This is a genomic window from Pseudomonas sp. UV AK001, from assembly GCF_046097675.1.
GTDB classification, from domain to species: Bacteria; Pseudomonadota; Gammaproteobacteria; order Pseudomonadales; family Pseudomonadaceae; genus Aquipseudomonas; species Aquipseudomonas kribbensis.
In genome coordinates this window covers 111421-168519 of record NZ_JBJUVZ010000009.1, presented here as the reverse complement: position 1 = coordinate 168519, position 57099 = coordinate 111421, and the positions used below count along the sequence as shown (strand labels likewise).

The following is a 57099-nucleotide window of genomic DNA, read 5'->3' as shown; positions in this document are numbered from 1 at the left end:
CGCTTGAACGCGCGGCTGAAGCTGCTCGTATCAGCAAACCCCAACAGATAACTGACCTCGCTCAGCGAGCATTGCGGATCGCGCAGGTGCAGCAGCGCGAGGTTCTCGCGGCTTTCATTCAGCAGGGTGTCGAAGCGACAACCCTCGTCCGCCAGATGCCGTTGCAGGCTGCGCAGGCTCAGGTGCAGGGCCTGGGCGATGCGTTCGGCGCTGGGTTCGCCTTCGGGCAGTTGTTCTTCGATGGCGTCGCGCACCTTGCGCTCCCAGGTCAGCGGCTTGAGCTGGGCGAGGGTGCGTTTGAGCACCGCTTCGTTGTGTTCGGCCAGTTCCGGGTTGGCGTCGTCGAGGTGGCTGTCGAAGTCGGTGAGGGCGAATTCGATGCGGTCTTCCTCGGCGGAAAAATGCACCGGTGAGCGGAACACCTTGTGCCATTGGTGCGCATCGGCGGGTTCCGGGCGGCGCAGGTACACCGCCAGCGGCGCGTAGTCGCGGCCCAGGCGATTGCGGCAGGTACGCACGTAGATCGCGGCGAAGGCGTCGATGGCTTCGAAGGCCGGGGCGGGGTTGTCGGCCGGGATTTTCAGGCGAAACCGGTAGCGGTCTTCGCTGCGCGTCAGCTCCAGCTCCAGCGCGTCGCTGACGACTTGGTGATAGCGCACGATCCGTTCGAACACTTCCCGCAGGCTGCCGCTGGCCACCAACGCATAGCCCAACGCGTGAAACGTCGTGGGGCTGACGAACCGCGACACCCGTAAACCGATCGCCGGATCACCGCTGACCTGCACCGCGATTTCCCACAGGCGCGTGGTGGCGGACAACGGATAGCGGGCGTTCGGGTCGTCCATCAATTGCGGATCGAGCCCGGCCTGCTGGCACAGGGCAGTGCTGTCCAGCCCCAGCGCGTCGAGTTGCTTGCGCAGGGCACGGGTCCAGCTGGCGAGAGAAGTCGGTTCCTTCATGCTGATTGGCGCTTCCGGTCAACAGGTTGGCGTTCTCGGCTACCGCGTCCGGACCCTGCGCGGGGCAGGATGCGAACATCAATAACCAGAGGATGGAAGCATGGACCGTACTTCTGCAAGTCCCCAGCGACACAATGCTGCCCAGCGATCAGCGCATATTCGCGAAGTGGTGCTGGCCAAAGGCGTCGAGCTGCGCGAGCGCTACCCGATTCTCAAGCATCAGGACGCCCTCGGCGCGGGGGTTCTGGCCTTCGCCCTGGCCGGGATGATCGGCTCGGCGGCGCTCTACATCACTGGGCATATGGCGTGGTGGGCGTGCCTGTTGCTCAACGCGTTTTTCGCCTCGCTGACCCATGAGCTGGAGCACGACCTGATTCACAGTATGTATTTCCGCAAACAGCGCGTGCCGCACAACCTGATGATGGGCCTGGTGTGGCTGGCGCGGCCGAGCACGATCAACCCGTGGATCCGCCGTCATCTGCACCTCAATCACCACAAGGTCTCTGGCACTGAAACCGACATGGAAGAACGGGCGATCACCAACGGCGAGCCATGGGGTTTGGCGCGGTTGCTGATGGTCGGCGACAACGTGATGTCGGCGTTCATCCGCATGCTGCGGGCCAAAACCTGGGCGCACAAGTTCAGCATCATCAAGCGTTCGCTGAAGGTCTACGCGCCGCTGGCGCTGGTGCATTGGGGCGCGTGGTATGTGTTTCTCGGGTTCCATGCGGCCAACGGCATCGCTTACCTGATGGGCTCGCCGATCGAATGGTCAGCGACCACGTTGTCGGTGATGCAAGTGATCGATATTGCCGCCGTGGTGATCATCGGTCCGAATGTGTTGCGTACGTTTTGCCTGCACTTCATCAGCTCGAACATGCATTACTACGGCGATGTGGAGCCGGGCAATGTGCTTCAGCAATGCCAGGTGTTGAACCCTTGGTGGCTGTGGCCGTTGCAGACGTTCTGCTTCAACTTTGGCAGTAGCCACGGGATTCATCATTTTGTGGTGAAGGAGCCGTTTTACATTCGCCAGCTGACGGTGCCGGTGGCGCACAAGGTGATGCGGGAGATGGGGGTTCGGTTCAATGATTTCGGGACGTTCGGGCGGGCGAACCGGTTTGTTCGCAAGGAAGAAATCCTGCAGAAAGAAGTGCAGACGGCTCAGGCTTGAAGGTATCCGAAGCTATCGCCGGCTAACCGGCGATAGCCCTGCATAAGCCACCCTCAATCCGGCTGAAACGGCGACTCACTGAGAATCACCCCGGTCTCCTCCACATACCGCTGCCAATGCTCGATCAGCGCATCTAGCTTTTGCGGTTGACTCGATGCCAGGTCATGAATCTCCCCCGGATCACTGCCCAAATCATAAAGCTGCCACGTCGCCGGCCCCACTGGTCCGGGGATCCACACCGCCTTCCACTGCCCCTGCCGAATCGCCCGGCGTCCGAACAATTCCCAACCGGTGACGGTGTGTTCGTCATGCACGTGCGCCGTTTCGCCCGATAAGAAACCCAACCATGATTTACCGCGCAACGGCGCCACCGGTTTGCCGTGCCACTGCTTGCCCGGATGGCGCACGCCGGCCAGATCGAGGATGGTCGGCGTGATGTCCATCACCGTGCCGAAACCATGGCTGATCTGGCCCTTCAACGGCAACTGCGGATAGTGCAGCAGCGCCGGAACGCGAATCCCTCCCTCGGTGGTGAAGGCCTTGAACAGGCGTGACGGCGCGGTCGCCACCTGCGCCCAGTTCGGCCCGTACCAGACGTAGGAATTGGCGCGGCCGATGTTGTCGAGGCTGTTGTCGTAATGCTGGCTCAGATACGTCACCAGCTCCGGGCCGAATTTCGGAAAGGCCTCCAGCAGCGCGCCTTCGGCACCGTTGTCGGACATGAACAGGATGAAGGTGTTGTCGAGCTGGCCCTGCTGGCGCAGGTAGTCGACGACGCGGCCGATGTTCCAGTCCATGCGCTCGACCATCGCAGCGTAGACCTCCATCGCCCGGACGGAAATCCGTTTTTGCTCATCGCTCAGCGCAGCCCATTGCGCGGTCAGCTGGATCAGCGGATGCGGTTCGACATCCGGTTCGAGAAGCCCCAGCGATTTGAGTTTTTCCAGTCGCTCGAGGCGCAGCACTTCCGGCCCCGCGTCGTAGCGGCCGCGGTATTTTTCGACAATGTCGGCGGGCGCCTGCAACGGCCAGTGCGGTGCGGAAAACGGCAGGTAGGCGAAGAACGGCCGGCTCTGGTCGCGCTCCTTGAGGTACTGCAACAGCTTGTCGCCGAAGGCGTCGGAGGAATAGAAATCCTTGGGCAGTTCATCGATGAAAGTGTCGTCCTCGATGTACAGCGCCGGGGTGGATTTCAGCAGGCCGGGCGTGTGTTCATCGTAGGTCGGTTCGAATCCGTAGTGGTTCGCCGCGCCGGGCAGCAGCGAGAACGAACGCTCGAAGCCACGGGCGTGGGGCGCCAGTTCGGCGGTCAGGCCCAGATGCCATTTGCCGCTCATCAAGGTCTGATAACCGGCCTCGCGCAGCAACTCCGGCAACGCGACGACACGGTCGTTGAGGTAACCCTCGTAACCCGGTTTGCCGATCAGCTCCGGGGTCAGGGTTTCGGCCATGGTGCCGATGCCGGCGATGTGGTGATCGGTGCCGGTCAGCAGCATCGAGCGGGTCGGCGAGCAGGTCGGTGCAGTGTGAAAATCGGTCAGTCGCAGGCCGTTGTTGGCCAGGGCATCGAGGTTCGGCGTGGCGATTTCGCCGCCGAAGGCACCGATGTCGGAGAAGCCGAGGTCATCGGCCAGAATCACCAGAAAGTTGGGACGTTGCGGCATCAACAGGCTCCTGTTCAGCAGGCAATGAACGACAACGGCAGATCACGGATCTGTACTGGCACGCTCGGTTGGTAATGGTCATCACTGGTCAGTTCGTGCAGCAGTTCTTCGCGCAATTGATGGAAGTCGAAACTGCTGCGCTGGCGCGGATGGGGCAGGGCGATGTTCACCACCTGTTTGATCCGGCCGGGGCGCGGTTCCATCACCACCACGCGGTCGGCGAGGAAAATCGCTTCCTCGACATCGTGCGTTACCAGAATCATGGTGATCTTTGCCCGCTCACGGATCGCCAGCAGTTCGTCCTGCATCTGCTGGCGGGTCAGCGCGTCGAGGGCGCCGAAGGGTTCGTCGAGCAGCAGGATTCGTGGGCTCGCCACCAGCCCGCGAGCAATCGCCACGCGCTGGGCCATGCCGCCGGAAAGTTGATGCGGATAGGCGCGGGTGAAGTCGCGCAGGCCCACCAGTTCGATGAAATCGTTGACGCGCTGCTGCTTTTCAGCGGCGCTCAGCGGCTCGTTGACCAGGCCCAGGCCGATGTTGTCGGCCACCGTCAGCCACGGGAACAAACGGTGTTCCTGAAACACGATGCCGCGTTCGCCGCCGATGCCGCTGACGGCTTTGCCATCGACCGTGATCTGCCCGCGAAATTGCGTGTCGAGCCCCACCAGCAAGCGCAGCAGGGTGGACTTGCCGCAGCCGCTGGAGCCGACGATGGCGACGAATTCGCCCTCGGCGATGTCGAGGTTGAATTCGCGGATCGCCTCCAGTTCGAAGCCGTCGACGTCGAAGGATTTGCCTACGTGGTTGAAGCTGACAATCGGTGCGTTCATGCGTGTCTCCAGCGGGTGGCGCGGATTTCCAGGCGTTGGCCAATGAGGTTGAGCAGGGCGCCGGTTAGGCCGACCAGCAGCATCCCGGCCATGATCAGATCCATGCGCAGCAGTTGTTGGGCGCCGATCATCTGGCTGCCGATGCCGCCGTTGGACGGCATGAAATATTCGGCGCCGATGGTGCCGAGCCAGGCGTAGATCAGGCTCAGTCGAAGGCCGGCGAAAATCCCCGGCGCGGCGCCTGGAAAAACCAGTCGGCGCAGGCGTTGAGCGAGGCTAAGGCGCAGTACCTGTGCGGCTTCGTTGAGTTGCGGCGATAGGTTGGCGACGCTGCGTTGAGTCGCAACAAACAATGGAAAGAAAGCGGCGAGAGCGACGAACACCCACTTGGCCAGTTCGCCCAGACCGAACCATGCGGTGAGCAGCGGAACCCAGGCAAAAATCGCGATCTGACGAAGGGCGGCGAGGGTCGGGCCGAGCACGCGTTCGCTGGTACGCGACAGCCCCAGCAGCAAGCCCAGCACGAGGCCGAGGCCGCCGCCAATCAACAGGCCGCCGAGTGTGCGGCCGAGGCTCAGGGCCATGCCGCTGATCAGCGTACCGTCGAGCAGGCCGTGTTTTGTGGCTTCCAACACGGCCAACGGGCTGACCAGAATGTTGGCGTCCACCCACTGCTGATCGACCGCCAGTTGCCACAGCGCAAACAGCCCCAACGGCAACAGCCACGGCTGCACGCGCTGCCAGCCTTCATAACGCGGCCCGCGACGAATTTCCGCCGTGGCCGGGTACGGCCAGTGCACCAGTTTCCTGTCCAGCAGACCGATGCCGCGATCCATTGCCACGCCGATCAGGCCGATCACCACGATGCACACGAACACGATATCGAGCATGAACAACTGACGCGCCCAGACCATCAGGTAACCGATGCCTTCGCTGGAGGCCAGCAGCTCCACGGCGAGCAACGAAGTCCAGCCAGCGGCCAGGGCCAGACGTACGCCGGCCATGAATGCCGGGAGGGCGGCGGGCAGCACCAGTCGGCGGATCAACAGGCGCGGCGGCAAACGTAATACAGCGGCGGCTTCACGCAATTTGGGCTGCGCATCGCGCACGCCGACCAGCGTGTGCAGGGTCACCGGCACCACGATGGCCTTGACCAGCACCACCAGTTTCAGCGTCTCGCCGATGCCGAAAAACACCATGAACAGCGGAATCCACGCCAGCGTCGGCACCTGGGCCAGGCCGGCGAAAGTCGGGAAGATCAGGCGTTCGAGACGACGACTGAAGCCCAGCGCCGCACCGAGTACCGCGCCAGCGGCAACGCCCGCCAACAAGCCCCAGAACAACCGTTGCAGGCTGATCCACAAGTGACTCCACAACTCGCCCTGGGACAGCTCGACGGCGCTGTTCCACACCAGCGACGGCGCCGGCAGGATCTGTTCGCTCATCCATTGATTGCGCGCCGCCAGCCACCACAGGGTGAACAGTCCGAGCGGCAATATCCAGGGTAAAACGCGATGGCTCAGGCTTGGCCAGGTGCGCCGGTTTTTCAGCGGCGGTGCGGCCAGTGGCAGGCTGAGCAGGGATTCACGGGCCATGGGTGACCTCCGTTGTCGGGTTGGATCGTGTCAGCGGAATTAGCGGTGAACTAATAGTTATAAGTGAATTAAAAAATAATCATTTTGGAGATAAGCAGCGCCATTTAAGGCCTCCAGCCCTGCACGCATCCAATGCATTCGAAGAATATTTTCGATGCTCTCCATGCATACAGCTCTGCATGTCCCGACTTTGCTGGCTTAGCTTGAAAGGCTATAAAAATGTGCTTTTTAAGTATTTAAGTGCTGATGCGGATTGCGCCTACTTTCGGCTCCTCAATGCCCGCCGTGATCAGGAGCCGCACCCATGAACCTTCCCTTCAAACGTGTCATCAGTCTGTTTGCCGCGCCGGCACTGGCGGGCCTGCTGGCGTTCTCTGCCCAGGCCGACGAGCTCAAGGAAATCAGGATTGCCGTGCCTGATCTGAGCGCGGGTACTCAACACAGCGGCGGGGGCATCGTGGACGTCCTGCGTGATCAACAGATCTTCGAAAAGGCCTTCGCCGATCAGGGCATCAAGATTCAGTGGAGCTTCTTCAAGGGCGCCGGCCCGGTGATCAACGAGGCGTTCGCCAACGGTCAGGTGGACCTGGCGTATCTGGGGGATCTGGCGGCCATCATCGGCAAGTCCAACGGGCTGGATACACGGCTGCTGAGTGCCAGTGCCCGGGGTGTTAAGCAATACCTCGGCGTGGTGCCGGGTTCGGGGATCAAGACGTTGCAGGATCTCAAAGGCAAGCGCGTGGCGATCTTCCGGGGCACCGCGACCCAGTTGTCGTTCGATGCCGCGTTGGCCAGCGTGGGCCTGAGCGAGAAGGACGTGAAGGTGATCAACCTCGATTTCAACGCGGCGGTAGCGGCGCTGGCGGCGAAGCAGATCGATGCGTCGTGGGGCAGCTCCGGGCTGACCGCCTTGCAAGCCAAGGGCCTGGCCGAGTTGCCTCTGAACACCAAGGACCTCGGCGGCGCCGGCAGCGTGCAGTCAGTTCTGGTGGGCACCGGCAAGTTTGTCGACGGGCATCCGGAAGCCGTGGCGAAGCTGCTCAAGGCGCAGCAACAGGCGGTGGAGTGGCTGACCCAGGACAGCAACAAGGACGCTTACGTGCAGCTTGTGTCGGGGCTGGCGAGCTATCCGCCGGTGATCCTCACCCAGGATCTGAAGGATCAGAATCTGAGCGAAGTCTTCCCGTCGACACTCGATCCACTGTTCCTTGAAAACCTGCAGGGCAAGGTGGATCTGGCGGCGCAGCAGAAGCTGATCCGCAAGCCGTTCAAGGTGAACGAGTGGGTCGCGCCAGAGCTGGCGGCGGCGAAGCTCTGAATGACGCGATCCTTCCCACATTGAGCGTGGGAAGGATCGTTATACCGCGACACTGATCTCCTGTTTATCCACCGCCACCAACGTCTCGATCATCGCCCGCGCCGCCGGTGACAGCCGGAATCCCGTGCGGCTCACGATCCCGCACCGCGCATTCATGCTTTCCAGATTCTGCGGCAGGTTGCGCCAGTGCAGCAGCGCCAGCGAGCCCTGGGCGATGTCCTCGACAAACGCCTCTTCAGTGCCGACGCCGATCGCGTTGGATTGCAGCACCACTTTCACCAGCGCCGGAAAATGCTCGGTCTCGATGGTCGGGGAAAAATCGATCCGGCCGCTGAGATTCGCCAGCAGTTTGCGAATGCCCGGCGGGATCAGCGTGGTCGCCAGCGGGTAGTCGAACATGTCGTTGGTCGACAGGCTTTCCTTGGCCAGCAGCGGATGCCCCGGCCGGCAGAAAAACACCCCGCGCTTGGGCGTCAGCGGCTGGGTCTGGAAGTTCGGGTCGGACTCGAAATGGCGAATGTCGGCGATAAAGAATTCGATCTCCTCGCGGCTCAGGGCGCGGCTGAGCTTTTCCCAGTTATCCACCTGAAAGCAGGTGCGCACTTTCGGGTGCGCATTGATGAATTGCGCCACCGCATCCGGCACCAGTTTCACCGCCGGTGCCGGGCCGCAACCGAAGTGCAGTTCGCCGGCGTCGAGCTTGGTCATCTGCGTTACTTCGGCGCTGAGCAACGCGGCGCCCTGCACAAGTGTGAGGGCGTGCTGCAGCACTACCTGGCCTTCAGGGGTGGGACGCAGATCCTTGTTGCCGCGATCCACCAGCACGCAGCCGAACTCCTGCTCCAGCCCCTGAATACTGCGGCTGAACGCCGGTTGAGTGATGCCCATGGCGTCGGCCGCGCGGACAAAACTGCGGTGTTCGTTGAGGGCGATGAAGTAGCGCAACTGGCGAAGATCCATATGCTTTTCCGGCATCCTAAAAATAGCTCGAAGGCATTTGCGACGAGGTTGCTTGAGGTTTTAAATGCAAGCTCTTATTCCGTCAACGAAGCATGTGAATATCTATTAGATGTAAATGGAATATAGATAGAGCGTTGTTTCGCTGCCGTCCAACCGCAAGCAGTTGATGAGGGTCTACCCATGAGCAATGCCGCACTCGCTGTAAAACCCGCTGTCCACGCGCTGGACATTCATCCCGTGGCCGGCCGTATCGGCGCCGAAATCCGTGGCGTGCACCTGTCCGGTGAACTGGATGCCGCGACGGTTGAAGCCATTCAACAGGCGCTGGTCCAGTACAAGGTCGTGTTCTTCCGCGAGCAGACCCAGCTCGACGATCAACGTCAGGAAGCCTTCGCGCATCTGCTCGGCGAACCGGTGGCCCACCCGACCGTGCCGTCCCGCGAGGGTACCCGTTACCTGCTGGAACTGGACGGCGCCGAAGGGCAGCGCGCCAACTCCTGGCACACCGACGTGACCTTCGTCGATGCCTACCCGAAAGCGTCGATCCTGCGCTCGGTGGTGGCTCCGGCATTCGGTGGCGACACCCTGTGGGCGAACACTGCGACCGCGTACAACGAACTGCCGACCGAATTGCGGGAACTGGCAGACAAACTGGTGGCTGTGCACAGCAATGAATACGACTACGCCGGGGCGAAGCCGGATGTGTCGGCGGAGAAGCTCGAGCGCTATCGCAAGATCTTTACCTCGACCGTCTACGAGACCGAACATCCGGTGGTCCGCGTACACCCGATCAGCGGCGAAAAAAGCTTGCTGCTGGGGCACTTCGTCAAACGCATCAAGGGTTATTCACAGGCCGATTCGGCGCATCTGTTCGGGCTGTTGCAGAGCCATGTGATACGTCAGGAAAACACCGTGCGCTGGCGCTGGAAGGCCGGTGATGTGGCGATCTGGGATAACCGTTCGACGCAGCATTATGCGATTGATGATTACGGCACACAGGATCGCGTGGTGCGTCGGGTGACGCTGAAAGGGGAAGTGCCGGTCGGGGCGAATGGGCAGCGTAGTCAGACCATCAAAGGCGCTGAAATCGTCGGCGTCTGATCGGGCCTCATCGCGAGTAAGCTCGCTCCCACAGGTTTGCGGTGTACGCAAATCCTGTGGGAGCGAGCTTGCCAGCGATGCTTCTAATCACCACACGCCGATCTGCACCATCTTCTCGGTCTCCGGCTCCCCATAACGAAACCGCTGCCCACGCAAATCAACCTCCTGATGACTGATGGTCGTGCGCCGCTTCAAACCGCGCACCCACTCGAACAGATACCCCGCATGTTCCTCGCGCACCGCCGCATACGCCGGGTCCGCGCCCAGATCCTGCAGCTCCTGCGGATCATTCAACAGATCGAAAAGCTGCGGCCGGAAGCCGTCGTACGCGAGGTATTTCCAGCGTTCGCTGCGCACCATGGTCATGCGGCAACGGTCGATCGGCTGGCCCAGTCGCTCCCGGGCCGGGGCCTGGAAGGCGTAGTCGTATTCGCTGATTGCGTAGCGGCGCCATTCAGGATTTTCGCCGTGCAGCAGTGGAATCAGCGAGCGACCTTCAAGTCGATGTTCGGCGCCCGTCACGCCCAGCGCTTCGAGAAAGGTCGGCACGCCGTCGATGGTTTCCGCCAGGCGCTCGTCCACCGTGCCCCGAGTGACATCCGCCGCCGCACGCGGGTCGCGCACGATCAAGGGAACGCCCACCGCTTGCTCCAGCAAAAACTCCTTCTCGCCCAGCCAGTGATCGCCCAGAAAGTCGCCGTGATCGCTGGTGAACACGATCAGCGTGTCATCCCAGCGTCCGTTGCTTTGCAGGAAATCGAACAGCCGCCCCAACTGATCATCGACTTGTTTGACCAGGTCCATGTACGTCGGGATCACGTTCTGTCGTACCGGGTCTTTGGAGAAATTCAGGCTTTCCTCATGCTGGCAAAAGGCCTGATAGACGGGATGGTCGCTTGGAGCGGCATTACGTACCGGTTCGAGAATCGATTTCGTACTGTACAAGGTGTGGTACGGAGCTGGTACGATATAGGGCCAGTGGGGTTTGATATAGGACAGGTGTAAAAACCACGGTTTTTCACCTTGCGCACCGATGAAGTCGATGGCTCGATTTGTAGTGTAGACAGTCTCTGAATGTTGCTCGGGAATTCGCGCCGGCAGATGGGCATGGCGCATTTTCCAGCCGCTGAGGATTTCGCCGTTGTCGCCTTCAGCGGCGTTGGCCCAGTCGTGCCAGGGGTTACGCCCTTCGAAACCTTGCTCGCGCAGGTAATGGGTGTACGGCGCGGATTCGCGTTTGTCGTCGAACAACGGGTCGTCGGGGAAGATGCCGTCGTGGCGAAAGTACGGCTCGAAGCCGACTTCGTTCAGCACTTCGGCCTGGGCGCTTGCAGGGTTGATCGCCAGCCGCTGCAAGGCATCCACGTTGGCCGTGGCGTGGGTCTTGCCGACCAGAGCAGTACGAATGCCGTGGGGCCGCAGGTAATCGCCGATGGTCAGTTCTTCCAGCGGCAGCGGCACGGCGTTCCACGCCACCTGATGGCTGCTGACATAACGCCCGGTGTAGGCCGACATCCGCGACGGTCCACAGATCGTGCCTTGGGTGTAGGCGCGGCTGAAGCGCACGCCGGCGGCGGCCAGGCGATCGATGTTCGGGGTATGCAGGTGCGGGTGGCCGTAGCAGGACAGGTAATCGCGGCGCAGTTGATCGCACATGATGTACAGCACGTTGCGCACGGGGTTTTGCGGGTTGGACATGGGGTTCACCAGTCAGAAAGACAGGCGAGGTTTTTCGCTTTCGGCGAGGGTGTTCGGCAAGTGCATTCGGGGAATGCTTGCCATGCATGAAACGCATGGGGTCAGACGGCGAGGTTCGCCAGCGAACATACCTCCTCATCCACCGCATCAATCGCCTTGATCTGCTCGATCATCGCCTCGGCCAACGGCGACAGCCGATACCCGGCGCGGCTGACGATTCCATAACGCGTATACAACTCCTCCAGATCATCCGCCAGTCCCTCGATTTTCAAACACACCAGTTCGCCCCTGGCTTGATGCAACGCATCCGAATAGGCGCCGACGATGCCAATCGCATCGGAACGCAACACCACGCCCAGCAGGCTGGCGCTGTTCTCGCACTCCACGTTCGGGATGAAATCCGGCCGGCCACTGAGGTCGACGATAACCTTGCGCAGGTTCGGCGGACGAATGCTGACGGCCAGGGGATAACTCATCAATTGCTCGGCCGTGACCCGATCAAGAGCGGCCAGCGGATGCCCGGCGCGACAGCAGAAATGCCATTTGCGTGGCCGCAACCGATGGGTCAGATAATCCGGATCCGCCTCGAAGTGCCGGGTGTCGGCGACGAAGAATTCGAACTCTTCGCTCAGCAGTCGCTTGCTCAGGCTCTGCCAGTCATCGACCTGGTAATGCACCCGCGCTTTCGGGTAGCGGCCGATGAAGCTGCCGATCGCTCGCGGGATCAATCCTGCCGCCGGTGCCGGGCCGCAACCGAAGCGCAATTCCCCCGCCTCAAGTCCGTTGAACTGACTGATCTCGTTGGCCATTTGCTGCGCACCGCTGACCAGCCGCCGCGCGTGCTCAAGCAGCACCTGACCCTGTTTGGTCGGCGGCAATTCCTTGCGCCCGCGATCCACCAACTGACAACCGACGCTGTGTTCCAGCGCCTGAATGCTGCGGCTGAACGCCGACTGCGACAGGTTCACTGCCTGCGCGCCCGCGACGAAGCTGCGTTGTTCGGCGAGGGCGATGAAGTGTCTGAGCTGGCGCAAGTCGATATGCATTTTTCACATAAAAAATATCCGGGAAATGCATTGGATATGCATTAGGTCGACTCCTTATAAAGGCAATCTCTTATGCAGTAAATCTTTGTAAAAACATAAATAAATAACTTTAAAGAATATGCGGCACGAAAGATGTCTGCGTGTTTTTTGACCAGGAGCAGCTCCATGAGTCCGTTGAACCTCGCTTCACCGCCGCCGCCACGACGGCTCAAACGTCTGCCTCTGGCCCTGTTGCTGGCGGGGAGTGCCAGCTGGAATCAGGGTTACGCCGACGAAGCCCAAGCCCCTGTTTCGGCACCGGCAGGCAAGACTGCGACCGCCACTTCGCAACTGGAAACCGTGACCGTCACCACCCGCCGTCGCGAAGAAAGTTCGCAGGATGTACCGACGCCGATGAGCGTGGTCAGCGGCCAGACCCTGGAGACACAGCGGGTCTATCGGATTCAGGATCTGCAGCAACTGGTGCCCAGCGTCAACGTCGCCTACATGCATGCGCGCCAGTCCAGCGTTTCGATTCGCGGCCTGGGCAACAACCCGGCCAGTGACGGCCTGGAAGGCAGCGTCGGCCTGTACATCGACAACGTGTATCTGGGCCGTCCGGGGATGGCGGTGTTCGACCTGATGGACATCGAACAGCTGGAAGTCCTGCGCGGGCCGCAGGGGACGTTGTTCGGCAAGAACACCACCGCCGGGGTGATCAACATCAGCACCCGCGCACCGAGCTTCACCCCGGAGCGCAGCATCGAGACCTCGGTCGGCGAGGACGGTTATTTCCAGACCAAGGGCACGCTTTCCGGGCCGCTCAACGATCAACTGGCCGGGCGCATTTCCGCTTATCGCACCCGCAGCGACGGCGACATCAAAAACGAATTCAACGGCCATGACCTGAACGGCGGCTCCCGCGACGGCTTCCGTGCACAGCTGTTGTTCAAGCCCAACGAGAATTTCAATCTGCGTTGGATCGGTGACTACAACGAAGAGGATTCCAGCGCCGGCACCCGCGTGCTGTACAACACCGGGCCGACCATCAACGGCGTCAACCTCTATCAGTCGCGGGCCAACGCCGCTGGCGCGACGCTGGTGAACGGTTCGCATCGCAAGGTCAATCTGGACAACGACCAGCACGTCACGGTGCATCAGGGCGGCACGTCGGTGGAGGCCAACTGGACGTTGCCGAGCGACTTTACTCTGACGTCGATCAGTTCCTATCGCTTCTGGAATTTCACCCCGGCCAACGACGATGGCCTCAATGTCGCGGCGACCTACAACGCCGGGGTTTCCGTCGAGGACAAACAGTACTCGCAGGAATTTCGCCTCGCATCGCCCAAGGGGGAGTTCTTTGATTACGTGCTAGGCGCGTACTACTTCGGTTCGGATCTGGACAACAAATCCTTCGCCTATTACGGCCCGCAGGCCGACATCTGGAACGGCACGCCACGGGGCGCATTGGCCAATGTCGGAAGCGTCGGTAATGGTCACATCAAGACTGACAGTTTCGCCCTGTTCGCCCAAGGCACCTGGCACCTCACCGAGCGCCTGGATTTCACCGCCGGGGTGCGCGGCACCTATGAAGAGAAGAACGCCTGGGTCAATCGTGATGCGCCGGTCGGTGGCGCCGCTGTCACGGGGGCTGCAGCCACTGCGCGACGCGGCCGGACCGGCGCTTACGATTCCGGCGATCTGAACCAGTACAGCTCCAGCCCGTCCGGATTGCTCAACCTCAGCTATCGCATCACCGATGATCTGCTCGGCTACGCCACGCTGTCCCATGGCGAGAAATCCGGCGGGGTCAACCTCGTGGTCGGTTCCGCTCCGACCGCTGGCGCCGACTCGCTGCTGATCGGCACCGAACGCGCCAACAACGCCGAACTCGGCTTCAAGAGCACGCTGTGGGATCGCCGTTTGCAGCTCAACGCCAACCTGTTCTGGACCCAAGTCAACGCCTACCAGACCAACGCCTACGATGACGTCAACCGTGTGCAATATCTGACCAACGCCGGCTCAGTGCGGTCGCGCGGTGTGGAATTCGAAAGCACCGTGATCCCGCTGCGTGGCCTGACCCTGAACTTCAACGGATCGTTCAACGACGTCAGTTACCTCTCGTACAAAGACGCGCCGTGCCCGCCGGAAGTCAGCCTGGCACCGGGGGCTCCGGCCTCTTGCGACCTCAGCGGTCACCAGGTCGTCGGTGCCTCGAAATGGATCGGCAACGCCAACGGCAAATACGAATGGAATCTGGCCAACGGGCTGCAACCTTACGTCACCGGCAGCTACGCATTCCGCTCCAAAGCGGTGGGCACGGTCGAGGATTCCGACTACGGCCAGATCCCGAGTTACGCCGTGGTCAACCTGTCCACCGGTCTGCGCGGCGATTTCAATCAGGGTCAGTGGGACGTCTCGCTGTGGCTGAAAAACGCCTTCGACAAAACCTACTACACGACCCTGTGGACCGGCGGCAACGGCGGTTATGAAGGCCTGCTCGGCACGCCGCGCACCCTCGGCGTCACCGGTCGCTACGACTTCTGATCTATCCCTCAAGGAGCTGCATCATGTTGCGCATCAAAACCGCTTTACCGGTGTTGTTGTCCGGCGCAGTGCTCAGTGCCGGAGCGTTCGCCGCGCCCAGCGTCTACCCCACCGGCGTCACTCGATACGACCCGGCCAAGGCCTTCAACCAATATGTGATCTTCAGCGGTGCCGACAAGCAGACGCACCTGATCGACATGAACGGCAACGAGGTCAAGAACTGGCCCCAGGCCGGATTCCCGTCGGCAATCATCGACCCGCAACTGGTCGGTGGCGAGCGGGGTCATGTGTTGTTGCAACTGAGCGAAAAGGATCCGGGCAAGCTCGGTTCCGCCGGCAACGGCCTCGGCAATCAGAGCATCGGTGAGCTGGACTGGGACGGCAAAGTCGTCTGGCAGTGGGGCGACAAGGCGCCCGGTGGCGCCGCGCAACAGCATCACGACCAGCGTCGTCTGAGCAACGGCAACACCGTGGTGCTGGCGAACAAGGTGCACAAGGTCAAAGGCTTCAAAGTGCCCGAGGTGATCGACGATGCGATCTACGAAGTCAGCCCCACGGGCGAGGTGAAATGGCAGTGGCTGGCGTCGGATCACTTGAACGAATTCGGCTTCACCGCCGAACAATTGAAGCTGGTGCGTGCCAGTGAAAATCCGGATTACCTGCACATCAACAACCTCAGCCTGGTCGGGCCGAACAAGTGGTTCGATGCCGGTGACAAACGCTTCAATCCGGACAACCTGCTGCTCGATTCACGCAACGCCAATTTCATCGCGATCATCGACAAGCACAGCGGCAAAGTGGTGTGGCGCCTGGGGCCGAACCTGCCGCTGGCCAACCCGAAAACCGCGCAGCAGACTCCGCGTCCGGTGGACCAGTTTGTTGGCCAGCATGACGCGCATATCATCCCGGCCGGACTGCCCGGCGCCGGCAATCTGTTGGTGTTCGACAATCAGGGTTCGGCGGGCTATCCGAACGTCACGCTGGGGCTGATTTCCGGCTCGCGGGTGCTGGAAATCGACCCGGTGAAAAACGAAATCGTCTGGCAGTACAGCGCCGCCAATTCGAAGCAGCCGGGGTGGGCGTTCTACAGCTCGTTCATCAGCAGCGCACGGCGTTTGCCCAACGGCAACACGCTGATCGACGAGGGCATGAACGGACGGTTTTTCCAGGTGACGGCCAGCGGCGAGAACGTCTGGGAATACGTCAGCCCCTATTTGGGCAAGGCACCGGGCAGCGACGCTATCAGCAACTGGGTCTATCGGGCTCTGCCTGTGAGTTATGACTGGGTGCCGGCAGGCACGCCGCGTTCGGAGACGGCAGTGATTGCGCCGGCTATTGGCGTGCAGCAAACCAATGCCAGTCGTTAGTTATTAAGAGTCTTCCGAATCGAAATAAGTTATGAGCGACATGAATGGTGCATATAGCAATTTCGTTGAAAAGTCGCGTGGACAATAAATGAATGTCCAACCATCCTGAGTGTCGTGAGTTTCCAGGAGGAAACTTGCTCTCATCGGAAGACACTTATCCAACGATAAAGGGAATCTCGTTATGTCGAGCATTAATGGCAACTATGTAAACGCTAACGCTGGCGCCAAATTGACGATTACCGATGGCAACGACTCCAACGGCACCTTCAGCGGAAAATTCAGCCAGAACGGCGTGAACTACGACATCGCGTACGGTCACTACCACTTCCAGAACAGCACCGGGCAGCCTACGATCATTACTTTCGCGGCTCTGAATGACGGCACTGGCTACCAGTCCTGGACCCTGTTCTCGCCGGATCACAACTACTCGAAAGTTCGTGCAGTGGGTTCGCGCACCAACTTTGACGGTGATGTAGTGGGTCTGGCTGGGGAGTTTGTGAAGCAATAAGAAATTCTGCAAGTCGAAGGCCGATGCATTAAATATGCATCGGCCTTTTTATTTGTTTGTCGAAAAAAATCGTCAACTATCACCTTGGAATTAGTTGTCACTGAATCCCGGGTCATCAATAACCCGATGCCTTGGATGAATACTTTTTATGCCGGGAAAGCATGTCGATTCTGGCGAATCGCTGGAAGCCTTGCGGGCCGTGGCTTTGGCGAAAATGACCGTTTCTTATATTCCATAAGCGTCTATTCATAACATGAAAGATTACTTTCGGAGATAAGCCTCCAGCCCTAATGATTGACCCATCGATCACGCCGTGGGGGATACAACAAGCGGCGAATCGGCTACGCGAAAAAACGCAAAGAGACCGCAGGGAGTAAATCAATGGGCAATGTCCAGACCGCCGCCAGTGCACAGGAGGTGCTGTGGCGCCAGGCGCCGAGCGGCGAGTTGGTCGATCTCGGCCGGCCCCACCGCGTGCCGTTGGGGCAGCTGCGTTTGCAGCGCGCGCCCAAGGGCATTCTGAGCCGCCGCGAAACGATTCTGCTCGGCGTTCTGGCGCTGGTGGTGCATGGCGCGGTGATCTACTGGATCAACCAGCATCCGACACCGGCGCTGCCGATCGTGCCGCCGGAAATTCCACCGATGACCATCGAATTTTCGCGCCCGGCACCCCCGGCTCCGCCAGAGGTTGTACCGCCGCCGCCGGCACCTGTGGTCGAGCCTCCGCCGCCGGTGGAAGACGAACTGGCAACCAAGCCGCCACCAAAACCGAAGCCGATTCCCAAGCCGAAACCGGTCGCCAAACCGGTACCGAAGCCGGCGCCCAAAGCCGTCGAGCAACCACCGGCTCCGCCACAACCGGCCGCTCCGGTCGCCGCGCCAGCGCCACCCGCACCACCGGCACCTGCTCCGGTGACCCCGGCCTCGGCCAACGCCGCGTACCTGAAGAACCCGGCGCCGGAATATCCGTCGCTGGCCCAGCGTCGCGGTTGGGAGGGCACGGTGTTGCTGCGGGTGCACGTACTGGCCAGCGGCAAACCGGGCGAGATCCAGATTCAGAAAAGCAGTGGCCGGCAACAGCTCGACGACGCGGCGCTGGACGCCGTGAAGCGCTGGAGCTTCGTACCGGCCAAGCAGGGTGATGTCGCCCAGGACGGCTGGGTCAGCGTGCCCATCGATTTCAAGATTCACTAAACCGAAACCAAATTCGCGCGAAATGTTTACACGAGGGAACACATCATGACGTTACTGGCATCTCCACTGGAATCCATCGAAAGCGCGGTGATCTGGCTGCTGGTGGTCTTCTCTGTCGCCACCTGGGGCCTGGCGTTGCTCAAGGCTGTGCAGTTCGGCCGGTTGAAGGCGCAGGACCGAAAATTTCACAAGCGCTTCTGGGCGGCGTCGAGTCTGGACTCCGCCGCCGAGTTGAGCGAAACCCAGCCCGGCGCGGCAGCGCGGGTGGCACAGGCCGGTTATGCGGCGATTCAGGTGGGCGAGGCGCCGCAGGCCAATGACCTGAGCCAGGCGATCAACCATCAGGATCGCCTCGAGCGCGCCTTGCGCCAGCAGATCGTCCGCGAGCGGCGTTCGCTGGAAACCGGTCTGGCGGTGGTCGCAAGTATTGGCAGCACCTCGCCGTTCATTGGCCTGTTCGGCACGGTGTGGGGAATCATGGAGGCGTTGAAAGGCATCAGCGCGGCGGGCTCGGCGAGCCTGGAAACGGTTGCAGGGCCCATCGGTGCAGCGCTGGTCGCCACCGGTGTGGGGATCGCGGTCGCGGTGCCGGCGGTGCTGGTTTACAACTACTTTTTGCGTCGTCTGAAACTGACGGCGGCGGACCTGGACGACTTTGCCCACGACTTCTACAGCCTGGCGCAAAAGAGTTCGTTCCGCGTGCTGATTCACCCGACCGCGCACAAGGCTGCGGCCCAGGGCAACGCAACAAAAGTGAAGGAGGCGTCCTGATATGGCCTTCTCCACGCAAGACAGCGACGAGGTGCTGAGCGAGATCAACGTGACGCCGCTGGTGGATGTGATGCTGGTGCTGCTGGTGGTGTTCATCGTCACCGCGCCGCTGCTGACCAACGCGATACCGATCAACCTGCCGAAGACCGAAGCGGTGGCACCGGTCGAGCAGAAGGACCCGTTGGTGGTAAGCATCGACGGTGCAGGAAAACTGTTTATCAACAAGGACGAAATCCAGCCGGATCTGCTGGAGTTCAACCTCAAGTCGGCCAAGGCCAAGGACCCGGAAGTGCGTGTGCAATTGCAGGCGGACGACGGGGTGAATTACGGCGAAGTGGCGCGAGCCATGGCTTCGATTGAGCGGGCGGGCATCACCAAACTGTCGGTGATCACTGCACGATAAGGGTTTCACGTTTTTCCGGGGCCGTCTCCTTGGCAGGGTGCGGCCCCTTTTTTTGCTGGATACTTAATATTCTTTTCAGGTCTTAATAAATAGCTTCTTATTCCTTAACGAATATAAATCCCGTCCCTATACTCGACCAGGAACAGACACGACGCAGGAGAGCTCCCCCATGCGCAACGAATCAATCCGCTATCTGATTGTGCCGGGCTGGCAAGGATCGCCAGAAGATCATTGGCAAAGCCACTGGCAGAACAGCCTGCCGAACAGCGCGCGGGTGGAGCAGGCCGACTGGCTGACGCCGCGTCGTGAAGACTGGGTCGCGGCGCTGGCCGAAGCGATTGCCGCCGACAGCACGCCGGTGATCCTGATCGCTCACAGCCTGGGTTGCATCACTGTGGCGCACTGGGCGGCCACCGCGCCGCTGCAGCACCTGCGTCAGGTGCGCGGAGCGCTGCTGGTCGCGCCGGCGGATGTGGAGCGTCCGGCCTGCGTGCCGGCACTGCGCAACTTTGCACCGATTCCCACCGATCTGCTGCCGTTCCCGAGTCAGGTCGTCAGTTCCGACAACGACGCCGCCGTCAGTGCGCCGCGCGCGCTGGAACTGGCGCGCAACTGGGGCGCCGAGGCGGGAATTCTCGCGGGCGCCGGCCATATCAATGTGAAGTCCGGGCATCAACGCTGGGAGCAGGGGTTCGCTTATTTGTATCGCCTGCAAAACCGCATGGAACATCACGCCCGGCGTCGCGCCTGACCCCTTTTATTTTTTCAGCGCCCCCGTCTCCCGGCGATTTGGGGCGGGAGTCTGCCATGAGTTTCGAAACCTTCGGTCAGCCGTTACTGACCTTTCCCGATGCGGAAAAAAGTCCCCTGAGCATTCGCGCCAAGGCGCTGGTGTTCGTCGATCCACGCTCGCGCCAGTTGCGCGAGGAAATGGCCCGACTCGCACCGCGCTCGATCTCGGTGCTGATTCGCGGCGAGACCGGCACCGGCAAGGAATTGCTCGCCCGCCACATCCACCGCGCCAGTGATCGCAGCGGCTTGTTTGTCTCGGTCAACTGCGGCGCGATCAGCCCGACTTACGCCGATGCCGAACTGTTCGGCTACGCCGCCGGCAGTTACAGCGGTTCAGCCAGCAGTCGCGCCGGCTGGTTCGGCTCGGCCAATGGCGGCACCTTGTACCTGGATGAAATCGGCGACCTGCCGCTGCCGATCCAGATCAAGTTGCTTTCCGCCCTGGAAAACCACGAAGTCACCCGGGTCGGCGCCCATCAACCGAGTCCGGTGGATGTGCGACTGGTCGCTGCGACCAGCATCGATCTGGCGCAAGCGGTGGCGGCGGGGAAATTCCACGAGCGGCTTTATCACTATCTCAGCGAAGGGCATCTGGAACTGCCGGCGTTGCGCGCGCGGGTCGGTGACATTCTGTCGCTGGCCGAGTACTTCCTCGGCATCTACAGCCAGCGCCTGGATCTGCCCGTGCCGCTGATCAGCGAAGCGGCGCAGGAGGTGCTGGAGCAGCACAGCTGGCCGGGCAACACCCGAGAGCTGGAAAACGTCATTCACTTTGCGCTGCTGGTGAGCACTGGCGATGAAATCCTGCCGGAGCACCTGAACCTGCCCGAGGTGCCTGGGTCGCTGGTTCAGATCGAACGTCAGGTGGCGAGCATCAGCGCCAAAGGGACTGCCGGGGAACGTAAGGCATTGAAAGAATTACTGTTGAGCCTGAGCGAGGCTTTGTAACCATTTTGTTCAACATGAACAAAATGGAATATGAAGCTGAATAAACGTTATTGTCCGGGAATAAAAAATCCCGGTATTGTCCGACTCACGCCAGCAGTAGCACATCGCTGGCACACGTATTAATGCCGTCGTCGATGACGACCGTGATTTTCGACTAAGGACACTGCATGAAAAAGGTTCTGTTGTTTACCGCATTGGCGGCTGCTCTGACTGCTTCCCTGGCCCAGGCCGGCGAAAAACTGGTGGTCGCCGCGACCCCGGTTCCACACGCCGAGATCCTCGAGCTGATCAAGCCGACCCTCGCCAAAGAAGGCGTGGATCTGGAAATCAAGGTCTTCACCGACTACGTGCAGCCGAACGTGCAGGTGGGCGAGAAGCGTCTGGACGCCAACTACTTCCAGACCCTGCCGTACCTGAACAGCTTCAACCAGGGCAAATACAAGGACGACAAGGCCAAGTACCTGGTGACCGTGCAAGGCGTTCACGTTGAACCGTTCGGTGGTTACTCGAGCAAGTACAAGACCCTGGCTGAACTGCCGGACGGCGCCACCATCGCCATTCCGAACGAAGGCAGCAACAGCGGTCGTGCCCTGATCCTGCTGCAGAAGGCCGGCCTGATCGAACTGAAAGATCCGAAGAACGCTCTGGCCACGCCGAAAGACATCGCCAAGAACCCGCACAACTTCAAGTTCAAGGAACTGGAGTCGGCCCTGCTGCCGCGTGTTCTGAAAGAAGTCGATCTGGACATGATCAACACCAACTACGCGCTGGAAGCCAAGTTGAACCCGACCAAGGACGCTCTGGTGATCGAAGGCGCGGATTCGCCTTACGTGAACTTCCTGGTCGCCCGTGAAGACAACAAGAACAGCGACGCCATCAAGAAACTGGCCGCTGCCCTGACCAGCCCGGAAGTCAAAGCGTTCATCGAGAAGAAGTACAACGGCGCGGTATTGCCGGCGTTCTGATCCGACGCAGCAACAACCCCCTTCAAGGTTGAAAAAACGCCGATGGCCAGTGATGGTCATCGGCGTTTTTGTGTGTGCGGGTGAGGGTGTCTTTAAGCTCAGGCCATCCCGGTCTTCAACGCCCGGCGCAACGCCACCAACAATTTCACGATTTCCTGCGGATCCAGTCGCTGCGGCACTTTTACGTCCATGTTCTCTTCCTTGTTATGGGTTCGGCCGGGGGAGTCTGGCCAAAAGCTGTTCGTCCTTGGAGGGCTTTTATGAAAAAAAGATCCGTCCTACAGCGCTGGGGACAATAGCCTTCCTCCTTCTTCCCGGCAAACCCGTCGATTAGTTTTTTGCGTGATATCAATATGCTTTAACGGTATTTAAATTCTTCTTTTTATACCTTTAAAGTCGGTGCCTGCAGGACAGCTACCCGCTGTCCATGGACTGCACCACCGTCGCTTACCGAGCGGCGTCAGGATGTTTCATGACCTTCGATTACGCATTTATCCTCAGCACGTTGCCGGCGTTTCTCAAAGCCGTGGGTGTGACGCTGCAGGTCGGTTTGATCGCCATTGGCACCTCGTTGCTGGTAGCGCTGCTGAACGCGACGATTCTGGTATTCCGCACGCCTTACCTGCAAAAACTGGTCGGGTTGTATGTGGAATTGGCGCGTAACACGCCGCTGCTGATCCAGCTGTTCTTCGTCTATTTCGCGTTGCCGGCACTGGGGATCAAGGTCTCCGGTTTCACCGCTGCGATCATCACCATGACGTTTCTCGGTGGTGCCTATCTCACCGAAGTGCTGCGCGCCGGTGTCGATGCGGTGCCCCAGGCGCAGCTTGAATCGGGCCGTTCCATCGGTCTGTCCCATGGCCAGTTGCTGCGCTACGTGATCCTGCCGCAAGCGGGGATCCTCAGCCTGCCCTCGCTGTTCGCCAATTTCATTTTCCTGCTCAAGGAGACCACCGTGGTCTCGGCCGTGGCGGTGCCGGAGATTCTCTACACCACCAAGAGCTACATCGCGCTCTACTACAAAACCTACGAAATGCTCGCCGTACTGACGCTGATCTGCGTGCTCTTGTTCCTGCCGCTGTCGCTGCTGTTGAGCCGTCTGGAAAGGAGGCTCCAGCATGGCCAGTTCGGGTCTTGAATTGCTCTGGGTGTCCTTGCCGCAATTGGCCAAAGGCGCCGGGCAAACCCTGTCGATCTCGTTCCTGAGCATCGCCATCAGCACCGTCGGCGGCGTGCTCTACGGTGTGCTGCGCACGCTCAACGTGACGTGGCTGAACGCGGTGCTGCGGATCTATCTGGAACTGTTCCGGGCGATTCCGGTGCTGGTCTGGTTGTACCTGCTGTTTTTCGGTCTGCCGATTTTCTTTGGCCTGAGCCTGCCGAGCTTCTGGTGCGCGGTGCTGGTGCTGTCGTTGTGGGGCGCCAGCGAGGTCGGCGAAGTGGCGCGTGGTGCGTTGCATTCGTTGCCGCGCGGGCAGCGTGAGGCGGGGCTGTCGATCGGTCTGAACGCGGCCCAGCTCTACGGTTACGTGCTGTTGCCCCAGGCGCTGAAACGCATGACGCCACCGACCATCAACGTCTACACGCGGATCATCAAGACCAGTTCGCTGGCGGTGCTGATCGGCGTGGTGGATGTGATCAAGGTCGGCCAGCAGATCATCGAGCGCACCTACGAATCGGTGCTGATCTACGGCGCGCTGTTTCTGTTTTTCTTTTTCATCTGCTACCCGCTGTCGGCCGCCTCGCGCGTGCTGGAGCGGCGCTGGACGCAAGCATGAGCGCATTGATCGAGTTTCAGGATTTCAACAAATTCTTCGGTGAACAGCAGGTGCTCAAGGGCATCGACCTGCAAGTGAAGTCCGGCGAAGTCATCGTCATCCTCGGCCCCAGCGGCTGCGGAAAAAGCACCCTGCTGCGTTGCCTGAATGGCCTGGAAGTTGCCCACGGCGGCTCTCTGAAATTCGCCGGACGCGAACTGCTGGATAAGTCCACCGACTGGCGCGAAGTGCGTCAGCGGATCGGCATGGTGTTCCAGAGTTATCACCTGTTCCCGCACATGAGCGTGCTCGATAACTTGCTGCTCGGCCCGCTGAAAGTGCAGAAGCGCGAACGCCGTGAAGCACAGCAACAAGCCGAAGCGTTGCTGGAACGTGTGGGCCTTCTGGACAAACGCGATGCCTTCCCGCGCCAGCTCTCCGGCGGCCAGCAGCAACGCATCGCCATCGTCCGCTCGTTGTGCATGAACCCGCGGGTCATGCTCTTCGACGAAGTCACCGCCGCCCTCGACCCGGAGATGGTCAAGGAAGTGCTGCAAGTGATTCAGGGCCTGGCCCGCGAAGGCATGACCCTGTTGATCGTCACCCACGAAATGGCCTTCGCCCGCGCGGTGGCCGACCGAATCGTGTTCATGGATGCCGGGCGCATCCTTGAACAGAACCCGCCCGAGCTTTTCTTTACGAACCCGCAAACCGCACGCGCGCAGCAGTTCCTGGAGAAGTTCTCCTACGTCGAAGCCCTGCCTTCAACGACTTCGTCCACAACGACTCAAACCAAGGAACCGGAACTGCCATGAAAACTGCCAAAGCCCTGTTTGCATTACCGCTGATCAGCCTCGCGTTGCTGGCCGGCTGCAACAAGACCGAAGAACCGGCCAAGCCGAAAGTCGCCAGCGAAAGCACTGCGCCGGCGGGTTACCTGGACAAAATCAAGGCCCGCGACAAACTGATTGTCGGCGTGTTCACCGATAAACCGCCGTTCGGTTTCGTCAATGAAGCAGGGCGCTATGTCGGCTTCGATACCGACATCGGCCGGCAATTCGCCAAGGATCTGCTGGGCGACGAAAACAAGGTCGAGTTCGTGGCCGTGGAGCCGGCGAGCCGCATTCCGTTCCTGCAAAGCGACAAGGTCGATCTGATCCTCGCCAACATGACCGTGACCCCGGAGCGCAAGGAGGCGGTGGAGTTCACCAACCCTAACCTCAAGGTCGCGGTGCAGGCGCTGGTGCCGCAGAGCAGCGACGTGAAGAAACTCGATGACCTGGCGACCCGCACCACCATCGTTACCACCGGCACCACCGCCGATATTTGGCTGACCAAGAACCACCCGGACTGGAAACTGCTGAAGTTCGAGAAGAACTCCGAGTCCCTCCAAGCCCTGGCCAACGGCCGTGGCGATGCCTACGCCCAGGACAATCTGGTGTTGTTCAGCTGGGCCAAGCAGAACCCGGGCTACCGCGTGCTGAATGAAAAGCTCGGCGCCGAGGCTCCGATTGCGCCGGCGGTGAAGAAGGGCAATATCGAATTGCGTGACTGGGTGAATACCGAGCTGGCCAAGCTTGGGGAGGAGAAATATCTGCTCAAGCTGTATGACCAATATGTGCGTAAAGAACTGAGTGATGACACCCGGCCTGAGAGTGTGATTGTTGAAGGTGGGAAGTGGCAGGGTTAATTCCCTGATAGACGATCGTTTCCACGCTGAGATGATCGTTCCCACGCTCTGCGTGGGAACGATCAGTACTGACACACCTAATCCGGCCAACTCCACGCCGGCTCATCCAGCACCCTCTGCCCGACAACGCCTGTCTGGCCGAGGGTCTTCTCCAGCACGATGCAATTGCACTCCTCATCTTCCTGCAACGCCGAAATCAATCGCCGCGCATGTGAAACCACCCACACCTGACACTCCTGCGATGCGCGAATGATCAACCGCGCCAGCGCCGGCAACAGATCCGGATGCAGACTGGTTTCTGGTTCGTTCAGCACCATCAGCGAAGGCGGGCGCGGCGTCAGCAGTGCCGCGACCAGCAGCAGATAACGCAACGTGCCATCCGACAATTCCGCTGCTGACAACGGTCGCAACAACCCTTCCTGGAAAAACTCGATGGCAAAGCGTCCACCCGCCAGCGGCGCTATGTTCAGCCGTGCGCCGGGAAACGCGTCGCTGATCGCTGCCTGCAAAGCTTCTGGATCGCCGATTTCGATGATGGTGCGCAACGCCGCCGCCAGATCTCGGCCGTCGTGATGCAGCACCGGCGTGCGTGTGCCCAGTTGCGGCTGGCGCACCGGGGCGTCGGCGTCGCTGCGAAAGTGATCGTAGAAGCGCCAGCGGCGGATGAATTCACGCATCTGGAACACTTCCGGCGAAGTACGCAGGCTGCCGACATGATCGAACAGGCTGTCGAAGTTCGGCGTGTGCTGCGCCAGCACATCCCAGCTGCGGCCGTCGCGGCTGCGGATCATCGGTCCATTGCGGTCCACCAGCAGACTGGCCGGGCGATACAGCGGCCCGGCCCAGATGCATTCCTTTTTGATTTCCGGGTCGAGGGAAAAGAACGAAAGGCTCGGTTCGGGCAAGCCCAGCGCAATCGAATAGCTGAAATCCTCCCCGGCAAAACCCAGCCTCAGACGCTTCACGCCCTGGCGCACGGTGGACTGGATTGGTACTTCACCGCTGCGCATGCGCCGACTGATGGTTTCCGGCCCGGCCCAGAACGTCGATTCCAGCCCGCCTTCGCGAGCCAATGCATTGACCACGCCGCCCTGGGCGGTTTCCGCCAGCAGCCGCAGCGCCCGGTAGAGGTTGGATTTGCCGCTGCCGTTGGGGCCGGTGATCAGGTTCAGCCGACCCAACGGAATCACCAATTTATTGATCGAGCGGTAATTGGCCACCGCGAGGGTCTTGAGCATGAAAATCCTTCCTGGGTGCTCCGGAATCCGGGTCAGGATACCTGCTGCACATAAATGCATATATCGCCCGGACGAAGGTTGAACCCTGTTCTAAGCTCACAGTCGTATCGTCACTTGCACGTTCGTACACAGGAAGGAGTCTGCATGGCGAGTCCCGGATTGAAAACAGCCGCCCTGTTGGGCCTGCTCGCTTTGCTCGCCGCCTGCGGCGAAAAAAAGGCGCCCCAGGAGTATCTGCCGCGTGTCTTCGTGCAAGAGGTCAAGCCTGCGGACTTCGCGGCTTCGGTGACCCTCACCGGCGACGTTCAGGCCAGGGTGCAGACCGAATTGTCGTTCCGGGTCGGCGGCAAGATCATCCAGCGCATGGTCGATGTCGGTGACCGTGTCTCGGCCAAACAAGTGCTGGCCAAACTCGATCCCAAGGATTTGCAGACCAACGTTGACTCCGCCCAGGCCCAGGTGCTGGCCGAGCAGGCGCGGGTCAAACAGAGCGCTGCCGCGTTCGTCCGCCAGCAGAAGCTGTTGCCCAAGGGCTACACCAGCCAGAGCGAATACGATTCCGCGCAAGCGGCATTGCGCAGCAGCCAGAGTGCGTTGAGCGCGGCTCAGGCGCAGTTGGCCAACGCCAAGGATCAGTTGAGCTACACCGCGCTGATCGCCGATGCACCCGGCATCATCACCCAGCGTCAGGCCGAAGTCGGCCAAGTGGTGCAGGCCACGGCACCGATCTTCAGCCTGGCCCGGGACGGCGACCGCGACGCGGTGTTCAACGTGTACGAATCCCTGCTGGCCGAGCGTCCGGCCGAGCGTTCGATTGTCGTCAGCCTGCTCGACAACCCCGCCATCAAGACCACCGGCACCGTGCGCGAAATCACCCCGGCGGTGTCGGCGCAGTCCGGCACGGTGCAGGTCAAGGTCACCCTCGACAGCCTGCCTCAGGGCATGCAGCTCGGTTCGGTGGTCAGCGCCACCGCCAAGGGCAGCGGTAAATCGGCGGTGGAGCTGCCTTGGTCGGCGCTGACCAAGAACATCAGCGAACCGGCGGTGTGGATGGTCGACGACAAGGGTGAGGCGCAACTGCACAACGTCACTGTCGGCCGTTACCTGACCGGCCACGTGATCATCAGCGAAGGGCTCAAGGGCGGCGAAAAAGTCATCGTTGCCGGTGGGCAGCTGCTGCATCCGGGGATGAAAGTCGAGATCGCCGAGAACACCTACAAGGAACTGCAACCGGGAGCACAGCCATGAAGTCTTTGTGGGTGACGTCTGTCGGGCTGCTGCTGGTTGCCTGTTCCAAGAGCGAGCCACCGCCCGAACCGGTGCGGCCGGTGTTGTCGATCAAGGTCGAAGCACTGAACGAGGAAACCCTCGGTCGTTTCGCCGGCAGCATTCAGGCGCGTTACGAGAGCAACACCGGTTTCCGCGTCGGCGGCCGGATTGCCAGCCGTAACGTCGACGTGGGGGCCGAGGTGGAGAAGGGCACCTTGCTCGCCACTCTCGACCCGTCCGACCAGCAGAACCAGTTGCGCTCGGCTCAGGGTGATCTGGCGAAAGTCGAGGCGCAACTGATCAACGCCCAGGCCAATGCCCGGCGTCAGCAGGCGCTGTTTGATCGCGGAGTCGGCGCCCAGGCGCAACTGGACATCGCTACCACCGATCTGAAGACCACCCAGGCGTCCCTCGACCAGGCGCGGGCGGCGGTCAATCAGAGCAAGGATCAGCTCGGCTACACCGAACTGCGCTCCGACCACAAAGCCGTGGTCACCGCGTGGAACGCCGAGGCCGGGCAAGTGGTGACGGCCGGCCAGCAAGTGGTGACGCTGGCGCAACCGGATATCAAGGAAGCGGTGATCGATCTGCCGGACACGCTGGTCGATCAGATCCCCAGCGACGTGGTGTTTCTGGTGGCCGCACAACTCGATCCGAGCATCAACACCACCGCCGTCATTCGTGAAATCGAACCTCAGGCGCAAAGCGCCACCCGTACCCGCCGCGCACGCTTGACCCTGGCCAGCACGCCACCGGGCTTCCGTCTCGGTACGGCGATCAGCGTGACCCTCAGTTCGGCGATCAAACCGCGAATCGAATTGCCCGCGACAGCCTTGCAGGAGGCCGACGGCAAAACCCGGATCTGGGTGATCGACCCGCAAAGCAAAACCGTTGCCCCCCGTGACGTCAGCGTGACCAGCCGCACCGACAGCACCGTGGTGCTGGCCGGCGGGGTCAAGTCCGGCGAGCGTGTGGTCAGCGCCGGCGTCAACAGCCTCAAACCCGGACAAGCCGTGAAACTCGACGAGGACAGTCAATGAAAGGGTCTTTCAATCTCTCCGAATGGGCCCTCAAGCATCAGTCGTTCGTCTGGTATCTGATGTTCGTCGGGCTGCTGATGGGGGTGTTCTCGTACTTCAATCTGGGGCGCGAGGAAGACCCGTCGTTCACCATCAAGACCATGGTGATCCAGACCAAATGGCCGGGCGCGACCCAGGAAGAAACGCTCAAACAGGTCACCGACCGCATCGAGAAAAAACTTGAGGAACTCGACTCCCTCGACTACGTGAAAAGCTACACCCGTCCCGGTGAGTCGACGGTCTACGTGTACCTGCGCGACACCACCAGCGCCAAAGACATCCCGGAGATCTGGTACCAGGTGCGCAAGAAGATCGACGACATTCGCGGCCAGTTTCCCCAGGGGATTCAGGGGCCGGGATTCAACGATGAGTTTGGTGACGTGTTCGGCTCGGTCTACGCGTTTACCGCCGACGGCCTGACGATGCGGCAACTGCGCGATTATGTGGAACAGGCGCGCGCCGAGATTCGCAACGTGCCGGGGCTGGGCAAGATCGAGATGGTCGGCCAGCAGGATGAAGTGATCTATCTGAACTTCTCCACCCGCAAACTGGCGGCGCTGGGCATCGATCAACGGCAAGTGGTGCAGAGCCTGCAATCGCAGAACGCCGTGACCCCGGCGGGTGTGATCGAGGCCGGGCCCGAGCGGATTTCGGTGAGGACGTCCGGGCAGTTCGCCTCGGAAAAGGATCTGGCCGAGGTCAATCTCAAACTCAATGACCGCTTCTATCGTCTGGCCGACATCGCTGAAATCAGCCGCGGCTACGTCGACCCGGCGACCCCGGAATTCCGCTTCGACGGCAAACCGGCCATCGGTCTGGCAATCGCCATGCAGAAGGGCGGCAACGTTCAGGCCTTCGGCAAGGCGCTGCATGCGCGCATCGATCAACTCACCGCCGATTTGCCGGTAGGCGTTGGCGTGCACACCGTTTCCGATCAGGCAGTGGTGGTGGAAGAAGCCGTCGGCGGTTTCACCAGCGCGCTGTTCGAAGCGGTGGTCATCGTGCTGGTGGTGAGCTTCATCAGCCTCGGCGTGCGGGCCGGGCTGGTGGTGGCGTGCTCGATCCCGTTGGTGCTGGCCATGGTGTTCGTGTACATGGAGTACAGCGGCATCACCATGCAGCGGATTTCCCTCGGAGCACTGATCATCGCTCTCGGGCTGCTGGTGGACGACGCGATGATCACTGTGGAGATGATGGTCACGCGCCTGGAAATGGGCGAGACCAAGGAGCAGGCGGCGACGTTCGCCTACACCTCGACGGCGTTCCCGATGCTCACCGGTACGCTGGTGACCGTGGCCGGTTTCGTCCCCATCGGACTCAACGCCAGCTCCGCCGGTGAGTACACCTACACACTGTTTGCGGTGATCGCGGTGGCGATGATCGTGTCGTGGATTGTGGCGGTGTTCTTCGCGCCGGTGATCGGCGTGCACATTCTCAGCACCAACGTGAAGCCCCACGAAGCCGAACCGGGGCGTATCGGGCGCGCGTTCAATCACGGTTTGTTGTGGTCGATGCGCAACCGTTGGTGGTGCATCGGCATCACCGTGCTGTGCTTCGTGCTCTCGGTGTTTTGCATGCGTTTCGTGCAGAACCAGTTCTTCCCGTCTTCCGACCGCCCGGAAATCCTGGTCGACCTGAACCTGCCGCAAAACGCCTCGATCGATGAAACCCGCAAGGCCGTTGACAAGCTCGAAGCCACGCTCAAGGGCGACCCGGACATCGTGCGCTGGAGCACTTACATCGGTCAGGGTGCGATCCGTTTCTACCTGCCGCTGGACCAGCAACTGCAGAACCCGTACTACGCGCAACTGGTGATCGTCAGCAAGGACTTCAAGGCCCGCGAGGCCTTGAGTCAGCGCCTGCGAGATCGCCTGCGCCAGGACTTCGTCGGCATCGGCAGTTACGTGCAGGCCCTGGAAATGGGCCCGCCGGTGGGGCGTCCGATCCAGTACCGGGTCAGCGGCAAGGACATCGATCAGGTGCGCAAGCACGCCATCGACCTCGCCACCGAACTGGACAAGAGCCCGCACATCGGCGAGATCATTTACGACTGGAACGAGCCCGGCAAAGTCCTGCGCATCGACATCGCCCAGGACAAGGCGCGGCAGCTCGGCCTGTCGTCGGAGGATGTGGCCAACCTGATGAACAGCATTGTCAGTGGTTCGCCGCTGACTCAGGTCGACGACGATATCTACCTGGTCAACGTGGTCGGGCGGGCGGTGGATTCCGAACGCGGCACACCGGAAACCCTGCAGAACCTGCAGATCGTCACGCCCAACGGCACATCGATTCCGCTGCTGGCCTTCGCCACCGTGCGTTATGAGCTGGAGCAGCCGCTGGTGTGGCGTCGCGACCGTTTGCCGACCATCACCATCAAGGCCTCGGTGCGCGATGAAATCCAGCCGACCGACCTGGTGAAAGTCCTCAAACCGACCATCGATGACTTCGCCGCCAAACTGCCGGTGGGCTACAAGGTAGCCACCGGCGGTACGGTCGAGGAGAGCGGCAAGGCCCAGGGGCCGATTGCCAAGGTACTGCCGCTGATGCTGTTTCTGATGGCGACCTTCCTGATGATTCAGCTGCACAGCGTGCAGAAGCTGTTCCTGGTGGCCAGTGTCGCGCCGCTGGGGCTGATCGGCGTGGTGCTGGCGCTGGTGCCGACCGGCACGCCGATGGGCTTCGTGGCGATCCTTGGGATTCTGGCGCTGATCGGCATCATCATCCGCAACTCGGTGATCCTCGTGACGCAAATCGAGGAGTTCGAGCACAAGGGCTACTCGCCCTGGGATGCAGTGGTGGAAGCGACCGAGCATCGGCGCCGGCCGATTCTGCTGACTGCTGCGGCGGCGAGCATGGGCATGATCCCGATCGCCCGGGAAGTGTTCTGGGGGCCGATGGCCTACGCGATGATCGGCGGGATTGTGGTGGCGACACTGCTGACGCTGCTGTTCCTGCCGGCGCTGTATGTGGCCTGGTACAAGATTCGCGAGCCGAAGAAAAACTAGATCAGAAGCTTCCCTCACCCTTGGGTGAGGGGAGTCAGATCTTGCGCCAGACACTCGCCAGCCACGGCTGCTGCTCCCGCGGCAGTCCTGCCGGCCGGTAGTAATGCTCAAGTTCCACGAATCCAGCGGCAGTCAGCAACCCGCGCCAGGCTTCCAGATCGTGGTACGAGCCATAACGCGGCCCGTTCCAGCCCTCACGGTTGTCCCCGCGTGGATTGGAGCTGAACAACACTCCGCCCGGTTTCAGTGTCCCGTGCAACTGCTGCAGAACCCTCGGCAGTTCCTGCAGCGGCACATGAAACAGCACGGCGTTGGCAAATATTCCGTCAAAGCGTTCCGGCGGCAGATCGAGCTTCAGAAAGTCTTGTTGCCAGACTTCGCAGCCACTGTCCTGGCGCGCCATCTGCGCGAATTTTTCCGCCCCGTCGAGGCCGATGGCGATATGACCCAGGTGCGTGAAGGCCTGCAAGTCCCGTCCCGGCCCGCAACCGAAATCGAGAATCGCGAACGGCTTTTCGCTGTGGATATGCCGTAACAGTGCGTCGATGTTCTGGCTCACATCGTGATCGCGGGTGCCTTCACGAAAACTTTCGGCCACGGCGTTGTAGTTGCCCAGCGTCGTGGCAGTGATGCGGTCGAGGTCGGTAGGGGTCTGCTTCATGGTCGTGTCGAGGCTGGCAGGAGGATCGGCTGACTATAAGCACTTTCTCGCTTTAATGGTTCACGATCCGCAAAGCAAAGTCGAACGGGCTGAACGAAGATGGCACAGACTGGAGATTCTGCGTCGGTGATGTGCTGGCTCGCTCCCGCACCGTAGCCGGTGCACGCTGAAATAAATGTCGGGAGCGAGGTGCAAGACTCAGCGCTGTTTCACGCCCAGGCAATCGATCGAGCGATCCACCATCGCCTTGGCGATCTCCAGCAGGTGCCAGACCGAGAACACCATGGCGCGGTCGGCGCCATCGAGGTGGTCGCCACACTGATGCGCCGTGACCGAGGCGCAGCGCAGCAAGTCGGCCACATACAGCTGGGCGTCTTCCAGTGTTACATCTTCGCTGATGTTGTAAACGCGCACGGGGTCAGGTGCCGATGCCGGGCCGTTGCCCAGGTGCGAATCAACCGTTCGGTAGAGTGCGGAACGATCCTTGAGCAGCTCATCGGTAAAGCTCTTGTTGGAAGCGAGACTGAGCGGCGGATCGGGAATGCTTTTTTCCATGGGTAAACTCCTGGCGTTAGTGGGAGCCAACCATTACGCGACTAAACGATCTGGGCGGCGGCTGCACGCAGGTTAGTCGCCGGCCGCCAGGAAACCGGTGCACCCGAAAGTGCCCTGCGCACAGCCACCATCAAACAGGTGGAAACCCCATCCTTCGTCAGATGAGGCTGTGCGCTCAGCGGATCCGAGCGACTAAACCCGATCACTGCGCGGCAGTGATAATCGGAGATTAGCCACCGCTTATGGCAGGCACAAGCGCATGGATTCATCTAGGAATCGTCCTGCAATGGAATGTGAAGTGGCCCGGCGAATCGGCACTTTGCACGTGGGAAAGATCCGATTTTTACCAAGGAAATTGCTTGAAATGAAGGGGGCTCATGGCGTCGAGGGACCTCGCTGAAGTCCCCGTCCGGCATGGCTGCAAGCCAGTAGCGTCAGCGCTTGTTCAGGCTCCGGGACAGGCGATCTCCCCCCAGTTGAATGACCGCCACCAGCGCCACCAGCAACACAATCACCGTCAGCATGATCTGGCTGTCGAAGCGCTGATAGCCGTAGCGATAGGCGATGTCGCCCAGACCGCCGGCACCAATTGCCCCGGCCATGGCCGATGAGTTGATCATCGTCACCAGCGTAATGGTGAACCCGCCAACGATGCCCGGCAGCGCTTCGGGCAACAACACGTGCCAGACGATATGCCAGCGCCGGCAGCCCATGGCTTGCGCGGCTTCGATCAAACCGTGGTCGACTTCGCGCAGGCTCACTTCGGCAATCCGCGCAAAAAACGGTGTGGCCGCAATGGTCAGCGGCACAACGGCCGCCCACACACCGTATGTGGTGCCGACGATCAGCCGGGTGAACGGAATCAGCGCAACCATCAGGATCAGAAACGGAATCGAGCGAAACAGATTCACGAACGCACCCAGAGCACGATTCAGCACCGGCGCTTCGTAGATGCCGCCCTTGTCGCTGGTGACCAGAATCACCGCCATCGGAATCCCGGCGAGCAACGCGATCAGCGACGACACACCGACCATCAGGAACGTGTCGATGAAACCCTGCAGCAAGCGATCAAACCACATAGCCCAGCACCTCCGTGCGTTGTGCCCATTGACTGGCACGCTGGCGCAACTCCTCGGCGTTCAGCTTCGAGCCTGCCACCGCCAGCAACAGTTGCCCGAGCGCGTGGCCCTGAATCCGTTCCACACCACCCTGGAGCAATTTCACCCGGCCACCGAGGGCGGCGAACAGTGCGGCCAGATCCGGTTCGTCCTGCTGGTTGCCGGTGAACTGCAAGCGCAGCACCACGGACGCGTCGGACGACGACGGTTGTGCCTGCAAACGGTTTTGCAATTCTTCGGGCAAAGCGTGCTGCAACGGTGCGAGCAAGGTCTGGCTGACCTCGTGCTGCGGGTTGCCGAACACTTCCCAGACCGGGCCCTGTTCGACGATGCGGCCATGTTCCAGCACGACGACGCGGTCGCAGATTTCCCGGATCACCGCCATTTCGTGAGTGATCAGCACGATGGTCAGGCCCAGGCGTTTGTTGATCTCGCGCAGCAGGCCGAGGATCGACTGGGTGGTTTCCGGATCGAGGGCCGAAGTGGCTTCGTCGCACAGCAGAATATCCGGGTCATGCACCAGCGCGCGGGCGATGCCGACGCGCTGTTTCTGCCCGCCGGACAGCTGCGCCGGATAGGCCTTGTGCTTGGCCTGCAGGCCCACCAGTTCCAGCAGTTCGCGAACCTTTTTCTCCCGTTGCTCCTTCGGGACACCGGCGACTTTCAGCGGCAGTTCGAGGTTCTGCCACACCGTTTTTGCCGACATCAGATTGAAGTGCTGAAAGATCATGCCGATCCGCCGGCGCAGGGCGACGAGGCGATCCTCGTCGTACTCGCCAATGTCCACCTGATCGATCAGCACCCGGCCCGAGGTCGGTTGCTCGAGGCGGTTGATGGTGCGGATCAGCGACGACTTGCCGGCACCGCTGCGACCGATGATGCCGAACACCTCACCGCGCTGAATCGCCAGGTCGATGCCTTGCAGGGCTGCGACCGGGCCTTGTTTACCGTCGTAGGTTTTGCCGAGCCCGACGAAACGCACATGGGCGCGGTTCAGCTCGGGATGCAGTTCGGTGCGTTGCGCAAGCGCGGGTGGCTCTGGAAGATCCAGTCGCCGTTGGATGGCTGCCGTCATCCTCAGCTTTCCCAGCCGGCCTGGTACAGCTTGCCGTGGGCCTTATCCAGCGCGGCGCGAACGGCCGGCGAATGCTGGTAGATGTCGACGAACTTGATCAGGCGCGGGTCGGTCTTGCTCTTGGGCTGGATCACGAACTGGATCACGTATTCCTTGTGGTCGAGGCCGTCGAACAGCAGCGCAGAGCCGGCATCGAACGTCTTCGCCAGACGGATGTAGGCCGGGTAGCCCTGGACCAGGTCGGCATCGTCATAAGCGCGAACCAGTTGCACGGCTTCGACCTGCAGGATCTTGATCTTCTTCGGGTTGGCGACGATGTCGTCTTCGGTGGCCTTGTAGCCGACGCCCGGTTTCAGGGTGATCAGGCCGGCCTTGGCCAGCAGTTGCAGACCGCGACCGCTGTTGATCGGGTCGTTGGCAATGGCGACGCTGGCGCCTTCCGGCAGTTCGTCGAAGCTTTTGTATTTCTTCGAGTACAGGCCGACGTTGTTGATGATGCCCGGCGCGAACGGCACCAGGTCGAAGCCGGAAGCAGCCTTGGCGTTTTCCAGGAACGGGATGTGCTGGAAGTAGTTCACGTCAATGTCACCGGCGGCGAGGCTGACGTTCGGCGCGATCCAGTCGGTGAATTCCACCAGCTCGACTTTCAGGCCTTGTTTGGAGGCCTCTTCGACGGCGGCTTCCAGCGGAACCGCGAAGGCGGCGGTGGTGCCGATTTTCAACGGCGCATCGGCGGCGAACACCGCCGAGCTGAACAGGCCGAAGGCCAGGGCCAGTGCTTTGACTGGGTGGGACAGGCGTTTCTTGGTCATGGTGGTTTTCCAGTCAGTGCGAGGAGGAGTGTCGGTAGTGGGCGCCGGTGTGTTGCTGCGGCAGATGCGCTTCGCCGTGAAACAGTTTTTCCCGCAGGCTGCCGGTGTCGTACGCGGTCTTGTATGAGCCGCGTCGTTGCAGCTCCGGAATCACCAGATCGATGAAATCCACATAGCTTTCCGGAGTGACGATGCGGGTCAGGTTGAAGCCGTCGAGGCCGGTTTCGGCGATCCACGATTCCAGTTCATCCGCCACTTGCTGCGGTGAGCCGACCACGGTTATGTAGCGTCCGCCGAGGGCGTGCTGGTCGAGCAACTTGCGCCGGGTCCAGTCGTTGTTCTGCAGGTTCTTGGTGGCGGACTGGATAGCGTTGCTCTTCACGTACTGGATCGGTTCGTCGATTTCGTACTGGGAAAAATCGATCCCGGTGGACGCCGAAAAGTGCGCCACGCCCGCTTCGGCGCTGGCATAGCTCAGGTATTCGGCGTGCTTGGCCCAGGCCGCTTCCTCGGTCTCGCCGACGATCACATTGAGGCCCATGAACACCTTGATGTCTTCGGGATTGCGACCCGCTTCGACGGCGCTGGCGCGGACCTTGTCCACCTGCACCTTGGTCGACGGCTTGTTCTGACCGCTGATGAACACACACTCGGCATGACGCCCGGCGAACAGCAGACCGCGATCCGAACTGCCGGCCTGGAACAGCACCGGCGTGCGCTGCGGTGACGGCTCGCACAGGTGATAACCCTCGACCTGATAGAACTCGCCCTTGTGTTCGACCTTGTGCACCTTGTCGGGCTGCGCGTAGATCCGCTGTTGCGGATCGTTGAGCACCGCACCGTTTTCCCAGCTGCCTTCCCAGAGTTTGTAGAGCACTTCGAGGTACTCGTCAGCCTGGTCGTAACGCCGGTCGTGCTCGACCTGTTCACTGAGGCCCATGGCCTTGGCGGCGCTGTCCAGATAACCGGTGACGATGTTCCAGCCCACTCGGCCACGGCTCAGGTGATCGAGGGTCGACATGCGCCGGGCGAACAGATACGGCGGCTCGTAGGTGAGGTTGGCGGTCAGGCCGAATCCGAGATTTTTGGTCACTGCGGACATGGCCGATACCAGCAACAGCGGATCGTTGACCGGCAGCTGGATCGACTCTTTCAGGGTGACGTCCACCGAGTTCTGGTAGACGTCGTACACGCCGACGATGTCGGCGATGAACAGCCCGTCGAACAGCCCGCGCTCCAGCAGTTGCGCCAGTTCGGTCCAGTATTCGATGGTCTTGTACCGGGTCGAGGTGTCGCGGGGATGGGTCCACAACCCGTGGTTGATGTGGCCGATGCAGTTCATGTTGAACGCATTGAGCAGGATCTTTTTCTTGCTCATCAGATGGTCCCTCGCAGCGGAGGGTTTTCATCGTTGAGGTAGTAATTGCCCACCGCGTGATACTTCCAGCGCACCGGATCGTGCAGGGTGTGTACCCGGGCGTTGCGCCAGTGGCGGTCGAGGCCGTGCTCGATCAGGGTGGCCTGGCTGCCGGCCAGTTCAAACAGCGTGCTGCCGGCGGCCAGGGAGATTTCGGTGCTGATCGCCCGTGCTTCGGCGACGGCAATCGAGGCTGCTGCAACCGTCTCGGCGTTGGTCTCGGCCTGGGCTGCGTCGAGGAATTCGCCGGCGCGTTCGAGCAGAGCTTCGGCGGCGTGCAGACGAATGCTCAGGTGGCCGAAACTCTTGAGGGTCAGCGGATCTTCGGTGGCCTTGTCGTTGCCCGAATCGATCCATGGCCGGGTTTTGCTGCGCACGAAGTGCAGCGCATCTTCGTAGGCGGCGCGGGCGATGCCGGTGTCGATGGCGGCGTGAAGGATCTGCGCCAGCGGGCCGACCGGGGTCGGGCGTTCGAAGGCGCTCTGGAACGGGATGACATCTTCAGCGGCGACATACACGTCTTCGAACACCACCGAACCGCTGCCGGTGGTGCGCTGGCCGAAGCCGCTCCAGTCGTCGATCACGGTCAGGCCTTTGCTGTCGCGCGGGACGAAGGCCAGTTGCTGCACGCCGTGTTCATCGACCACCGAAGTCGGGATGCGCTGCGCGTAAATCGCACCGGTCGCATAGAACTTGCGACCGTTGATGCGATAACCGCTGCCGTCGCGTTGGAGGCGGGTGACACGGTCATGGGCAGTCTTGGTGCCCAGTTCTGCCAGGGCATTGCCGAAACGCTGGCCGGCGAGGACTTCGGCGTACAGCCGTTGTTTCTGCTCGTGGCTGCCGTTCACCCGGAGCACTTCGAGGGCATAGAAATGATTCTGTGGAATCTGCCCGAGCGAGCCGTCCGCCCGGGCGATCAGGGCGATGACTTTGGCCAGGGTCACGTTGGACACGCCGGCGCCACCGTACGCCTTGGGAACGCTGATGCCCCACAGACCGGAGCGGGAAAACACGTCGAGTTCCGGCAGCGGCAGGCGGCGTTCGCGGTCGCGCAGGTTGCTGTCGCGCTGGAAGTCTTCGGCCAGGTCGCTGGCGACGATCAGGGCTTGCTCGTCGCTGGTGATGACCGCGACGGGATGGGAAAAGGACATAGGTTTTTCTCCAGATGTCTGGTCGTCAGATCCAGGAATGGCGAGCCGGAAGTTTTCCGTTTAGGCGATAAGCACCGACCGCGTGGTACTTCCAGCGCACCGGGTCGTGCAGGGTGTGTACCCGGGCGTTGCGCCAGTGACGGTCGAGGTTGAATTCGGCGAGGGTGGCGCGGCTGCCGGCCAGTTCGAAAAGTTTTTCGCTGGCCAGCAGCGAGATCTCGGTGGTCAGCACCTTGGCTTCGGCCACGGCAATCGAGGCACGGGCGGCGGACTCGGCGGTGAGCGGCGCGGCGTGCACCTGATCCAGCACTTGCCCGGCCTTGCGCAGCAGCGCTTCGGCGGCGTGCAGTTCGATTTTCAGTTTGCCGATGTCGGCGATCACGTAGAGATCGTCGCTGGCGCGCTCGACATTGGCGTCGATCCACGGCCGGGCGCGGGTCTTGACGAATTCGATGGCGTCATCGATGGCGCCACGGGCGATGCCGGCGTCGATGGCCGCTTGAATCAGCTGCGAAACCGCGCCCTGGGTGTTGGGCTTTTCGTTGATCTTCCAGTTATCGACGACGAGACCGGCATCGACCCGCACGTTGTGCAGCAGGATCGTGCCGCTGGCGGTGGTGCGCTGGCCGAAACCCGACCAGTCATCGACGATGCGCAATCCCGGCGTGCCGCGACGGACGAAGGCCAGAACTTGCCTGCCGTCATCGTTGAGCGCCTTGACCGCCACCCAGTGAGCGAAGAGGGCGCCGGTGGAATAGAACTTCTGACCGTTGATCACGTAGTCATCGCCGTCGGCGGTGATGCGCGCTTTCAGTTCCAGAGTGTCCTTGGTGCCGCGCTCCGGCCCGGCGTTACCGATGCGCCAGCCTTCGAGCACGCTCTGCAGCAACTGCTGTTTCTGCTCTTCAGTGGCGCTGCCGAGGATCAGATTGATGATGCCGAACTGGTTCTGCGGGATCTGCCCCAGCGCCGGATCGGCCGCGGAAATGATCGCGAATACCTCGGCCAGGGTGACGAAGGAAACCTGCGGCCCGCCGTACTCGCGGGGGATGGCGATGCTGCCCAGGCCGCTGCGGGTGAACTGTTCGATCTCCGACCACGGCAGCTTGCGCTGACGGTCGCGTTTGGCGGCCTGTACGCGGGCGACTTGCGCCAGTTCATGGGCAGCCTTGATGGCTTGAGCGTCGTTGCGCAGCACTTGCGCGGGCAACAACAACGGGGCGATGTCCAGGTCACTCTGGACGTTTGCGTCTGCCAGACTGGACATCAGTGCCACTCCCTGGCTGCACGCAATGCCCTGGCGATCTGCACTGGGGTGATTGGGTTCCGGACCATGTTACCTACCTCACATCTCATGAAAAACGCCGCAAAAGTGCGGCGAACGAAAGAATGTCCGGTGGTCCGGTTTATATACCCTAAGCGCGTATAAAATTTAAATAAACTAACTTTTAGGAATATGTATAGAAGATCGAAAGCTCATTTGGCTTTGCGCTCCGCAGCCATGGGAGTCCGCCCCGGCGTTGCTTTCAGACAAGGATTCACGCAGCCAATCTTCAGTGTGCGTGGCGGTGCCCAGCGCGAGTTGTTGCCGACCCGGTCGATGATGCAATAGGTCACGTCAAGCCGCAGGTCTTCACCCGCTTCGACGATGACTGCCGGTGGCACCCAGACCTGGATTTCCTGGCCGACATCGGCTTGCGTGACAGGGGGCAGATCCATTCGTGCATCACCCCAGCGCAGAGTGATTTCGTCACCCTCGGCCATGTTCAGGTAAGGCTCGATGGTCAGGGGGATGCCGCGCTTGATCTGACTCGGGTTGACCCCGCGCCGGCGGATGACTTCTGGAAGGCTGACCGGCAGCAAATACTGGTTTTCCTCTGCGCTGCCTGTTGCGAATTGCCCGCCCGGGCAGTCGAGCTTCACCTGGAACCGGGCGCCGGCCGACAGCGCCGGGCTTCTCCCGACCTGCATGACCCGATAGTGCACGCAGGGTGAGCCGTTGACGATGAAGCTCTCCGGCACCCTGAGGCTGACCGTGCTTCCGAGATCGCCGGCAGTCAGCACACGGGAAGCGACATAGCAGTCATCCCAGAACAGCTCGATCAGATCGCCGCTGTCCATATCGTCATAAGGTCCGATTTCGACCGACAGGTTGGCGGCCGCCATGAGGTTGATTCCGGCTCCGTGGGTTTGCTCCAGGGTCGGTGGTGGCAGTAGCGGGATGTTTGAAATGCAGGTCATCGGTTTCTCTCCTTGAAGCCTTGCAGCGAAGTCCGTATCTGAAAGAACGAATGGCGTGAATTAATCGGCAATAAAACTTAGGAGTTGCGTAAAAGTTTGAAAGTGTCTTGTTGAACTAGCGTGCGCCGGTTGACGACTAGATAAGAGTTCGCCGGAAGAGGTGTCAAGCGAGTGGTTTAGTTAATCCGTGAATTACGGATTAATCAGAAGGTTCCTACATTGTTTTAGCAGTCGGACTAGGCAGGAAAAGGAAAGAGGCTACAGGTTTTCGCGGTTTTCAGCGTGTTTGGCTGTGCGTTCTGGTGAAGGATGGAATCAAGTCGCGGCGAATTTTATGCGCAGGGAGTTGTTGCAGGACATATATATGTACTGCCTTTTCAAGGGTCGTATAGTTTGTATTTTTAGAGTGGTTTTTATATCTGGCAAAACACTACTTCCATCCATGGAAGTGAGTGAGGGTGCAGGCGAAGTTCTCAGCCGTTGTTGCGAAACTTGCTGAGAAACTGTCGTGTGCGTTCTTCTTTCGGATTGGCGAACAGCGCCTTGGCTTCACCTTGTTCGACGATCACGCCCTTGTCGAAAAACACCACGCGGTTGGCCACGTCACGAGCAAATGCCATTTCGTGGGTCACGATAACCATGGTGCGTTTTTCTTCGGCCAGACCGCGAATGGTTGCCAGTACTTCGCCTACCAGTTCCGGGTCGAGGGCCGATGTAGGCTCGTCGAACAGGATCACCTCCGGCTCCATCGCCAGCGCCCGGGCAATCGCCACGCGCTGTTGCTGGCCGCCGGACAGGCGCCGTGGATAGGCGTCTTCCTTGCCCGCCAGGCCGACCTTGGCCAGCAGCTTCTTGCCCAGGGCAATGGCTGCGTCGCGGGGCGTCTTCTTGACCACGATCGGGCCTTCGATGACGTTCTCCAGAGCGGTGCGGTGGGGGAACAGGTTGAAGTTCTGGAACACGAAGCCCACGTGCTGGCGCAGGGTGCGCACCAGATTCTGCTGCTGGTTCAAGGGACGACCGGTATCGATCTCGATATCGCCGACCTTGATCCGGCCGCTGGTGGGTTGTTCGAGGAAGTTCAGGCAGCGCAGGAACGTGGTCTTGCCCGAGCCGCTGGGGCCGATGATGGCCACGACCTCGCCTTCTTTCACTTCAAGATCGATGCCGTTGAGCACGACTTGACCCTTGAACTGCTTTGTCAGTTTTTCCACGACAATCATGGGGTCAGGACTCCTGGTCGTGCCGATTGACCCGCTCTTCCAGCTTGTTCTGGAAGTGCGACAGCACTGTGGCCAGAATCCAGTAGATCAGCGCGGCGGCAAGATACATGGTGAAGACTTCGAAAGTCCGGGCGGTAATCAATTGTGCCTGACGGAACAGCTCCGGCACCTGAATGGTGGCGGCCAGTGCGGTGTCCTTGACCAGTGAAATGAAGCTGTTGCCCAGCGGCGGCAACGCCGTGCGCATGGCTTGCGGCAGGATGGCCCGGCGCAGGGTCTGCGCGCGGGTCATGCCGATACTCGCAGCCGCTTCCCACTGACCGCGTTCGATCGAGCCGATCGCGGCGCGCAGGATTTCACAGGCATAGGCGGCCATGTTCAGCGAGAAACCGATCAGGGCTGCCGGCAGCGGGTCGAGTTCCAGCCCCAGTTGCGGCAGGCCGTAATAGATCACGAACAGTTGCACCAGCAACGGCGTGCCGCGAAAGAACGACACGTAGATGCGGGCCAGCCAGCTGACCGATTTGAAACGCGACAGACGCATCAGCGCCAGGCCAAAGCCCAGCAGCAGGCCGAAGAACATGCCGCCGAGGCTGAGGACTACCGTGTAGTACGCGCCCTTGAGCAGAAAGGGCGCGGAGTCCAGTGCGAGTTGGAAAGCTGCTTCCATTATTTGGTGACGTCAGCTTGGAAGTACTTTTCCGAGATCTTGGCCAGGGTCCCGTCGGCACGCAGCTCGTCGAGGGCCTTGTTCACGGCCGCCAGCAGTTCTGGCTCGCCTTTGCGCAGGGCGATACCGGATTCCTGACGGGAGAACGCCTGACCGGCCGCTACGGTTTTCGGTGCTTTCTTGGCGTACTCGAGGGCGGCCAGACGGTCGATCAGAATCGCGTCGGTACGGCCGTTGTTCAGATCGGCGAACTTGGTCGGATCATCGTCGTAGGTGCGCACGTCGGCACCCGGCACATTGGCACGGACCCACTGCTCGTAGTTGGTGCCCAGGCCTACGCCGACTTTCTTGCCGGACAGGTCGGCGGCGGTCTTGATGTTCAGCGCAGCTTCCTTGTCCTTCAGCACCAGCGCCTGAATCCCGGAGATGGTGTACGGCTCGGAGAAGTCATACTTCTTCTTGCGCTCGTCGGAGATGGTCACCTGGTTGACCACAACGTCCAGACGCTTGGATTCCAGCGCGGCGAGGATGCCGTCCCACTTGGTTGGCTGGATCTTGGCCTTGACGCCCAGCTTCTTGGCCAGGGCTTCGGACAGTTCGACTTCGAAGCCCGACAGCTTGCCGTCGGCATCGACGAAGCTGAACGGTGGGTAAGTGCCTTCCAGGCCGACGTTGATAACGCCTTTGTCCTTGATCTGTTGCAGTTGCTCACCGGCAACGGCGCTGCTGATCAGACCGGCGCTCAGCGCCAGGCCCAGCGAACCTACCAGCAGATTTCGACGTAGTGCGGAAAGAATCATGACAAGCCCCTGTGTTTTCTTATGGAAGACGCTTAAGGAAAGTTGGCGAATCCGGGAATTGGACGACAGCGCTATCCTGCCTTAAAGCAGCTTATGCGTCTCTCGCGATATTCGCCTGCGGCGAGACTATAAGACTGTTCTTTTAGAATGGAAAATAATGAATTTTCCATTTGTTATGCATTTAATGAATATTGATTCGAGCCGACGCTTAGCGTTCCCACGCAGGGCGCGGGAACGCGCTCAGGCCTACAGAAAATCCTTGTAGGCAAACAACGCCGGGGCGCCACCGGTGTGCAGGAAGATGATCGGGCCGTCGTCGAAACGCCCGCGACCGATGCCGTCGAGCAACCCGGCCATGGCCTTGCCGGTGTAGACCGGATCGAGCAGCACGGCGTCCTGGCTGGCCAGCAGTTTCACCGCCGCCAGGGTTCCGGCATTCGGCTCGCCGTAACGCGGGCCGAAGTATTCGTCCCACAACTCCACCTTGAAATTCTCCGGCAACGCCACGCCCAACAAGTCGGCAGTACGCTCGGCCAGACCCTGAACTTTCGGGCGCTGATCTTCTTCGCTGCGCGATACCGTCACGCCGATCACCGGCAGTTGCGGCAGCACTTCGCTCAAGGCCAAGGCTATACCGCTGTGCGTGCCGGCGCTGCCCGAGGCGAGCACCACGGCGGAAAATTGCAGGCCGGTGTCCTCGATCTGCTGCGCCAGTTCCAGGCCGGCACGTACGTAACCCAGTGCGCCGATGGCGTTGGAGCCACCGATCGGCACCAGATACGGCTTCTTGCCGTTGCTGCGCAGGCGTACGGCGAGGGCGGCCAGCTGTTCGTCAGCGTTGTCGAGGTTATCGACCAGCTCGACCTTGGTGTCGAACAGATCCAGCAGCAAGCGGTTGCCGTTGCCGGTGTAGTTGGCGTCGTCGGTGCCCAGCGGGTTTTCCAGCAGGGCCACGCAGCCCAGGCCCAGTTTTGCGGCCAGCGCAGCAGTCTGGCGGACGTGGTTCGATTGCAGTGCGCCGGCGGTGATCAGGGTGTCCGCGCCTTGGGCGATGGCATCGGCGGCGAGGTATTCGAGCTTGCGCAGCTTGTTGCCGCCCATGGCCAGCGGCGTCAGGTCATCGCGCTTGATGTAGACATCGCGGCCGAGCCAGGTGGACAGGCGTTCGAGTTTTTCCAGTGGGGTCGGTTGGCCGAGCAGGTCGAGACGGTTAAAGCGTTGCAGCTGTTGTTTGATCGGTTGTGTGGACATGGTTCCGTACTGGCGGAGGAAGATCACAGGACTATAGGCACGCCGATTTACCGGGGCAACCGCCAATCGCTTATAGCCAAATGTGCTTAGGCCAGCACTATCGGTTCTTAATTCGCCTCCGGGGCGTTGCCGTAAAGTAGTGGCCGTTGACGCGGCCAGACAGTCCGGCCGCCCGTGAGGAGTCTTTACCGTGAGCGAGCGTTCCAGCCATTGGCAATTGCAGACCATCGTCAGCCAGCTGCGTACCGCGCGGGATCAGTGGCGTACGCAAAATGGCCGCGCCAGCGGCGAACAGGGCGGGCGCGAACTGCCGTCCCGTGATGCGATGGCGCAGATTCTCGAAGCCCTGTGCGGCGCGTTGTTCCCGATGCGTCTGGGGCCGGTGGATCTGCGTGAAGAGAGCGAAGATTTTTACGTCGGGCACACCCTCGATGTCGCGTTGAATGCGTTGCTGGCCCAGGCGCGACTCGAACTGCGTTACGTCGCCCGCCACAGCGCCCGGGATGACAGCGAAGTCGAGGCGCAGGCCATCCGGATCATTCAGGATTTCGCGCTGGCGCTGCCAGGCCTGCGCAGCCTGCTCGATACCGATGTGCTGGCCGCGTATCACGGCGACCCGGCGGCGCGCAGCGTCGATGAAGTGCTGCTGTGCTATCCGGGGATTCTGGCGGTGATCCACCATCGTCTCGCGCACCATTTGTATCGCGCAGGTCTGCCGCTGCTGGCGCGGATCAGTTCGGAAATCGCCCACTCGGCGACCGGCATCGATATTCACCCGGGCGCGCAGATCGGCCGCAGTTTCTTCATCGACCACGGCACTGGCGTGGTGATCGGCGAGACCGCGATCATCGGCGAGCGCGTCAGGATCTATCAGGCGGTGACCCTTGGCGCCAAGCGCTTCCCGGCGGACGAGGACGGCCAGTTGCAGAAGGGCCATCCACGCCATCCGATCGTCGAGGACGACGTGGTGATTTACGCCGGCGCGACGATTCTCGGGCGGATCACCATCGGCAAGGGTTCGACCATCGGCGGCAACGTGTGGCTGACTCGCAGCGTGCCGGCCGGGTGCAACCTGACCCAGGCCAATCTGCAGCATGATGACGGGACGCAGAAGTAATTTTCCTGTCCGTTCGTTCCCGCGCAAGGCGGGAACGAACACCCTCGCCACAGCGTCATACCCCTCCCTGAGCCAGCGTACGAAAGCGACCGCTGAGCCCTGCGATTAGTCCTGAGCGTGCTATCCATGTTTAACTTGAACGTTCATTCAAGTTAAACCGGTAGCTCGCTGCCCGCTCACAACAGGAGGCTTGCCTTTGCTGAGTCCGATCATTTCAGCCATTTTCCAACCCCTTGAGGTGCACCGTTCATGAGTGCATCGTCCACCCCCGCCAGCGGTCTGGTACGCATGAATCCGCCGGTGTTCTGGTTCGCCGCGACAGTGATCCTGCTGTTCGGCCTGACCGTTATCGCCATGCCGGAACAGGCCGGTGCCTGGCTCCTTGAAGCGCAAAACTGGGCGGCCAATACGGTCGGCTGGTATTACATGCTCGCGATGACCCTGTATCTGGTCTTCGTGGTGGTCACCGCGTTATCGGGCTACGGCAAGATCAAACTCGGTGCCGACCACGACGAACCCGAATTCAGTTACCTGTCCTGGGCCGGCATGCTGTTCGCCGCCGGGATCAGCATCACGCTGTTTTTCTTCTGTGTTTCCGAACCGCTGACCCACATGCTCCAGCCGCCACAAGGCGAGGCCGGAACGGCGGAAGCGGCGCGTCAGGCGATGCAGATCCTGTTTCTGCACTGGGGCCTGCACGGCTGGGGCGTGTTCGCCTTCGTCGGCATGGCGCTGGCGTATTTCGCCTATCGACACAACCTGCCGCTGGCCCTGCGCTCGGCGCTTTATCCGCTGATCGGTAAACGCATCAACGGGCCCATCGGCTATGCGGTGGACGGCTTCGGCATCATCGCCACGGTGTTCGGCCTCGGTGCGGACATGGGCTTCGGCGTGCTCCATCTCAACTCCGGTCTGGACTACCTGTTCGGCATCGCCCACACCCAGTGGATTCAGGTCGGCCTGATCACGCTGATGATGGGCGCAGCGATCATCGTCGCCGTCTCCGGTGTGGATAAGGGCGTGCGGGTCATGTCCGACATCAACATGCTGCTGGCCTGTGCGCTGTTGCTGTTCGTGCTGTTCGCCGGCCCCACCCAGCATTTGCTCAACACCCTGATCCAGAACCTCGGCGACTACCTCGGCGCATTGCCGACGAAGAGTTTCGACCTCTACGCCTACGACAAACCGAGCGACTGGCTCGGTGGCTGGACAGTGTTTTACTGGGCCTGGTGGATCGCATGGTCGCCGTTCGTGGGCCTGTTCATCGCACGGATTTCCCGTGGCCGGACCATCCGCGAATTCGTCTTCGGCGTGTTATTGATCCCGCTCGGTTTCACCCTGGCGTGGATGTCGATCTTCGGCAACAGCGCCATCGATCAGGTGCTCAACCACGGTATGTCGGCACTGGGCATGTCGGCCCTCGACAACCCGTCGATGACCCTTTACCTGCTGCTGGAAACCTACCCGTGGAGCAAGACTGTCATCGCGGTGACGGTGTTCATCAGCTTCGTGTTCTTCGTCACCTCCGCCGACTCCGGCACCGTGGTGCTCTCGACCCTGTCGGCCAAGGGCGGCAATCCGGATGAAGACGGGCCGAAATGGCTGCGGGTGTTCTGGGGCGCGATGACCGCGCTGATCACCAGTGCGCTGCTGTTCTCCGGCAGCATCGATGCGCTGAAGTCAGCGGTGGTGCTGACCTCGCTGCCGTTCTCGCTGATTCTGCTGCTGATGATGTGGGGGCTGCACAAGGCGTTCTATCTGGAATCGCAGAAGCAGATCGCGCAACTGCATTCGCTGGCCCCGGTATCCGGCTCACGACGTGGCAAGGGCGGCTGGCGCCAGCGCCTGAGCCAGGCCGTGCACTTCCCGTCGCGCGACGAGGTGTACCGTTTCATGGACACCACGGTGAAACCGGCCATCGAAGAAGTAACGGCGGTATTCGTCGAGAAGGGTCTGAACGTCGTTACGCAACCCGATCCGGCTCACGACAGCGTCAGCCTGGAAATCGGTCACGGCGAGCTGCATCCCTTCATCTATCAGGTGCAGATGCGTGGTTACTTCACGCCGTCGTTCGCCCGTGGCGGGATGGGTTCCAAGCAGCTCAACAATCGCCGCTACTACCGCGCCGAAGTGCATCTGAGCGAGGGCAGTCAGGACTACGATCTGGTCGGTTACACCAAAGAGCAGATCATCAACGACATCCTCGACCAGTACGAACGCCACATGCAGTTCCTGCACTTGGTCCGTTGATCGGAGCAGGGCGCCGGGACGGGTTCAGGTCTCGGCGCTCAGCACCATGAACAACACCATCGCCGCGATCGGCACGCCAAACACAGCGCTGCCAATCGCAATCTCCGACCCCAGCGGCTGCCCGGCGTGCACTACGCCGACCGCACCATTGATCACCGTCAACGCCAGCCACAACGCCGCGAAACCGTAGGCCATGGTCTGACGACTGAAGCCGATGCGCTCGCCGATGTAGAGCATCAGCGCCAGCAGGATCAGGCCGAAGAAGATGATGATTGCGGTGTGCATGGTCGCCCCTGCAGGATGTGCGGTATCACCTAGAGCATAGCCAACTCAGCTATTGCCGTGCTCGTCAGGTACTTTCCCGCTCAATCACCATGCACTGCAGCAGATTCAACCGCTGCACCTCATCGCATGGCAGCACGCCAAGGCTTTCCAGCACCCGCGTCGCCGCCAGTACGCCGATCTCCAGCGCCGGCGGTTTGATGGTGCTCAGGCTCGGCAGCAGCATCTCGGCGAACGGGTAGTCGCCGAAGCCGAGGACGGCGCAGTCTTCGGGGATCTTGAGGCCGGCGCGTTGCCCGGCGAGCAGGCCGCCGGCGGCGAGGTTGTCGTTGGCGAAGACGATGGCGTCCGGGCGCGGCGAGGCGTTCATCAGTGCTTCCATCGCTTGCTTGCCGGCTTCGAACGGGGTGAGATCGGCGTCCGGTGCGAACACCCAGGGTTCCAGACCGAGTTCACGCACGGTCGCGGCATAACCGTCGCGGCGCTCCAGCGCACTGAAGTCGCCGGGCGCGCTGTTCTGCACAAACGCAATCCGCCGATAGCCCTTGCCGTGCAGATAACGTGCGGCGCTGACCCCCACTTCAAAGTGCGAAAAACCGATCTGCATCGGCTCGCGATCCGGCTGGTAATCCCAGGTTTCGATCACCGGAATATCCGCCTCGGCGAGCATCTTTTCCGTGCCCGCACTGTGGAAGTGACTGGTCACTACCAGCGCTGCCGGCGACCAGCCAAGAAAGGCCCGCACCGCGTTTTCTTCCTGCTCGGTGCTGAAGTAACTCGAGGCCAGAAGCAGCTGATAGCCGTGACGGCTGAGAGTGTCGCTGAAGCCCTGAATGGTATTGGCGAAGATCGGCCCGGAGATGTTCGGGATCACCATGCCGACGATTTTCCCCCGCGCCGAAGCGAGCCCTCCGGCCACCAGATTCGGCACATAACCCAGCTCCGCGACCACCGCTGCGATCCGTTCGCGGCGTTCGGGCGAGACCTGTTCCGGCTGGTTGAAATAGCGCGACACGGTGATCGCCGAAACACCGGCCTGGCGCGCCACCGCACTGAGGGTCACGCGACCGGCGCCACGGCGTTTGCGGGGCTTTTCTTCGCTCAAGGCTCGATCCTTCTTAAAAACCAAAACGCATATAAAAGTAATTTTTCAGTATTGGACGCTCTATGCCGGGCTTGCCAATACTGGCGATGTTAGCGCTAACAAGGCGCATTGTCTGCTACTCGCTCGAGCGAATGCCCAAGACACCGAGACAGGCGCTGTCGTCGCAGAACGGCAGCGGTTCAGGGCAACTTTTCGAGCGGGCAAACATGCACAACATTCCTGGGGCGACACACAAACTGGCGCAATCGATCCGCGCTGCGGGCTGGCTACTCACCGGGCTGGCCGCGCTGCCGCTATCCGCCGCGTTCGCCGCTGACAGCAGCGATCAGGAGCCGACACTCAAGTCCGTCACGGTCACCGCCACCCGCCGCGAAGAGTCGCTGCAGAAGGTCCCGGTGGCGGTGTCGGTGATCGACGGCGAGCAGCTGGAACGCGACAACCGCAACAGCGTGGCGAGCATCGTCCAGCAAGTGCCTTCGCTGAATTTCCGCACCGGCGCATCCAACAAGGACACCTCGCTGTTCGTGCGTGGCGTGGGGACGATTTCCACTTCGCCGGGCGTCGAGCCGACGGTGGCCACGGTGATCGATGGCGTGGTCTACGCCCGTCCCGGCCAATCGACTCTGGATCTGCTGGATCTGGAGCGCGTCGAAGTTCTGCGCGGTCCCCAAGGCACGCTGTTCGGCAAGAACGCCTCGGCCGGCGTGCTGAACATCACCAGCAAGGCACCGACCGCCGAGACCCACGGTTACATCGATCAGTCGTACTACAGCGGCAACGAAAGCCGCACCCGTTTCGGCATCGGTGGAAGTCTGATTCCGGACACGCTCAAGGGGTCGATCAGCACCTTGTTCGGCAGCTACGACGGCAACGTGGATAACAAGCACAACGGCCAGGAGGTCAACGGTTACAACCATCGCGGCGTGCGCGGCAAACTGGAATTCACCCCGAACGACGACGTCACCTTCACCCTGATCGCCGACTACATGCAGTCCCATGATGACGGTCCGAATGGTGTCGTGACCAAGTCGCTGACCCCGGCCTTCGCCAATGCACTGAGCCCGGTCAGCGCCACCAGCCACAACCGCGACATCAACACTGACACCCGCACCCACGTCGAGGACACCAACAAGGGCCTGTCCGGCCAGCTCGACTGGCAACTCGGCGATTACACCCTGACCTCGATCACCGCGTGGCGTGGCTGGGACAACACCCAGTATCAGGACGGCGACCGCCTCGGCGCGGTGACGGCCGCATTCCCCGGCACGGCGGACAAGGGCGACCTGGCGTTCGACCAGTACTCGCAGGAGCTGCGTCTGGCGTCGCCGAAAGGCGGGTTCCTCGAATACGTCGGCGGCCTGTTCTACATGCACGGCAAGGATGACGAGACCTATCAGCGCACGCTGACCACCACCACGCGGACTGACCGTGGCGTCGCCGACTACAGCACCACCAGCGACAGTTACGCGGTGTTCGGCGAAAGCACGCTGAATTTCACCTCGGATTTCCGTGGCATCGCCGGCCTGCGCTACACCCACGACGATCTCGAATACGATCACCGTCGCGTTTCCACTTCCGCCACTACTGTCAGCGGTATTCAACCGGCTACCAGCAGTTCCGGTTCGGTGGACGAGGACGGCTGGTCCGGTCGGCTCGGTTTGCAGTACGACCTGAGCGATACCGTCACCACCTACCTGACCTACTCGCGCGGCTACAAAGGCCCGGCCTACAACGTGTTCTTCAACATGCAGCCGCGCGATACCGAAGCGCTGAAACCGGAAACCTCCAACACCTGGGAGGCGGGAATCAAAGCCTCGGCCTGGAACAATCGCCTGACCACCAACCTCGCGGTTTTCCACAGCGACTACGACAACTATCAGGCGAACTTTTTCGACACCGTCGCCGGGCAAGTGGTGACGCGCCTGATCAACGCCGGCAGCGTCAGCACCGAGGGCGTGGAACTCGACTACGCCCTGCAGGCGACCCAGCAACTGAAGTTCTCCGGCGCACTGGCCTACACCCGCGCCCGCATCGACCAGTTCGCTTGCCCGGCGGGCGCGGCGGCGTCGTGCAACGTCAACGGCAAGCCGCTGCCGTTCAGCCCGGACTGGAAAAGCTACGTGCGGGCCGACTACACCATTCCGCTGGAAAACGGCCTGGATATCGAACTCGGCACCGACTACAGCTGGCAGAGCGAAGTGCAGTACGACATCAGCCAGAACGCCGACACCAAACAGGGCGCCTACGGCCTCTGGAACGCCAGCGTCGCCCTGGCCGATTACACCAATGGCTGGCGCGTGGCGTTGCTGGGCAAGAACCTCACCGACAAGTCCTATTCGCCATTGCTCGCCAGCGGTGGCAACTATATCTACCGCGCCGTGCCACGCGACGACGAGCGCTACTTCGGCGTGCAACTGCGCAAGGACTTCTGAGATGAGCAGACAGCTGAAACTCGGCGCGTTCCTCATGGCCACCGGGCACCACGTCGCCGCGTGGCGTCATCCGGACGTACCGGCCAACGCCGGGCTGGATTTCGCCCACTACAAACGTCTGGCGCAGGTTGCCGAGGCGGCGAAGTTCGACACCTTGTTCGTCGCCGACAGCGTCGCCGCACCGACCCAGGACATCGCCAGCCGCATGGCCCGTTCGGATCACTTCGAACCGCTGACCTTGCTCTCGGCATTGAGCGCAGTGACCGAGCACATCGGCCTGATCGCCACCGCCACCACCAGCTACAACGAGCCGTACCACGTGGCGCGTAAGTTCGCTTCGCTCGATCACCTGTCCGGCGGGCGAGCGGGGTGGAATCTGGTGACCTCGGACAACGCCGCCGAAGCGCAGAATTTTGGCCGCGAGGAACACATCGGCCATGCCGAACGCTACAGCCGCGCCCGGGAATTTCATCAGGTGGTGACCGGGCTTTGGGACAGTTGGCAGGACGACGCCTTCATTCGCGACAAGGCCAGCGGTGCCTATTACGACCCGGAAAAGTTGCATGTACTGAATCACGTCGGCGAGCACTTTCGGGTCAAAGGCCCCCTGAATGTCGCGCGTTCGCCACAGGGTCAACCGGTGATCGTGCAGGCCGGCTCGTCGGAAACCGGGCGGGAACTGGCGGCGCAGACGGCCGAAGTGGTGTTCACCGCGCAGACCTCGCTGGCCAGCGCCCAGGCGTTTTACGCCGACCTCAAGGGACGCTTGCCGAAGTACGGACGCAGTGCCGATTCGCTGAAAATCATGCCCGGCGTGTTTGTCGTGGTCGGGCAGACGGAAGCCGAAGCGCAGGAAAAATGTGAAACGTTTCAGCAATTGGTAGAACCCGAGGTTGGCGTCGCTCTGCTTGGGCGTATGCTGGGTAACTTCGATCTGTCGAAGTACCCGCTGGACGGGCCGCTGCCGGAATTGCCGCTGACTGAAAGCGGCCAGCAGAGCCGGCAGAAGCTGCTGACCGAACTGGCCGGCCGCGAGCATCTGACCCTGGCCGAACTGGGCCGGCGAATCGCTGGCGGTCGCGGGCATTACAGCGTCGTCGGTACGCCGGCGCAGATTGCCGACCGTTTGCAGGAATGGTTCGAGCAGGGCGCGGCGGACGGCTTCAACGTGCTGGTGCCGCACCTGCCCGGCGGGCTCGAAGACTTCGCCAATGGCGTGGTTCCGGAACTGCAACGGCGCGGGCTGTTCAGAACCGAATACGAGGGCCGGACCTTGCGCCAGAACCTTGGCCTTGCCCGGCCCGGCAATCGCTTTGCGTAGCAATCGACACCCATTTCAAGACCGACAAGAGAGGATTCGATGACTTACACCGCTGCCGAAAACCGCTATGACTCCATCCCTTACCGCCGCGTCGGACGCAGCGGTCTGGTATTGCCGGCGCTGTCCTTGGGCCTGTGGCACAACTTCGGCGACAGCACGCCGATCGACACCCAACGCGCGTTGCTGCGCACCGCGTTCGACCTGGGCATCAACCACTTCGACCTGGCCAACAACTACGGCCCGCCCTACGGCAGCGCCGAGACCAATTTCGGCCGCCTGCTGCGCGAAGACTTCAAGCAGTACCGCGATGAACTGATCATCTCCAGCAAGGCCGGCTGGGACATGTGGCCCGGCCCTTACGGCCAGGGCGGCGGTTCGCGCAAATACGTGCTGGCGAGCCTCGACCAGAGCCTGCAACGCCTGGGCCTGGATTATGTGGATATCTTCTATTCGCACCGCTTCGACCCGGACACCCCGCTGGAAGAAACCGCCAGCGCCCTCGCCACGGCGGTGCAGCAGGGCAAGGCGTTGTACATCGGTATCTCGTCGTACTCCGGGGTGAAAACCCGCGAAATCGCCGCGTTGCTCAAAGAGTGGAAAGTGCCGCTGTTGATTCACCAACCGGCCTACAACCTGCTCAACCGCTGGGTGGAAAAGGACCTGCTCGACACCACCGACGAACTCGGCACCGGCGTGATTGCATTCACGCCGCTGGCGCAGGGACTGCTGACCGACAAATACCTCAACGGCGTACCGGCGGATGCGCGGGTCAATCGTCCGGGCGGTGGTTCGTTGCAGGCTTCGCACTTGTCCGAGGCGAACATTGCTCATGTACGGGCGCTGAACGAGATCGCCAAGCGTCGCGGGCAGAGCCTGGCGCAACTGGCATTGGCGTGGACGCTGCGCGATCCGCGAGTGACTTCGGCCCTGATCGGCGCGAGCCGGCCGGAGCAGATTATCGAGAACGTCGGGGCTTTGAAGAATTTGAGCTTCAGTGCTGAGGAACTGGCGGAGATTGATCGGTTTGCTCAGGAGGGCGGGATCAATCTTTGGGAGAAGCCTTCGACGGCGGAGTGATCAGGATCAGGGTGGGTCAGCTCGGCCCAGCCCTCACCCCAGCCCTCTCCCGGAGGGAGAGGGAGCCGACCGAGGTGTCTTGCGTCATACATCGACCTGAAAAATCCGGTCGATTATGGATTCAGCAAAGCACGATCAGGTCGGTGAATCTTTAAAGCATCCCCCCAATCAGTCCCCTCTCCCTCCGGGAGAGGGTTAGGGTGAGGGGGCTTTTGATTTTGCTCTGGCGTTAAAGGCTCAACGAAAAAACGGCCCATCCCCCAACACCGTAGCCCGCTGCATCACCCGCCGCGCCGGACGGTAATCATCCACCGCGTAGTGCTGCGTCACGCGGTTGTCCCAGAACGCGATGTCATCCTTCTGCCAACGCCAGCGAATGGTGAATTCCGGCCGTGTTGCGTGGGCGAACAAGAACTTCAGCACCGCTTCACTCTCGGTCTCCGACAGCTCATTGATCTTCGACGTGAAGCCTTCGTTGACGAACAGCGAGCGGCGCCCGCTCACCGGGTGAGTGCGAATCACTGGATGCGACAGCGGTGGATTCTTGCGCCGTGCCTCTTCCCACTGCGCCAGTGCTTCCGGCGTGTTGCCGTAACGCTCCAGCGGAAACGAGCGGGTGAAGTCGTGAGTCGCGGTCAGCCCTTCAAGCATCGCCTTCATCGGCGCCGACAGCGCTTCATACGCGGCAATCCCGCTGGCCCACAACGTGTCGCCACCGAACTCCGGCAACAGCTTGGCGCTGAGTACCGCCCCCATGGCCGGGGTCGGCAGGAAGGTCACGTCGGTGTGCCAGATTGCGTTGTCGCGCACGTCGGTGACGGCGGTGTCGAGGATCAGCACTTCCGGTTGTTCCGGCACGTTCGGGTAGATCGGGTGAATGTGCAGGTCGCCGAAATAGTGGGCGAAGCGCGCCTGTTGCGACGGCTCGATCGGCTGATTGCGGAAGAACAGCACCTGATATTTGAGCAGCGCCTGCTCGATGGCGTCGCGTTGTTCCAGGTTCAGCGGCTGGCTGATGTCGACGCCGCTGATCTGTGCGCCGAGGGCCGAGCTTAACGGGGTGATGTTCAGGCTGCTCATGGTGGTTCTCTTCAATTCCGGGGCCCCGAAACTGTCGGGGTAGTCAGTGCTGAAAAATCAGTGGGCCTGGCCGTGCCACGGCACCAGTTTGCGTTGCAGGGCGCGCAGGCCCATCTCCATCGCGAAGGCGATCAGGGCGATGACCAGAATCCCCAGCACCACCACATCGGTGACCAGGAACTGCGCGGCCGACTGCACCATGAAGCCCAGGCCGCTGGTGGCCGCGATCAATTCGGCAGCGACCAGCGTCGACCAGCCGACACCGAGGCCGATGCGCACACCGGTCAGAATGTCCGGCAGGGCGCTTGGCAAAATCACGTGGCGGATCAGTTGCGCGCGGGTGGCTCCCAGCGACTGCGCGGCGCGCAATTTGGCCGGGTCGACGGTGCGCACGCCGGTCGCGGTGGCAATCGCGATCGGAGCGAAAATCGCCAGGTAGATCAGCAGCACTTTCGACAACTCGCCGATGCCGCACCAGATCACGATCAGCGGCAGATAGGCGAGTGGCGGAATCGGCCGGTAGAACTCGATCAGCGGATCGAGCACGCCACGGGCGATGCGGTTGGCGCCGATGGCAATGCCCACCGGCACGGCAGTCAGAATCGCAAAACCGAGGCCCAGGCCGATGCGGCTCAGGCTCGCGCCCAGGTGCTGCCACAACGTCGAATCCATGTAGCCCGTGGTCGCCAGCAACCAGCCTTTTTGCAGCACGGCGGACGGTGGCGGCAGGAACAGCGGTTCGATCAGACCGGTGGCGGTCACCGCCCACCAGATCACCAGCAACGCGAACAGGGTCAGCAGGCTGATCCAGCGGGTGCTGAGGCTGCGGCGCACGGGAATCACCACCGACGTGGCGGCGGGTTTCACTGCGGTGGCGGAAACGTCGTAACTGCTCATGCGCGCTCCTGCCGCTGAACGGCGCTGCGTTGCGAGAACACTTTGGCGAGCACGTGTTCGCGGGTTTCGATGAAGCGCGGATCGGACTTGATCGCCCGCGCCGATTCGCCGACGGCGTAACGCTTGCCGAAATCCAGGTGCAGGCGCTCGACGATCTGCCCCGGATTCGGTGCCAGCAGAATCAGGTCGGTAGCGAGGAACACCGCTTCTTCAATATCGTGGGTAATCAGGAACACCGGTTTGGCGGTGCGTTGCCAGACTTGCAGCAACAGCTCCTGCATCTGTTCGCGGGTAAAGGCGTCGAGGGCGCCGAAGGGTTCGTCCATCAGCAACACACGCGGGTCGGCGGCGAGAGCGCGGGCCAGGCCGACACGTTGCTTCTGGCCGCCGGAAAGTTGCCAGATACGACGGTTTTCAAAACCGGAAAGATCGACCAGCGCGAGCATTTCCCGGGCGATCTGTTCGCGTTTGTCTTTGGCCACACCGGCCAGTTCAAGGCCGAAGGCGACGTTGGCCAGCACGTCTTGCCAGGGCAGCAGGGCGTCGTCCTGGAACACCACGCCGCGCTCGGCGCTCGGGCCTTTGACCGGCACGTTGTCGAGGGTGATGCGGCCGGCGCTCGGTTCGACGAAACCGGCAATCAGGTTCAACAGCGAAGTCTTGCCACTGCCGGACGGGCCGAGGGCGACCAGCAACTGCTGAGG

The 57099-nt window shown here is 61.4% G+C and carries 50 protein-coding genes (2 of these 50 cut by a window edge); 24 read left to right on the top strand and 26 right to left on the bottom strand.

Features of this window, described 5'->3' with window-relative positions:
* Nucleotides 1-959, bottom strand: partial view of an AraC family transcriptional regulator gene (locus ACKLNA_RS23065; protein WP_085733379.1) — the 5' portion only. It extends 46 nt beyond the left edge of the window; 959 of the gene's 1005 nt are visible here — the first part of the coding sequence; it begins with the start codon at nucleotides 957-959; its stop codon lies off the left edge, out of view.
* Nucleotides 960-1059: 100 nt separating this feature from the next.
* Between ACKLNA_RS23065 and ACKLNA_RS23060 the strand changes: the two genes are divergently transcribed.
* Nucleotides 1060-2133, top strand: a complete 1074-nt coding sequence (locus ACKLNA_RS23060; protein ID WP_408987196.1) for a fatty acid desaturase — start codon at nucleotides 1060-1062, stop codon at nucleotides 2131-2133.
* A gap of 53 nt (nucleotides 2134-2186) precedes the next feature.
* Here the strand turns inward: ACKLNA_RS23060 and ACKLNA_RS23055 are convergent, their stop codons facing one another.
* From ACKLNA_RS23055 to ACKLNA_RS23045, 3 genes are read right to left on the bottom strand one after another with little or no spacing between them, the layout of a single operon-like run.
* Entirely contained in the window at nucleotides 2187-3797 is a 1611-nt protein-coding gene (locus ACKLNA_RS23055; RefSeq protein ID WP_408987195.1) for an arylsulfatase, read from the bottom strand.
* A gap of 14 nt (nucleotides 3798-3811) precedes the next feature.
* A complete protein-coding gene (locus ACKLNA_RS23050; protein WP_408987194.1) occupies nucleotides 3812-4627 on the bottom strand; it encodes an ABC transporter ATP-binding protein in 816 nt (271 codons plus the stop codon).
* Entirely contained in the window at nucleotides 4624-6222 is a 1599-nt protein-coding gene (locus tag ACKLNA_RS23045) for an ABC transporter permease (RefSeq protein ID WP_408987193.1), read from the bottom strand. The genes ACKLNA_RS23050 and ACKLNA_RS23045 overlap by 4 nt, the downstream gene beginning before the upstream one ends.
* A 304-nt stretch (nucleotides 6223-6526) precedes the next feature.
* Between ACKLNA_RS23045 and ACKLNA_RS23040 the strand changes: the two genes are divergently transcribed.
* Nucleotides 6527-7540 carry an ABC transporter substrate-binding protein gene (locus tag ACKLNA_RS23040; protein ID WP_011331920.1) on the top strand — a complete coding sequence of 338 codons (1014 nt, stop codon included), beginning with the start codon at nucleotides 6527-6529 and terminating at the stop codon, nucleotides 7538-7540.
* A 39-nt stretch (nucleotides 7541-7579) separates the two neighbouring features.
* On the opposite strand, the gene ACKLNA_RS23035 is transcribed toward ACKLNA_RS23040, so the two are convergent.
* Nucleotides 7580-8500, bottom strand: coding sequence for a LysR family transcriptional regulator (locus ACKLNA_RS23035; RefSeq protein ID WP_039764497.1), 921 nt, complete (start codon nucleotides 8498-8500; stop codon nucleotides 7580-7582).
* A gap of 180 nt (nucleotides 8501-8680) precedes the next feature.
* Here ACKLNA_RS23035 and ACKLNA_RS23030 point away from each other — a divergent pair, with 180 nt between their 5' ends.
* Nucleotides 8681-9601 (top strand): TauD/TfdA family dioxygenase, encoded by a 921-nt coding sequence (locus ACKLNA_RS23030; protein ID WP_085712666.1) that lies wholly within the window; start codon nucleotides 8681-8683, stop codon nucleotides 9599-9601.
* Nucleotides 9602-9688: 87 nt separating this feature from the next.
* On the opposite strand, the gene ACKLNA_RS23025 is transcribed toward ACKLNA_RS23030, so the two are convergent.
* Together ACKLNA_RS23025 and ACKLNA_RS23020 are read right to left on the bottom strand one after the other, a co-directional pair.
* Entirely contained in the window at nucleotides 9689-11299 is a 1611-nt protein-coding gene (locus ACKLNA_RS23025; protein WP_408987192.1) for an alkaline phosphatase family protein, read from the bottom strand.
* A 101-nt stretch (nucleotides 11300-11400) separates the two neighbouring features.
* Nucleotides 11401-12345, bottom strand: a complete 945-nt coding sequence (locus ACKLNA_RS23020; protein WP_408987191.1) for a LysR family transcriptional regulator — start codon at nucleotides 12343-12345, stop codon at nucleotides 11401-11403.
* Nucleotides 12346-12510: 165 nt separating this feature from the next.
* Between ACKLNA_RS23020 and ACKLNA_RS23015 the strand changes: the two genes are divergently transcribed.
* The 13 genes from ACKLNA_RS23015 (at nucleotide 12511) to ACKLNA_RS22955 (ending at nucleotide 25266) form a co-directional block, all read left to right on the top strand.
* Nucleotides 12511-14871, top strand: a complete 2361-nt coding sequence (locus tag ACKLNA_RS23015) for a TonB-dependent receptor (protein ID WP_408987190.1) — start codon at nucleotides 12511-12513, stop codon at nucleotides 14869-14871.
* 23 nt (nucleotides 14872-14894) lie between these two features.
* Complete coding sequence (locus ACKLNA_RS23010; RefSeq protein ID WP_408987189.1) at nucleotides 14895-16238, top strand: aryl-sulfate sulfotransferase; 1344 nt, start codon at nucleotides 14895-14897, stop codon at nucleotides 16236-16238.
* A 181-nt stretch (nucleotides 16239-16419) separates the two neighbouring features.
* The gene (locus ACKLNA_RS23005; protein WP_007952780.1) at nucleotides 16420-16746 is read left to right on the top strand and encodes a hypothetical protein; all 327 of its coding nucleotides are present in this window, start codon (nucleotides 16420-16422) and stop codon (nucleotides 16744-16746) included.
* A 381-nt stretch (nucleotides 16747-17127) separates the two neighbouring features.
* Entirely contained in the window at nucleotides 17128-17940 is an 813-nt protein-coding gene (locus tag ACKLNA_RS23000) for an energy transducer TonB (protein WP_119428582.1), read from the top strand.
* A gap of 45 nt (nucleotides 17941-17985) precedes the next feature.
* Complete coding sequence (locus tag ACKLNA_RS22995) at nucleotides 17986-18711, top strand: MotA/TolQ/ExbB proton channel family protein (RefSeq protein ID WP_011331927.1); 726 nt, start codon at nucleotides 17986-17988, stop codon at nucleotides 18709-18711.
* A 1-nt stretch (nucleotide 18712) separates the two neighbouring features.
* A complete protein-coding gene (locus ACKLNA_RS22990; protein ID WP_003220570.1) occupies nucleotides 18713-19114 on the top strand; it encodes a biopolymer transporter ExbD in 402 nt (133 codons plus the stop codon).
* Between the two features lie 169 nt (nucleotides 19115-19283).
* Nucleotides 19284-19865, top strand: a complete 582-nt coding sequence (locus ACKLNA_RS22985; protein ID WP_085712674.1) for an alpha/beta hydrolase — start codon at nucleotides 19284-19286, stop codon at nucleotides 19863-19865.
* 56 nt (nucleotides 19866-19921) lie between these two features.
* On the top strand, nucleotides 19922-20854 hold the full coding sequence (locus ACKLNA_RS22980; protein ID WP_408987188.1) for a sigma 54-interacting transcriptional regulator: 933 nt from the start codon (nucleotides 19922-19924) through the stop codon (nucleotides 20852-20854).
* Between the two features lie 167 nt (nucleotides 20855-21021).
* Nucleotides 21022-21819, top strand: a complete 798-nt coding sequence (locus ACKLNA_RS22975) for a MetQ/NlpA family ABC transporter substrate-binding protein (RefSeq protein WP_007952772.1) — start codon at nucleotides 21022-21024, stop codon at nucleotides 21817-21819.
* A 472-nt stretch (nucleotides 21820-22291) separates the two neighbouring features.
* Nucleotides 22292-22957, top strand: a complete 666-nt coding sequence (locus ACKLNA_RS22970; RefSeq protein ID WP_007918712.1) for an amino acid ABC transporter permease — start codon at nucleotides 22292-22294, stop codon at nucleotides 22955-22957.
* The gene (locus tag ACKLNA_RS22965) at nucleotides 22938-23597 is read left to right on the top strand and encodes an amino acid ABC transporter permease (protein WP_096821877.1); all 660 of its coding nucleotides are present in this window, start codon (nucleotides 22938-22940) and stop codon (nucleotides 23595-23597) included. The genes ACKLNA_RS22970 and ACKLNA_RS22965 overlap by 20 nt, the downstream gene beginning before the upstream one ends.
* Complete coding sequence (locus ACKLNA_RS22960) at nucleotides 23594-24391, top strand: amino acid ABC transporter ATP-binding protein (RefSeq protein ID WP_408987187.1); 798 nt, start codon at nucleotides 23594-23596, stop codon at nucleotides 24389-24391. Before ACKLNA_RS22965 ends, ACKLNA_RS22960 begins: the two co-directional genes overlap by 4 nt.
* Nucleotides 24388-25266 carry a transporter substrate-binding domain-containing protein gene (locus tag ACKLNA_RS22955; protein WP_408987186.1) on the top strand — a complete coding sequence of 293 codons (879 nt, stop codon included), beginning with the start codon at nucleotides 24388-24390 and terminating at the stop codon, nucleotides 25264-25266. Before ACKLNA_RS22960 ends, ACKLNA_RS22955 begins: the two co-directional genes overlap by 4 nt.
* 77 nt (nucleotides 25267-25343) lie before the next feature.
* On the opposite strand, the gene ACKLNA_RS22950 is transcribed toward ACKLNA_RS22955, so the two are convergent.
* Complete coding sequence (locus ACKLNA_RS22950; RefSeq protein ID WP_408987185.1) at nucleotides 25344-26504, bottom strand: AAA family ATPase; 1161 nt, start codon at nucleotides 26502-26504, stop codon at nucleotides 25344-25346.
* Nucleotides 26505-26648: 144 nt separating this feature from the next.
* Between ACKLNA_RS22950 and ACKLNA_RS22945 the strand changes: the two genes are divergently transcribed.
* Genes ACKLNA_RS22945 through ACKLNA_RS22935 form a run of 3 tightly spaced genes read left to right on the top strand, consistent with a single transcriptional unit; the run spans nucleotide 26649 to nucleotide 31857 of the window.
* The gene (locus ACKLNA_RS22945) at nucleotides 26649-27752 is read left to right on the top strand and encodes an efflux RND transporter periplasmic adaptor subunit (RefSeq protein ID WP_119428589.1); all 1104 of its coding nucleotides are present in this window, start codon (nucleotides 26649-26651) and stop codon (nucleotides 27750-27752) included.
* A complete protein-coding gene (locus ACKLNA_RS22940; protein ID WP_408987184.1) occupies nucleotides 27749-28813 on the top strand; it encodes an efflux RND transporter periplasmic adaptor subunit in 1065 nt (354 codons plus the stop codon). The genes ACKLNA_RS22945 and ACKLNA_RS22940 overlap by 4 nt, the downstream gene beginning before the upstream one ends.
* Entirely contained in the window at nucleotides 28810-31857 is a 3048-nt protein-coding gene (locus tag ACKLNA_RS22935) for an efflux RND transporter permease subunit (protein WP_134825122.1), read from the top strand. Before ACKLNA_RS22940 ends, ACKLNA_RS22935 begins: the two co-directional genes overlap by 4 nt.
* Before the next feature lie 34 nt (nucleotides 31858-31891).
* Here the strand turns inward: ACKLNA_RS22935 and ACKLNA_RS22930 are convergent, their stop codons facing one another.
* The 13 genes from ACKLNA_RS22930 to ACKLNA_RS22870 form a co-directional block, all read right to left on the bottom strand.
* Nucleotides 31892-32518, bottom strand: coding sequence for a class I SAM-dependent methyltransferase (locus ACKLNA_RS22930; RefSeq protein WP_408987183.1), 627 nt, complete (start codon nucleotides 32516-32518; stop codon nucleotides 31892-31894).
* Between the two features lie 198 nt (nucleotides 32519-32716).
* Nucleotides 32717-33073: a DUF6124 family protein gene (locus ACKLNA_RS22925; protein WP_408987182.1), complete on the bottom strand. Its 357-nt coding sequence runs from the start codon at nucleotides 33071-33073 to the stop codon at nucleotides 32717-32719.
* Between the two features lie 434 nt (nucleotides 33074-33507).
* Nucleotides 33508-34152 carry a methionine ABC transporter permease gene (locus ACKLNA_RS22920; protein WP_408987181.1) on the bottom strand — a complete coding sequence of 215 codons (645 nt, stop codon included), beginning with the start codon at nucleotides 34150-34152 and terminating at the stop codon, nucleotides 33508-33510.
* Nucleotides 34142-35266, bottom strand: a complete 1125-nt coding sequence (locus tag ACKLNA_RS22915) for a methionine ABC transporter ATP-binding protein (protein ID WP_408987180.1) — start codon at nucleotides 35264-35266, stop codon at nucleotides 34142-34144. The genes ACKLNA_RS22920 and ACKLNA_RS22915 overlap by 11 nt, the downstream gene beginning before the upstream one ends.
* A gap of 2 nt (nucleotides 35267-35268) precedes the next feature.
* Nucleotides 35269-36078: a MetQ/NlpA family ABC transporter substrate-binding protein gene (locus tag ACKLNA_RS22910; protein ID WP_408987179.1), complete on the bottom strand. Its 810-nt coding sequence runs from the start codon at nucleotides 36076-36078 to the stop codon at nucleotides 35269-35271.
* Nucleotides 36079-36091: 13 nt separating this feature from the next.
* Nucleotides 36092-37456, bottom strand: a complete 1365-nt coding sequence (locus ACKLNA_RS22905) for an LLM class flavin-dependent oxidoreductase (protein WP_007952746.1) — start codon at nucleotides 37454-37456, stop codon at nucleotides 36092-36094.
* Entirely contained in the window at nucleotides 37456-38649 is a 1194-nt protein-coding gene (locus ACKLNA_RS22900; protein ID WP_408987178.1) for an SfnB family sulfur acquisition oxidoreductase, read from the bottom strand. Before ACKLNA_RS22900 ends, ACKLNA_RS22905 begins: the two co-directional genes overlap by 1 nt.
* Before the next feature lie 25 nt (nucleotides 38650-38674).
* The gene (locus ACKLNA_RS22895) at nucleotides 38675-39916 is read right to left on the bottom strand and encodes an SfnB family sulfur acquisition oxidoreductase (RefSeq protein WP_408987177.1); all 1242 of its coding nucleotides are present in this window, start codon (nucleotides 39914-39916) and stop codon (nucleotides 38675-38677) included.
* 209 nt (nucleotides 39917-40125) lie between these two features.
* A complete protein-coding gene (locus ACKLNA_RS22890; RefSeq protein ID WP_408987176.1) occupies nucleotides 40126-40890 on the bottom strand; it encodes a hypothetical protein in 765 nt (254 codons plus the stop codon).
* 473 nt (nucleotides 40891-41363) lie between these two features.
* A complete protein-coding gene (gene tcyN / locus ACKLNA_RS22885; protein WP_114881002.1) occupies nucleotides 41364-42113 on the bottom strand; it encodes an L-cystine ABC transporter ATP-binding protein TcyN in 750 nt (249 codons plus the stop codon).
* Nucleotides 42114-42117: 4 nt separating this feature from the next.
* On the bottom strand, nucleotides 42118-42783 hold the full coding sequence (gene tcyL, locus ACKLNA_RS22880; protein WP_114881003.1) for a cystine ABC transporter permease: 666 nt from the start codon (nucleotides 42781-42783) through the stop codon (nucleotides 42118-42120).
* Nucleotides 42783-43583 (bottom strand): cystine ABC transporter substrate-binding protein, encoded by an 801-nt coding sequence (gene tcyJ / locus ACKLNA_RS22875; protein WP_085712693.1) that lies wholly within the window; start codon nucleotides 43581-43583, stop codon nucleotides 42783-42785. Before tcyJ ends, tcyL begins: the two co-directional genes overlap by 1 nt.
* Before the next feature lie 246 nt (nucleotides 43584-43829).
* Complete coding sequence (locus tag ACKLNA_RS22870; protein ID WP_408987175.1) at nucleotides 43830-44834, bottom strand: D-cysteine desulfhydrase; 1005 nt, start codon at nucleotides 44832-44834, stop codon at nucleotides 43830-43832.
* 190 nt (nucleotides 44835-45024) lie between these two features.
* Here ACKLNA_RS22870 and epsC point away from each other — a divergent pair, with 190 nt between their 5' ends.
* Together epsC and betT are read left to right on the top strand one after the other, a co-directional pair.
* Nucleotides 45025-45951, top strand: a complete 927-nt coding sequence (gene epsC, locus ACKLNA_RS22865; RefSeq protein ID WP_085712695.1) for a serine O-acetyltransferase EpsC — start codon at nucleotides 45025-45027, stop codon at nucleotides 45949-45951.
* Between the two features lie 288 nt (nucleotides 45952-46239).
* Nucleotides 46240-48201: a choline transporter BetT gene (betT, locus tag ACKLNA_RS22860; RefSeq protein WP_167443790.1), complete on the top strand. Its 1962-nt coding sequence runs from the start codon at nucleotides 46240-46242 to the stop codon at nucleotides 48199-48201.
* 24 nt (nucleotides 48202-48225) lie between these two features.
* Here betT and ACKLNA_RS22855 read toward each other — a convergent pair whose 3' ends face one another.
* Nucleotides 48226-48486, bottom strand: coding sequence for a hypothetical protein (locus ACKLNA_RS22855; protein ID WP_114881008.1), 261 nt, complete (start codon nucleotides 48484-48486; stop codon nucleotides 48226-48228).
* A 64-nt stretch (nucleotides 48487-48550) separates the two neighbouring features.
* A complete protein-coding gene (locus ACKLNA_RS22850; protein ID WP_408987174.1) occupies nucleotides 48551-49588 on the bottom strand; it encodes a LacI family DNA-binding transcriptional regulator in 1038 nt (345 codons plus the stop codon).
* A gap of 206 nt (nucleotides 49589-49794) precedes the next feature.
* Between ACKLNA_RS22850 and ACKLNA_RS22845 the strand changes: the two genes are divergently transcribed.
* From ACKLNA_RS22845 to mgrA, 3 genes are read left to right on the top strand one after another with little or no spacing between them, the layout of a single operon-like run.
* Complete coding sequence (locus ACKLNA_RS22845; RefSeq protein WP_408987173.1) at nucleotides 49795-52020, top strand: TonB-dependent receptor; 2226 nt, start codon at nucleotides 49795-49797, stop codon at nucleotides 52018-52020.
* Between the two features lies 1 nt (nucleotide 52021).
* Nucleotides 52022-53341 (top strand): LLM class flavin-dependent oxidoreductase, encoded by a 1320-nt coding sequence (locus ACKLNA_RS22840; protein WP_408987172.1) that lies wholly within the window; start codon nucleotides 52022-52024, stop codon nucleotides 53339-53341.
* 39 nt (nucleotides 53342-53380) lie between these two features.
* The gene (gene mgrA, locus ACKLNA_RS22835) at nucleotides 53381-54418 is read left to right on the top strand and encodes an L-glyceraldehyde 3-phosphate reductase (RefSeq protein WP_053116521.1); all 1038 of its coding nucleotides are present in this window, start codon (nucleotides 53381-53383) and stop codon (nucleotides 54416-54418) included.
* Between the two features lie 237 nt (nucleotides 54419-54655).
* Here mgrA and tauD read toward each other — a convergent pair whose 3' ends face one another.
* The 3 genes in view from tauD to tauB are tightly spaced (at most 57 nt apart) and all read right to left on the bottom strand, a layout consistent with a single transcriptional unit that may run on beyond the window.
* The gene (tauD, locus tag ACKLNA_RS22830; protein WP_408987171.1) at nucleotides 54656-55498 is read right to left on the bottom strand and encodes a taurine dioxygenase; all 843 of its coding nucleotides are present in this window, start codon (nucleotides 55496-55498) and stop codon (nucleotides 54656-54658) included.
* A 57-nt stretch (nucleotides 55499-55555) separates the two neighbouring features.
* Complete coding sequence (gene tauC, locus ACKLNA_RS22825) at nucleotides 55556-56395, bottom strand: taurine ABC transporter permease TauC (RefSeq protein ID WP_064382739.1); 840 nt, start codon at nucleotides 56393-56395, stop codon at nucleotides 55556-55558.
* A protein-coding gene (gene tauB, locus ACKLNA_RS22820) for a taurine ABC transporter ATP-binding subunit (RefSeq protein ID WP_408987170.1) crosses the window boundary here: on the bottom strand, nucleotides 56392-57099 show its 3' portion. The gene runs 87 nt beyond the window's last position; the window shows 708 of its 795 coding nt (coding positions 88-795); its start codon lies off the right edge, out of view — the gene reads right to left on this strand; its stop codon occupies nucleotides 56392-56394. The genes tauC and tauB overlap by 4 nt, the downstream gene beginning before the upstream one ends.

Bases quoted from the DNA above. Each gene is read 5' to 3' on its own strand.
- ACKLNA_RS23060 (WP_408987196.1), top strand. From the start codon at position 1,060: ATGGACCGTACTTCTGCAAGTCCCCAGCGACACAATGCTGCCCAGCGA.
- ACKLNA_RS23055 (WP_408987195.1), bottom strand. From the start codon at position 3,797: ATGCCGCAACGTCCCAACTTTCTGGTGATTCTGGCCGATGACCTCGGC.
- ACKLNA_RS23050 (WP_408987194.1), bottom strand. From the start codon at position 4,627: ATGAACGCACCGATTGTCAGCTTCAACCACGTAGGCAAATCCTTCGAC.
- ACKLNA_RS23045 (WP_408987193.1), bottom strand. From the start codon at position 6,222: ATGGCCCGTGAATCCCTGCTCAGCCTGCCACTGGCCGCACCGCCGCTG.
- ACKLNA_RS23040 (WP_011331920.1), top strand. From the start codon at position 6,527: ATGAACCTTCCCTTCAAACGTGTCATCAGTCTGTTTGCCGCGCCGGCA.
- ACKLNA_RS23035 (WP_039764497.1), bottom strand. From the start codon at position 8,500: ATGGATCTTCGCCAGTTGCGCTACTTCATCGCCCTCAACGAACACCGC.
- ACKLNA_RS23030 (WP_085712666.1), top strand. From the start codon at position 8,681: ATGAGCAATGCCGCACTCGCTGTAAAACCCGCTGTCCACGCGCTGGAC.
- ACKLNA_RS23025 (WP_408987192.1), bottom strand. From the start codon at position 11,299: ATGTCCAACCCGCAAAACCCCGTGCGCAACGTGCTGTACATCATGTGC.
- ACKLNA_RS23020 (WP_408987191.1), bottom strand. From the start codon at position 12,345: ATGCATATCGACTTGCGCCAGCTCAGACACTTCATCGCCCTCGCCGAA.
- ACKLNA_RS23015 (WP_408987190.1), top strand. From the start codon at position 12,511: ATGAGTCCGTTGAACCTCGCTTCACCGCCGCCGCCACGACGGCTCAAA.
- ACKLNA_RS23010 (WP_408987189.1), top strand. From the start codon at position 14,895: ATGTTGCGCATCAAAACCGCTTTACCGGTGTTGTTGTCCGGCGCAGTG.
- ACKLNA_RS23005 (WP_007952780.1), top strand. From the start codon at position 16,420: ATGTCGAGCATTAATGGCAACTATGTAAACGCTAACGCTGGCGCCAAA.
- ACKLNA_RS23000 (WP_119428582.1), top strand. From the start codon at position 17,128: ATGGGCAATGTCCAGACCGCCGCCAGTGCACAGGAGGTGCTGTGGCGC.
- ACKLNA_RS22995 (WP_011331927.1), top strand. From the start codon at position 17,986: ATGACGTTACTGGCATCTCCACTGGAATCCATCGAAAGCGCGGTGATC.
- ACKLNA_RS22990 (WP_003220570.1), top strand. From the start codon at position 18,713: ATGGCCTTCTCCACGCAAGACAGCGACGAGGTGCTGAGCGAGATCAAC.
- ACKLNA_RS22985 (WP_085712674.1), top strand. From the start codon at position 19,284: ATGCGCAACGAATCAATCCGCTATCTGATTGTGCCGGGCTGGCAAGGA.
- ACKLNA_RS22980 (WP_408987188.1), top strand. From the start codon at position 19,922: ATGAGTTTCGAAACCTTCGGTCAGCCGTTACTGACCTTTCCCGATGCG.
- ACKLNA_RS22975 (WP_007952772.1), top strand. From the start codon at position 21,022: ATGAAAAAGGTTCTGTTGTTTACCGCATTGGCGGCTGCTCTGACTGCT.
- ACKLNA_RS22970 (WP_007918712.1), top strand. From the start codon at position 22,292: ATGACCTTCGATTACGCATTTATCCTCAGCACGTTGCCGGCGTTTCTC.
- ACKLNA_RS22965 (WP_096821877.1), top strand. From the start codon at position 22,938: ATGGCCAGTTCGGGTCTTGAATTGCTCTGGGTGTCCTTGCCGCAATTG.
- ACKLNA_RS22960 (WP_408987187.1), top strand. From the start codon at position 23,594: ATGAGCGCATTGATCGAGTTTCAGGATTTCAACAAATTCTTCGGTGAA.
- ACKLNA_RS22955 (WP_408987186.1), top strand. From the start codon at position 24,388: ATGAAAACTGCCAAAGCCCTGTTTGCATTACCGCTGATCAGCCTCGCG.
- ACKLNA_RS22950 (WP_408987185.1), bottom strand. From the start codon at position 26,504: ATGCTCAAGACCCTCGCGGTGGCCAATTACCGCTCGATCAATAAATTG.
- ACKLNA_RS22945 (WP_119428589.1), top strand. From the start codon at position 26,649: ATGGCGAGTCCCGGATTGAAAACAGCCGCCCTGTTGGGCCTGCTCGCT.
- ACKLNA_RS22940 (WP_408987184.1), top strand. From the start codon at position 27,749: ATGAAGTCTTTGTGGGTGACGTCTGTCGGGCTGCTGCTGGTTGCCTGT.
- ACKLNA_RS22935 (WP_134825122.1), top strand. From the start codon at position 28,810: ATGAAAGGGTCTTTCAATCTCTCCGAATGGGCCCTCAAGCATCAGTCG.
- ACKLNA_RS22930 (WP_408987183.1), bottom strand. From the start codon at position 32,518: ATGAAGCAGACCCCTACCGACCTCGACCGCATCACTGCCACGACGCTG.
- ACKLNA_RS22925 (WP_408987182.1), bottom strand. From the start codon at position 33,073: ATGGAAAAAAGCATTCCCGATCCGCCGCTCAGTCTCGCTTCCAACAAG.
- ACKLNA_RS22920 (WP_408987181.1), bottom strand. From the start codon at position 34,152: ATGTGGTTTGATCGCTTGCTGCAGGGTTTCATCGACACGTTCCTGATG.
- ACKLNA_RS22915 (WP_408987180.1), bottom strand. From the start codon at position 35,266: ATGACGGCAGCCATCCAACGGCGACTGGATCTTCCAGAGCCACCCGCG.
- ACKLNA_RS22910 (WP_408987179.1), bottom strand. From the start codon at position 36,078: ATGACCAAGAAACGCCTGTCCCACCCAGTCAAAGCACTGGCCCTGGCC.
- ACKLNA_RS22905 (WP_007952746.1), bottom strand. From the start codon at position 37,456: ATGAGCAAGAAAAAGATCCTGCTCAATGCGTTCAACATGAACTGCATC.
- ACKLNA_RS22900 (WP_408987178.1), bottom strand. From the start codon at position 38,649: ATGTCCTTTTCCCATCCCGTCGCGGTCATCACCAGCGACGAGCAAGCC.
- ACKLNA_RS22895 (WP_408987177.1), bottom strand. From the start codon at position 39,916: ATGTCCAGTCTGGCAGACGCAAACGTCCAGAGTGACCTGGACATCGCC.
- ACKLNA_RS22890 (WP_408987176.1), bottom strand. From the start codon at position 40,890: ATGACCTGCATTTCAAACATCCCGCTACTGCCACCACCGACCCTGGAG.
- tcyN (WP_114881002.1), bottom strand. From the start codon at position 42,113: ATGATTGTCGTGGAAAAACTGACAAAGCAGTTCAAGGGTCAAGTCGTG.
- tcyL (WP_114881003.1), bottom strand. From the start codon at position 42,783: ATGGAAGCAGCTTTCCAACTCGCACTGGACTCCGCGCCCTTTCTGCTC.
- tcyJ (WP_085712693.1), bottom strand. From the start codon at position 43,583: ATGATTCTTTCCGCACTACGTCGAAATCTGCTGGTAGGTTCGCTGGGC.
- ACKLNA_RS22870 (WP_408987175.1), bottom strand. From the start codon at position 44,834: ATGTCCACACAACCGATCAAACAACAGCTGCAACGCTTTAACCGTCTC.
- betT (WP_167443790.1), top strand. From the start codon at position 46,240: ATGAATCCGCCGGTGTTCTGGTTCGCCGCGACAGTGATCCTGCTGTTC.
- ACKLNA_RS22855 (WP_114881008.1), bottom strand. From the start codon at position 48,486: ATGCACACCGCAATCATCATCTTCTTCGGCCTGATCCTGCTGGCGCTG.
- ACKLNA_RS22845 (WP_408987173.1), top strand. From the start codon at position 49,795: ATGCACAACATTCCTGGGGCGACACACAAACTGGCGCAATCGATCCGC.
- ACKLNA_RS22840 (WP_408987172.1), top strand. From the start codon at position 52,022: ATGAGCAGACAGCTGAAACTCGGCGCGTTCCTCATGGCCACCGGGCAC.
- mgrA (WP_053116521.1), top strand. From the start codon at position 53,381: ATGACTTACACCGCTGCCGAAAACCGCTATGACTCCATCCCTTACCGC.
- tauD (WP_408987171.1), bottom strand. From the start codon at position 55,498: ATGAGCAGCCTGAACATCACCCCGTTAAGCTCGGCCCTCGGCGCACAG.
- tauC (WP_064382739.1), bottom strand. From the start codon at position 56,395: ATGAGCAGTTACGACGTTTCCGCCACCGCAGTGAAACCCGCCGCCACG.